The organism is Variovorax sp. DAIF25 (assembly GCF_050711835.1).
Lineage (GTDB): Bacteria > Pseudomonadota > Gammaproteobacteria > Burkholderiales > Burkholderiaceae_C > Variovorax.
The window spans coordinates 455940-511428 of sequence record NZ_CP136637.1; the positions used below are offsets into that span (position 1 = coordinate 455940).

A 55489-nucleotide genomic window follows, 5' to 3' on the forward strand; every position below is an offset into this window, starting at 1 on the left:
CGGCGCGCGCGACCTGTTGCAGCGGCTGCCCGCCTTGCTCGGCACCGACGTGCGCGTGGTGGCGGCGCCCTGCGTCGGGCGCTGCGAGCAGGCCCCGGTGGCGGTGGTCGGCCAGGCGCCGGTGGTGATGACCCGGGCCGAAGATGTCGCGGCCGCCGTGGGCAGGGATGCGAAGAAGCATCCGCTGCCCGCCGACGATGGCGTCTTCGACGCCGCGGCGGCCGGACCCGGTGCCATCACTTCCTCTCCCGACGACACCGCGCCGGCCTATGTCGGCTATCGCGCCTACCAGGCGCGCGGCGGCTATGCCCTCGCGGCCGCGGTCGCCTCGGGTGCCAGGCCGGCCGACGACATCCTCAAGGCGATGACCGATTCCGGCCTGCGCGGCCTCGGGGGCGCGGGTTTTCCCGCGGGGCGCAAGTGGGGCATCGTGCGCCAGCAGATGGCGCCGCGCCTGATGGCCGTCAACATCGACGAGGGCGAGCCCGGCACGTTCAAGGACCGGACCTACCTCGAGCGCGACCCGCATCGCTTCCTCGAGGGACTGCTGATCGCCGCGACGGTGGTCGGCATCGACGCCTGCTACGTCTACCTGCGCGACGAGTACCACGGCTGCCGCGCGATCCTCGAGCGCGAGCTCGCGCTGCTGCAGGCGAACCCGCCGTTCGCGCTGCCGCGCATCGAGCTGCGGCGCGGCGCGGGCGCCTACATCTGCGGCGAGGAGTCCGCGATGATCGAGAGCATCGAAGGCAAGCGGGGCGAACCGCGCATGCGCCCGCCCTACATCGCGCAGATCGGGCTGTTCGGCCGGCCGACCCTCGAGCACAACTTCGAGACCCTCTATTGGGTGCGCGACATCGTCGAGCGGGGCGCGTCGTGGTTCAGCGGCTTCGGCCGCAACGGCCGGCAGGGGCTGCGATCGTTCAGCGTGAGCGGCCGGGTGCGCGAACCCGGCGTCAAGCTGGCGCCCGCCGGCATCACGCTGCGCGAGCTGGTGGACGAGTTCTGCGGCGGCATGCTGCCCGGGCACGACCTCTATGCCTACCTGCCCGGCGGCGCCTCGGGCGGGATCCTCCCCGCCAGCATGGGCGACATCCCGCTCGACTTCGACACCTTGCAGCCGCACGGCTGCTTCATCGGGTCGGCGGCCGTCATCGTGCTGAGCCGGCAGGACCGGGCCCGCGACGCCGCGCTGAACATGATGCGTTTCTTCGAGCACGAGAGCTGCGGCCAGTGCACGCCGTGCCGCGTCGGCACCGGCAAGGCGGCCCGGCTGATGACGTCGGCGCAATGGGACCATGCCACGCTGGAGGACCTGAACCAGGTGATGGTCGATGCGTCGATCTGCGGCCTCGGCCAGGCGGCGCCGAATCCGGTGCGCTGCGTCCAGAAGTACTTTCCCCACGAGGTGTCCTGAATGAATGCACGCGAAGGAACGCTCCTGGCGCCCGCCACCGTCGAGTTCGAGCTCGACGGCAAGCCGGTGCGCGGCTACGAGGGCGAAACGATCCTGCAGGTGGCCGACAGGCACGGCGTGGAGATCCCGCGCCTTTGCTACACGCCGGGCTATCGCGCGGACGGCAACTGCCGCTCCTGCGTGGTCGAGATCGACGGCGAGCGCACGCTGGCACCGAGCTGCTGCCGCGCCCCCGTCGCCGGCATGAAGGTGCAGGCGAAGAGCGAGCGCGCCCTCAAGAGCCAGAAGATGGTGCTCGAGATGCTGCTGTCGGACATGCCCGAGCAGGGCCACAAGTGGGTCGGCAACGACAAGACGCTGCAGCACGGCGAACTGAGCCAGTGGGCCGCGCGCATGGAGGTCGAGGTCCGTCCGGCCCTGGCCGCCATCGGCCGCGCCCAGCCCGCGCCGGACCTCTCGCATCCGGCCATGGCCGTGAACCTCGACGCCTGCATCCAGTGCAACCGCTGCGTGCGCGCCTGCCGCGAGGAGCAGGTCAACGACGTGATCGGCTACGCCTTCCGCGGCCACGACAGCGCGATCGTGTTCGACCTGCAGGACGGCATGGGGGAGAGCACCTGCGTGGCCTGCGGCGAATGCGTGCAGGCCTGCCCGACCGGTGCGCTGATGCCCAAGAGCCACATCGGGCCCCAGGAGGTCGACCGCAAGGTCGACTCGGTGTGCCCGTTCTGCGGCGTCGGCTGCCTGCTGACCTACAACGTGAAGGACGAGGTCATCGTCAGCGTCGACGGCCGCGACGGCCCGGCGAACCACAACCGCCTGTGCGTCAAGGGCCGCTTCGGCTTCGACTATGCGCACCATCCGCAACGGCTCACCAAGCCGCTGATCCGCAAGGCCGGCGTGCCCAAGGATCCCGAGGCGATCGGCGACCCCGCCGACTGGAGCCAGGTGTTCCGCGAGGCGACCTGGGAGGAGGCGCTCGAGCTCGCCGGCGGCAAGCTCAAGTCGCTGCGCGACACGCACGGCCTCAAGGCCCTGGCCGGCTTCGGATCGGCCAAGGGGAGCAACGAGGAGGCCTACCTGTTCCAGAAGCTGATCCGCACCGGCTTCGGCAGCAACAACGTCGACCACTGCACGCGCCTGTGCCATGCCTCCAGCGTCGCGGCGCTGCTCGAGGGCGTCGGCTCGGGCGCGGTCAGCAACCAGGTCGGCGACGTCGAGAACGCGGGGCTGATCCTCGTGATCGGCTCGAACCCCACGGCCAACCACCCGGTCGCCGCCACCTGGATGAAGAACGCGGCGAAGCGCGGCACGAAGATCGTGCTGGCCGACCCGCGCATCACGGACATCGGCCGGCATGCCTGGCGCACCCTGCAGTTCCGGCCCGACACCGACGTGGCGCTGCTCAATGCGCTGATCCACACCGTGATCGACGAAGGCCTGGCCGACGCCGACTTCCTCACGCGCCGCGCCAGCAACTACGAGGCGCTCAAGGCCAACGTGCAGGGCTATTCCGCCGAAGCCATGGCGCCGATCTGCGGCATCCCGGCCGAGACGATCCGCGAGGTCGCCAGGGAGTTCGCGACCAGCAAGGGCTCGATGATCCTGTGGGGCATGGGCGTCAGCCAGCACGTGCACGGCACCGACAACGCACGCTGCCTGATCGCGCTCGTGAGCGTCACGGGCCAGATCGGCAAGCCCGGCAGCGGCCTGCATCCGCTGCGCGGGCAGAACAACGTGCAGGGCGCCAGCGACGCGGGCCTGATCCCCATGATGCTGCCCAACTACCAGCGCGTGGACGACCCGGGCGTGAACGCCTGGTTCGAGAATTTCTGGGGCGCGCCGCTCGACGACAAGCCCGGCTACACCGTGGTCGAGATCATGCACAAGGCGCTCGCGCCCGACAGCGATCCGCACAAGATCCGCGGCATGTACATCATGGGCGAGAACCCCGCCATGAGCGACCCGGACCTGAACCATGCGCGCCACGCGCTGACCTCGCTCGAGCACCTGGTGGTGCAGGACATCTTCATGACCGAGACCGCGTGGTACGCCGACGTCGTGCTGCCGGCGAGCGCCTGGCCCGAGAAGACCGGGACCGTGACGAACACCGACCGCATGATCCAGATGGGGCGCCGCGCGCTGAATCCGCCGGGCGACGCGAAGCCCGACCTCTGGATCATCCAGCAGATCGCGCAGCGCATGGGCCTGCGCTGGAACTACGAAGGTCCGGAGTGCGGCGTGGCCGCGGTCTACGAGGAGATGCGCCAGGCGATGCACGCGGTGATCGAGGGCGTGACCTGGGAGCGCGTCGAGCGCGAGCAGAGCGTGACCTATCCCTGCCTGTCGGAAGACGATCCGGGCCAGCCCACCGTGTTCATCGACAACTTCGCGACCAAGGACGGCCGCGTGAAGCTGGTGCCGGCGGACATCATTCCGGCCAACGAACGCCCCGACGCGGCCTATCCCTTCGTGCTGATCACCGGGCGCCAGCTCGAGCACTGGCACACCGGCAGCATGACGCGGCGCGCCAGCGTGCTCGATGCGATCGAGCCGATCGCCACCGCGTCGATGAATGCCGGCGACCTGCGCCGGCTCGGCGTCGAGGCCGGCGATGTCATCACCGTGAGGTCGCGCCGCGGAGAAGTGGCGCTGAACGTGCGGCGCGACGACGGCACGCCGACCGGCGCCGTGTTCATTCCCTTCGCCTACTACGAGGCCGCCGCCAACCTGCTGACCAACGCGGCGCTCGACCCGTTCGGCAAGATCCCCGAGTTCAAGTACTGCGCCGTGGCCATCACGGCGGGGGGCACGCCGCCGCCCGTGACCGGGTATGGCCGGGACAGCACGGAGGTGGAACCGGCGATCGCTTAGGATTCCGCATGCTTCCTTCGGACGACGAGTCGCTCGCATTCTCGGCAGCGCCGCTCCCGCGGCGTGCCGATGCGCCCCGGCTGAGCCACGCGCGCGGCGTGCTGCTGAAACGCATCGAGATCCTCGACCAGCACGGCGAACGCCGCGGCCTCGACATCCCGGCCGAACGACCGCTGACGGTGTTCCTCGACAAGCGCGAGCTCGTGACCCTGATGACGCTCGGTGCCTCGCCCGAGCTGCTGGTGCTGGGCTACCTGCTCAACCAGGACCTGATCCGCGGCGCGGGCGAGGTCGAGAGCATCGACGTCGACTGGGCCGTGGAAGCGGCCGCGATCCGGACGCATGCGGGCGTCGACGACCTAGACGCCAAGACCGCGCGGCGCGTGGTCACCACCGGCTGCGGCCAGGGCACGGTCTTCGGCGACACGATGACGCAGATCGGTGCCATCCGCCTGCCGACGGCCGAGACCGCGCGCATCGGCCAGGCCACCTTGTTGCGCATCCTCGAACTCATGCGGTCGCGCGACAGCGTGCATCGCCAGGCGGGCTCGGTGCATGGCTGCGCACTGTTCCACGGCACCGAGATGCTGGTGTTCGTGGAAGACGTCGGCCGGCACAACGCGATCGACACCATCGCGGGCTGGATGGCGGTGCATGGCATCGGCGGCGGCGACAAGGTCTTCTACACCACCGGCCGCCTGACGAGCGAGATGGTGATGAAGTCCGCCCACATGGGCGTGCCGATCATCGTCTCGCGCAACGGCGTCACCGCCATGGGCCACGCGTTGGCCGAGCAGCTCGGCATGACGCTGTTCGGGCGCGCGGCGAATCGCCACTTCCTCTGCTACAGCGGGGCCGATCGCTTCGACGCCGAGCCCTTGCCGCACGAGGCATCGCGCGCGCTGGCTTCCGACTAGCTGACGTTGCGCGCCGGCCTGTGCCGAGGCCGGCATCGCGCCTTTGCTTAGCGCCGAATGAGCGATCGTTAGAGGCGAATTAGCGATCGCCGGACAACGCGTTCCACGGCGTTTTTGTAACCCGTCCGACTTCTCCCATTCCTAGACTGCCCCCGGCTCGGGACGGCCGGCCGACGACCGGCCTGCCGCGATCCCTGCCGGTGGACCCGCGCCCTGCGCGGTCCCTCGGCGCATGTCGAAGAACCGGAAGAAGAAATGCGACTCAAGGCAACCCACTTTGCCGTTGGACTGATGGCCACATTGGCACTCGCGGCATGCGGTGGCGGCGGGGGCGACGGGCCCCGGCTGGCACTGCTGCCACCTCCCAGCGATACCCCCCCGGCGCAAGGCGCCAGCCCACCGCCCGACGACACCACGACCCCACCCACCGACACGCCCACGCAGGCCGTGAGCACGCAGACCCAGACGCGTGCCTACACCAGCTACCAATACCTCGACACCACGGTGGCCGGCAAGGCGGCAACGCTGACCTTCCAGCCGAACCAGTCCACGGGCAAGCTCGCGATCGACGGCACCGACTACGCGACCCTGACGACCGACGTGGCCAACGACGGCGCGATGTCGGTCGGCGGCACGCCGAGCTTCGGCACGACCATCGGCGCGGTGATGAACGGCGACCAGATCGTGATGCCCGGCTTCATCGAGACCTGCGAAGCCGTGGCGGGCGAGGGCACGCCCAATCCCGGCGCGGGCAATGCGGCGACGAAGTCGACCCATGTGTTCGCCGGCGGTCCCTTCGTCGTCGACGGCACGCAGCTGGCCGGCCACAAGTTCACCGCCTACTACGAAGACTGCCTGCGCGACGGCAGCGCGAGCACGCCCGCCATGCATTCGAGCCTGAGCATCGACGGCTCGGGCAACGAGACCATCTTCGACGCGCGCACCGGCGCCTCGAACACCATCCCCGTCACCAGCACGCTCAAGCAGGCCTCGCCCGCGGGCCTCCATGGCGACTGGGTCGTTCCCTACCTGTACGCCACCCGCACCGGACAGCTGCGCTATGCGCTGATCGAGCACGGGCTGGTCAGCGCCGGCAACACGCGCAACTTCGTCGGCGTCTGGCTCGAAGAGTAAGCAAGCACCATGACCTATCGCAATCAAGAGATGAACCCGTTCCACGCCGCCTCCCCGCGGCAGGCATGGGCACCGCGCGGACGCCTTTCGCCCGTGCTGGCAGGCATCGCCACCCTGGTCGCCGCGCTGACGCTGGCGGCCTGCGGCGGCGGCGGTGGCAACGGCGGCGCCTTCCTGCCCTTCGGCGGGGGCGGCAGCGATGCACCGGCGGCCGCGACCGTGCCCTACAAGGGCCTGGTCGTCGGCAAGTACGCGGGTGCAACCGTCTGCGCCGACGTCAATGCCAACGCGGTCTGCGACGACGGCGAAGTCAGCGCGAAGACCGACGCCCAGGGCGCCTTCGGCATGAATGCGCCGGCCGGCAGCGCGCTGCTCGCGACGATCGGCGCGGGCACCGCCTACGACGATCCGCGCACCGGCCCGGGCCGGACGGCGCAGGCGATGGTGCTGCGCGCGCCCGCCGACATGGCGGGCGTGATCAGCCCGCTCACCACCGAGGTGGTGCGGCAGATCGAGGCCGGCGGTGCCGAGTCCGCCGTGGTGGCGAGCATCGCGCAGCGCCTGGGCGTGACGGCCGCGCAGGTCACCGGCGATTACACGGCGCTGCCCGACGGTGCCGGCAGGACCGCGCTGCTGGGCGAGGCGAACCAGCTCGCCACCCGCTTCGCGCTGGCCAGCACGATGGTGGCGCGCGGCGACGTGTCGAGCACCACCGGCAAGAAGGTGGATCTGAAGCAGGCCGAGCAGGACGCGTTCGCACTCGAGGGCATCCCGCGCTTCGACAACCTGTTCGTCATCATTCTCGAGAACGAGACCAACACCAAGATCGATGGCGGCGCCTCGACGCCGAAGATCACTGCCTTCCTGAACGCGGGCGCGAAGGCCACCAACTACCACTCGACCGGCCATCCCTCCGAGCCCAACTACATCTCGCTGGGCGGCGCGGACGACTGGGGCGTGGCCGGCGACGATTCGTGGTGGTGCGTGCCCGCGGGCGACACGCTGAACACGCCGACCGATGCCGTCCCCAACGGGCAGGGCGCGTGCACCAACCCCGGCGACGGCGTCTCGCACAACATCAAGAACGCGCGCTCGATCTTCAAGTCGCTGCGCAACGCGGGCCTGGGCTACCACGTCTACAGCGAATCGATGAACCCGGGCATGGATCCGCGCGGCAACAGCCACGGCGATCCGACCGTGGTCGCCCGCGACAACAACGATCCGACGCTGATGCTGCCGTACCCCGGCATGTACGCGCCGCGCCACAACCCGACGCTGGCCTTCGACGACGTGCGCAACGATCCCTCGTTCATGCCATCGCAGCGCACCATGGGCGGCGGCCAGTGGGACGCCGCCTTCGCAGCCAGCCCGAACACGCCGGCCGGCTACGACCTCGACCAGTTGGGCACCGACCTGAACAGCGGCGACGTCGCGGCCGTGAACTATCTCGTGCCCGACCTCTGCGACGACATGCACGACCAGACCGTGAAGGACGTGACGGGCACGAAGGTCGCCACCGACTGCTCGCCGGGGCCCGGCATCCTCAAGCGCGGCGACGACTACACCGACAAGCTGATCCGGAAGATCCAGGCCTCGCCGCTGTGGAAGAACAAGGCGCGCCGCATCGGCATCATCGTGACCTTCGACGAAGGCAGCGGCGGCTACGTCGGTCCCTCGGGCTGCTGCGGCTGGAATCCGGGCAAGGCCGTCGGCGGGCCGCTGGGCGAGGGCGGCAAGTCGAGCGTGCCGGTGCCGATCGCGAACTACGGCCAGGGCAACCACGGCAACGGCCCGGTGATCTTCGGCCTGCTGACCAACCAGGACGGCGCGCCCTCGGGCAAGGTCGACGACGAGCCCTACAGCCACATCGCGTTCGTGCGCACGCTGCAGGACATGTTCGCGCTGGCCGACCCCGGCCAGCCCGAGAGCTACATGAACCGCTCGAAGTACACCGAGGCCTACATCCGGGACCACCTGCTCGAACTGCCCGAATACGCCGGCAGCATCGACACGCACTGGGACGCGGTGCATCCGATGACGGGTGTCTTCTCGCTGAAGTAGGCAGAGCGCGACGCGTGGCCGAGACGAAGCCGAAGACGGCGGGCACGGCGCTGCGCCGGCTGTTCGCCGCTGCCGCGCTCGCGCTGCTCGGCGCCTGCGGCGGCAGCGAACCCGCGGGCGGCACGGCGCCGTCCGCGGCCGGTGCCTCCGCCGCCAGGAGCGCTTCGGCGGCGGAGGCCGGCACGGCGGCGCTGAGCGTCGCGGCCCAGGTCGGCGCGAGGATGTTCTTCGACCAGCGCCTCTCGGGCTCCGGCCGGATGTCCTGCGCCTCGTGCCACAGCCCCGCGCATGCCCATGGCCCGCCCAACGACCTGGCCGCGCAGCTCGGCGGCCCGGCGCTCTCGATGTCCGGCACGCGCGCGGTACCTTCGCTGCGCTACAAGGAATACACCCCGCCGTATTCCGACCTGGCGCCGAATCCGGACGGTGCCTCGCCGCCCGGTCCGGGCGGCGGCCTCACCTGGGACGGCCGCGCCGCCTCGCTGGCGGACCAGTCCGCCGTGCCGCTGCTCGCCGCCAACGAGATGGCCAACCCCAGCGCCGCGGACGTGGTGTCGAAACTGAAGGCCGGGCCCTATGCCGACCTGTTCAGGCAGGCCTTCGGCGCCCAGGCCTTCGACGACCCGGAGCGGGCCTTCGCCAACGCGCAGCTCGCGCTTCAGCGCTACCAGCTCGAGGACCCGGACTTCCATCCCTATACCAGCAAGTTCGACCTCTACCGGACGAACAAGGGCAACTACATGACGGCCCAGGAGGTGCGCGGCCTGCGCCTGTTCAACGATGCCGAGAAAGGCAATTGCATCGCCTGCCACCTGAGCGGCAACGCCAACGGCGGCAGCATCGCGCCGTTCACGGACTACTCGTTCGAGGCGGTCGCGCCGCCGCGCAACCCGCGCCTGCCCGCCAATGCCGACCCCGCCTGGTACGACCTGGGCCTGTGCCAGGCCACCGCCACGGGCCATTCGCCGTCCGCCACGCCGCAGTACTGCGGCATGTTCAAGACCCCGACCCTGCGCAACGTCGCGACCCGCAGCGTGTTCTTCCACAACGGAGTCTTCCGCTCGTTGCGCGACGTGGTCGAGTTCTACAACAGGCGCGACACCGACCCCGAGCGGTTCTATCCGAAGGCGGCGAACGGCCGCGTGCGCATCTACGACGACCTGCCGGCGCTCTACCGGGCCAACATCGATCCCACGCTGCCGATCGTGCGAAAGCGCGGCGCCGCGCCAGCGATGACCGAGCAGGAGGTGGACGACCTGGTGGCGTTCCTCGGGACCCTGACCGACGGCTTCCAGAAGCCGGCGGCGGCGGGATCGGTCAGGCCGTAGCGCGGCGAGCGGGCAAGGAACCGGGGAAGGCCGGTTCAGCCATGCCACTTCGACGCATGGATGATGCTGCACATGTCCGCGCGACGGAAATGCGGATCCTTGTGCGCCAGCACGTCGTCGTTGAAGGTGCCGAAGGTGCTGTCGGGGCGGTGCTTGAGCCCCTGGTAGAAGGCCTCGATGATGCCGTGCTTGAAATCGGCCTCGCGCGGAAAGGCGCGCACGACCGCTTCGCGCTGCGCGTCGCTGTAGTCGTCGTAGCCGCGGCCGGCCACGTCCATGCCGGCACCCGCCTGCACGAGCGCGATCTCCGCGCGCATGAACTGGGGGATGCCCGGCGTGGTGTGCAGCGCGACCGCATTCCACACCGTCTCGATGTCGCGCTCGGAGATTCCGTGCCCTTGCAGGAAGTCGCGCGCGGCGTTGGCACCGTCCACCTCGAAGCGCAGCTGGCTGCTTTCGTAGCGCGCGGTGAGGCCGATGTCATGGAACATGGCGGCCGCATAGAGCAGCTCGGGGTCGTACTTCAAGCCCTTGCGATCGCCCGCCAGCACGCCCCAGCAGTAGACGCGGGCCGAGTGATGAAAGAGCAGATCGCTTTCGGTGTCGCGGATGAACTGGGTCAGCTCGCGCGCGAGCCTGCTGTCGGGGATGCGGATGCCGGCGATGTGCTGGGGTGCCATGGGTGTCTCGGTCGTTGATCTGCCGCGAAAGCGGCGGAGAACCGATCATGGATGGAACATCGTCCGATGGGAATTGGCATCTCTGCAATGGCGTGTTGCAGCCCCTTCAATATCCCGGAACCAAAGAACCGGCCGCACAACCCGAGCGCCTCCCGTGCACAGGGCAGCGGGTGCTTCCCGCAGCGAAATCAAGGAGGAGGCCGAAGGCCGGGGGACATTCGCGGAGGGAAGTACCCGCTGTCCTGTGCACGCGCCCCGAACAGCAAGCCGACGATCACTGCCGTTCCTGAACGAACCCGATGGCGATCGCCACGTCCATCCGCCTCGGTGGTTTCTCGAACGGCGCACCGGCCTGCGCCGCGCGCATGGCGCTCTCGTCGAGCACCGGGTAGCCGCTGCTCTTCGCCACCGCCAGCGAGCCCGAGAGGATGTTCCCTTCCTCGGTCAGCGTGAAGCGGATCGTCGGCGCGCCGACGTAGCCGGCTTCGCGCGCCTCGGCCGGGTAGACCAGCTTGCCCTGGATCGCCTTGCGCAGGCCCGCGAGGTACTTGCGCAGGGCATCGGCCCCCTCGTCGCGTGCACGCACGGTCTGCTGCATGCGGTCTTCCTCGGCGGCATTCGCGAGCGGCGGCGGCGCGGCCACGGGCGTCTGCGTCGGCGGCTCCGGCGAGGCGCGCACGGGTTCTTCCACGCGCGCTACCTGCACCGGGCTCGGCGCGACCTGGCGCGGCACCGGCGTCCGCTCGCGCGTCTCCTTTCGCGCCACCGGCTTCGGCGGCGGCGTCGGAGGGGGAGGCTCGGCCGGCCGTGCCACCTGCTGCTGCTCGACCTGGCGGTTGCTCACCATGCCCAGCAGGTCGACCACCAGTTGCTCGCGCAACGGCGGCGGCGTCTCGGGCCGCGCGCGCACCAGCCACGGCAGCACCAGTGCCGCGTGCAGCAGCACCGAGAGGCCGAGGCCGATCGCGAACCTCATCGTGTCGTCGGTTCCGTCTGCACGGCCACCTTGGCGAAGCCCAGCTGCTTCAGCACATCGGCCACGTCGATGAAGCGCTGCAGCTGCACCGTGCGGTCGGCGCGCAGCAGGAAGGGCGTCTGCTTGTCCATCGCCGCGAGCCGGGTCTTGAGCGTGTCGGCGTTCAGGGCCTCGCCGCCGAAGTGGATCGTGCCCGCCGCATCGATCACGATGGTCTGCGTCTGCGAGGTGTCCGCTGGGCTCGCGCTGGCCTGCGGCAGGTTGACCGGAATCCGCCCGCTCGCGATGAAACTCGAGGTCGTCAGCACGATGGTGAGCAGCACCAGCATGATGTCGACGAAGGGGAGCATGTTCATGCTGTCAATCGGCTTTTCGGTCACGCGCGATCTCCCATTCGAGGATCAACACCTGCACCTTGCGCAGCAGCGTGTTGTAGAGCACCACCGACACCAGCGCCACCCCCAGGCCCACGGCCGTGGCCTTCAGCGCGAGCGCGAGGCCGACCATGATCTTGCCGGTGTCGATGGAGGCGTCCTGCCCCATGTTGTAGAAGGTCAGCATGATCCCGAACACCGTGCCCAGCAGGCCCAGGTAGGGCGCGTTGCTCGCCACCGAGGCGATGACGAAGAGCTTGCGCGTGAGCACCAGCTCGAGCGACTTGATGTCGCGGATCGCGTGGGTGTCGATGCGGCTGTAGAGCCAGGCGCGTTCGATGCCGATCGCGACCACGAAGACGCTCAGCACCACCAGCAGTCCGATGACGCCGTAGTCGATGGCGCCGGCGAGCCAGTTCATGTTCATTCCGTGCTCCTCGTCGGTGTCTCAGAACAGCACGCCGGCCTGCACCAGCACGCGCGTGCGGCTCTCGCGCACGATCTCCTGCGGCCGCGAACCGATGGCGCGCGCGACCTGCAGCCGCCCGAACAGCGCGCCATGGCGTGCCTGGTAGCCGATGCCCACGTCCGACAGGCGCAGCCCGTTGCGCGTGGCGTAGTCGGCGTTCTGCAGCCAGGCGCGTCCGAGGTCGGCGAAGACGCCCACCGAATGCGTGAGCCCCTCGGACGCCGGCAGTGCGTAGCGCACCTCGGCGTTGAGCAGGTAGCCGTTGTCGCCGCTCACCCATTCGCGGTATGCCTTCACGCCGTTGGGGCCCGAGATGCTCATCTGCTCGCTGCCGTCGAGGTTCTTGTTGCGCAGCGCCTTCTGCAGGCTCAGCGCGCTGCTCGCGGTCCAGCCCTTGGCGAATTCCACGTTGGCGGCGAGCCGCAGGTTCAGGTGCGCGAAGTCGCCAGCCGTGTCGGCGCCGGCCCGGTTGAGCGCCGCCTGCGCGGGGTTGTCGATGTCGAGGTGGCCGTAGCTGAATCCGGCGACGACGCTGGTGTAGCCCGGCCGGCCCAGCAGCTGGCCCCAGCGCTCGTGCTGCACGGCGAAGGTCGCGACCTTGGTGGTCTTGCGGTCGACGCTCTCGACCGCGCCCACCTCGTCGCGCAGATGGCGCTGCGCGAGGTTCAGGCTCAGCGACAGGTTCTGCTCGCGGCTGCGCAGCAGCGGATAGCTCAAGGTGGCTTCGACCGTGCGCGCGCGGCCTTTGGCCTCGAGGTCGTCGTAGTCGCCGCCCAGGTGATAGGTGGTGCGCGCGGCGGCGAGCTCCAGGCGCAGGCCGCTGGCGGTCAGCGGAAAGCCGTAGGCCACGCGGCCGTTGTCGAGGCCGCCGCCTTCGGTGCCCATCAGGTTGAGGCTCAGCCGGTCGGCGATGCCGAAGGGCGAGTTGATGTCGAGTCCCGCGCTCAGCCGGTTCTTGCCCGTGTAGAGCGAGCCCTGGTTGTCGAGCAGCGCATAGCCGGCGAGGCGCTTGCGTTCGCCCACCTCCACATCGAAGTCCGAGCTGCCCGGGGCTTCTCCCGGCGAGATCGTGAGGCGGGGCAGGGTGGCGCCGGGCATGTCGCCGACCAGCAGCATCGCGCGCTCGAGCTGCGCGCGCGAAACCGGCTGGCCCGCCTGCAAGGGCGCGAACGCATCGGCCACGGTCGCGTCGCGCACCAGCGAGCGGTTCTTGAGCGTGAGCTTGCCGTAGCTGCCGATCAGGACCCGGATCGTCAGCGTGCCGGCGCTCGCGTCCTGCCGCGGCACGTAGGCGCGTGCCACCAGATAGCCGCGGTCGCGCAGCAGCGCCGTGAGCCGGCCCGCGGCCTGCTCGATCTCGGCCATCGACAGCCCGCGGCCGCGGTAGGGATCGAGCGTGGCCTGCAGCTCGGCGGGCGGAATCTCGTCGGCGCCCTCGACCTTGAAGTCGCGCACCGTCAGCGTCTCGCCGGCCGGCAGGGCCAGCGGCCGCTCGGGCTGTTCCACGATCACCGGCGCGGGCGGCTGGTTCGGGGTGCTGAGCGGGCGCGGCGGCTGGGCTTCGCGCAGCGCATCGCCGCTGCCGTAGTTGGGGATCGGCGCCACCTGGGCCTGGCCACTGGTGGCGAGCGTGCAGAGCACGGAGAAGGCAGCGAGCGCGGGACGCGCCCGGCGTGAGGACGAGACGGGACGAAGGGGATTCATGTCGCAACGGGAACGAAGAGGAGAAGGGGAGGCGGGACCGGCCATGCCGTCCCGCGGCGGGGCGGCGATGTCAGCGCGGCGTCGACGGCTGCGCCGCGGGCGCCTTGGCGCCTTCGTCCTCGAGCTCGAACACCTTGCCGTCGATCTCGATGCGTTCCACGTTGGCGGAGAAGCTGCGCCGGTCGGCGAAGACGATGTTGTCGGCCAGTGCCGCGGCCCGTTGCGTGAGGCCTGCCGTCGTCTGTACGGCGGGGCGTTCCGGCTGGCGCTGGGCCTCCGAGGTCGCGGCGGCCGCGAGACGCGAACCCGTTTGCGCGCGTTCCTGCAGCGCCGCGGCGCGTGCTGCGGCTTGCGCGGCGGCGACGGCGGTCGCCTGCGCTTCGGCGGCGGCCTGCGCCGCGGCCTCGCTCGATGCACGGGCGGCTGCTTCTGCCGCGGCTTGCGCTGCCGCGGCCGCGCGGGCGGCCGCTTCGGCTGCGGCCTGGGCTGCAGCCTCGGCCGCCGCATCGCGGTAAGTGCTGTTGGTGATGGTGCCCGAGCCCGTGTTGCTTCCGATCAGGCGGCCCGTGGTGTCGCTGCCGTGGATGACAGACCCGGTGGCATGCGAGTTGTCGACGTTGCCATCCTGCATGCGCCCCACCAGCCCGCCGGTGAAGTCGTAGTCGGCACCGCCCGTCACGTTGCCGCTGGCGCGCGAGTTGAGGATCGAGCCACCGTCCATCTGCCCCACCAGGCCACCGGCCGCGTAGGAACCGAACACGTTGCCGCTCGAGAAGGAGTCCGTGATGAGGCCCGAGTTGCCGCCGACCAGGCCGCCCGCGATCTCGCCCCTGACATCGCCCGAGGCGTGCGATCCGGAGATGGTGCCGCTGTTCGAACCCGCCAAGCCGCCCACACCCTGGCTGACAGGTCCGCCATTTACATTGCCGGTGGCATAGGAGTTGGTGATCTTCGCGTCGGGACCTCCGTTGCTGCCGACCAGTCCGCCCACCGAAGCGCCGAAAGCCGTGACGACGCCGCTCGCATGCGAGCCCGAGATGGTGCTGCCGTTGTTCCAGCCCACCAGGCCGCCGACGTTCTGGGAGGCGTTGCTCGCGCCGCCTCTCACATTGCCGCTGGCGTAGGAGTCGACGATGCTGGCGCCCCCGAGGTTTTGTCCGGCCAACCCGCCGACGTTGGAGTCTCCGCCCGTCACGTTGCCCGTGGCGTAGCTGTTGGTCAGGGACGCGGTGGCACCGCTGTTGATGCCGACGAGGCCGCCGACGGAGCTCGTGTTGTCCGACACAGACACGTTGCCCGTGGCGTGGGAGTCGGCGATGGTGCCGTTGATGTTGCCGCCGACCAGCCCGCCGATGTTTCCGTTGAGCAGGCCGGAGCTGGTGTCGGTGACCACCGAGACGTTGCCGGTGGCGCTGGAGCGAAGAATCTTGTAGGTCGCGCCGAAGTTCCTCCCCACCAGTCCGCCGATGTCATTGAAGCCTCCCGTGTAGCGTGTCGATGCGCTCACGGCAGCGGTCGAAAAGGAGTCCGAGATGATGCCGTTGCCGACGATGGGCTCTCCGGTGTCGGGGTTGAAGCTGCTCCCGTTGTAGCCCACCAGGCCGCCCACGCTGACGACACCCTGCACCGACCCCGTGACGTAGGCGTGGCTGATGGCGCCGCCGAAGTTTTCCCCGACCAGCCCGCCGACGCGGCCATAGCCGCTGACGTCGACGCCGAGCAGGCCGATGTCGCGGATCGTGCTGCCGACCTGCGCCGAGCCGATCAGTCCGACCGGCGTTTGCGAGGAGTCGTTGTGCACCGGCTCCAGGATCGTCAGGTTGCTGATCGTGTGACCCAGCCCCGCCAGCGTGCCCGACAACTTGGACACCACCGTGTTGTCATAGGTCTTGCCCGAGGCATCGAGGTTGCCCGCGAGCGCATAGCGCCCGGCCGCAACACCACCAGCGTCGTCGATCTTCTCCAGGTCGCTCATGCTGTGGATCAGCGTGTAGGCCTGTCCGTTCATCGCAAGCGTCGCGTCGGCGCCGCTCAGCGTGACCGATGCGCCTTTGCTCATATCGATACGGTAGTCTCCGCCGCTACCGAAGTTCAGGTTCAACCCTGCGCTTGCGCCCGTCGCCGTGATCGGCGCATCGATGCGCACGTCGTTGGCCGCGGTCAGCGTGAGCGCGGTGTTGGCCGACCAGTTCACGCCTTGGCCGACGTAGAGGTGGCCATCGGTGCCGTTCCCGCCCCGCGATGAAATCACCACGTTGTTGCTGCCCAGCTGTCTGCCGAGCTGGGCACCGCTGATGTTCGCGCCCGCACCGACGGTGAAGGCATCGGAAGCCAGCGTCCACGTGCCGGTGTCGCTGTTCGCGGCCTTGGTGGTGACCACGGCGTCGTCCGACACGCGCACGCTGCGGCCCGAGGTCTCGACGGTTCCGCCGCCGGTCGCGGGCGAGGAGGCATCGAGCGTTCCGCCCACGTTGGCCGTGCCGCCGTCGGCGCGCAAGACGATGCGGCCCTTGAGATCGTCCAGCGTGCGCGCCTGCACGATGCCCGTGTTGTTGACCTGGCTGCCCAGCAGCTCGTCGGCGGCCTTCGCGGTCAGGATCACCGTGCCGCCGTCGGCCTGGATGGCGCCCTTGTTCTCGACCAGCGCACCGAGCGCGCCTTCGTCGATGCTGAGGCTCACGAGCGAATCGCCGTTGAAGTTGAGGCTGATCTTCTCGCCGCTGCCCAGCGCCACCGTGCCCTTGGTGGCGACGATCAGGCCCTGGTTCGACACCGAGCGTCCGAGCAGCGCGACGTAGCCGCCCGGGACCGCGGTGAGCGTGCCCATGTTGATGACCGAACCGCTGCCGCCGTTGCCGCTGAACACATAACGCCCGGCATTGAAGTCCGCGTCGCTGAGGTTCAGCGTGCTGGCCACGAGGCCGGCCGTGTTCACGCTGCTGCCGCGGGTGAACAGCACGCCGTTGGAGTTGATCAGGAAGACCTTGCCATTGGCATTGAGCGCGCCCTCGATCACGCTGCGTTCGTTGCCGACCACGCGATTGAGCGTGATCGCCGAGGCATTGGGCTGGTTGAAATTGACGGTTTCGCCGACGGCGATGCCGAAGCCCTGCCAGTTGATGCTCGCGCGTTGCGTGCTCTGGTCGATACGCGTCACGCTGCCTGCCTGGCCGATGGTGGCGCTGCCGCTGGTGACCGTGCCGCCCTGCGGCGCGGCCGTGGCGATGGATGAACAGGAACAAAGCAACGCGTAAATGGCCGCGCATACTTTCGAACTCAATTCGGGAACATGGCCAGCGTATTTTTTCGTGGTCTTCTTCATTTGTTCACCTGTCTCGTTATATTTTTGAGAGTATAGCGTCCGTGATTTTTTTCGCTCCATAAGAAGATTTCCAGTCGCCAGAGCCTTCAATTCAATGCCTATGCATTACCCGAATGCTATGCAACCTATATGCAAGCCTATATAGCGCGAAAGATTCACACGCAGTCATTCATCCAATTCCTCGAGGAGATAACGTGAAAAAGCTTTCGATCAGAAAAATTACCCTGAGCGTTTCGGCATCGGTGCTGATGCTGGGTTCGTCCGCCACCTGGGCGCAGTCGATCACCGTGGCGGTGGCCGCGAATTTCCAGGGCGCGATGGTCCAGCTCGTCAATGGCTTCGGCGCCTCGGGCCTGCCGTTCTCGGGCAGCAGCTTCACCGTGACCTATGGCGCGACGGGCGATTTCCAGACGGCGATCAACACCGCGCTGGCCGCGCCCGGCGGCACCACGCCCTATGACCTGTTCTTCGCGGCCGACGACACCACGCCGGCGGCCCTGCGCACCGGCCATCCCACCGTGGTGCAGGTGCCGTTCCGCTATGCCGAGGGCAAGCTGATCCTGTGGTCCAAGTACGGTCCGAACGTGAGCACCAGCGGTTCGAGCGGCTTCACCAATCCCGCGAGCTATGCCTATGCGAACGGCCAGGTCGCGATCGCCAACCCGGTCACCGCGCCGTACGGCACCGCGGCCCAGCAGGTGCTGAGCCGCGTCAACGCGATCACCTACCCGGGCGGTGCCTACGACGCCAAGTTCGCGCAGTACACGACCATCGGCACCACCTACACGGCGGTGAACGCGAGCACCAGCGCCACGACCTATCCCAACGTCGGATTCGTCGCCAAGTCGCAGCTGTGCGACAGCAGCACCGGCGCCATCCGCTCGCCGCTGACCGGTACCTACTTCGAATACACACCCGCCACGGTGAACGGCAATCCGCCGCATGACCGCCTGCTGCAGGACGCCGTGGCGATCCGCGGCCGCGCCGGCTCGACCAATGCCGCGGTCGACGCCTTCATCGCCTACGTTGGAAGCACGGCCGGTCGCGCGATCATCCTGAAGAACTGCTACATCTAGGGCCGGTGCATCGCCGGCGGGGCGGGATCGGGCATCGCTGTATTTTGTAAGATACAGCGATTGCCACGATCCAGGCAGACGGATACCGCCGATGACCATGATGCTTCCCGAATTGCTCCGATCCGCCGTCACCGAGGCAGGGTTGCCATTGGCGGCCCTGCGACGCGCACGCTCGCTGTCGCAGCGCGCGGTCCGGCAGATCGCTGCGGGCATCCGGCCCGGCATGACGCATGCGCAAGCCACGGCCCTGGCGGCGGCGACGCTGCAGGCGCTGGAGATGGAGCGCAACTGGCATCCGGTCGCGATCCGCTTCGGCGAGGACACGCTCAAGACCGCCAGGGACGCATCCGACCCGGCTCGCGTGCTCGGCGAACAGGACATCTTCTTCATCGACATCGGCCCCGTGTGGGAAGGCCACGAGGGCGACGCCGGCGAGACCTTCGTGGTCGGCGGCGATCCCCAGATGGAAGACTGCGCGAGAACCGTGCGCGCGATCTGGCACGAAGTGAGTTCGCGCCTGTGCACCGAGGGCCTCGACGGCGAGGCGCTGTATGCCTACGCGACGCAGCGTGCGCAGGCGAGGGGATGGCGCCTCAACCTGGGCCTTCACGGGCACCGTGTCGGCGACTTCCCGCCTGCGATCCCTGCGGCCGGACGCGGTCCGGGACTCTGGGTGCTGGAGATCCAGATCGCGCATCCGACGCGCCCGTTCGGCGCGTTCCACAAGGACCTGCTCGTCGCCGACGAAGCGATGCACGAAGCCGCCTGCTAGCGGCCCCACCCGGGAGGCGCCGGGGGCCTACCCCCTGAGTTCCTCGCCGATCTGGCGCCGCATCTCGTCCGCCAGCGGATGCAGCACGCGCGCCTCGTTCGCCCCCACCACGCCATAGCCCAGTCCGCGGTCGGCCCAGGCATAGCCCGTGTGCGGGCCGTCGATCCGCTTCATCGTCGGCGTGTCCTGGTCGACGGCCATCGGCCGCACCATCAGCGAGAGCCGCGTGGCCTGCGCATCCTGGTAGATGAAGAGGCCGGCCGGGCCATGCTCGGTCATGACCAGGCGGCCGCCCACGAAGCCGTAGCCCGCGGCCGCGAGGTCGGGGATCGCGACCTGTCGTCCCAGGCGCGACGAGACCCAGCTGACGAGCTCCGCGCGCTGCGACGGTCCCATCTCCACGGGGCGCGTGGCATCCGATGCGTAGACGTCGTAGCCGCGCACAGCCTCGCGCCCCAGCGCGAAGATGCCGCTTCCCTCGGGGGCCTGCACGCCACGCAGCGACCATCCGACGCCGCCGCCGACGCCGAGCGCGAGCACCAGCGCGGCCGCCATGCCCCACGGCCATCGCCGCGCGGGCTCGCGCCGCGCCTGCGCTTCCTGCCGATCGTGCTCGGCCACCATGCGCGCGAGGTTCAACCCGGGCGGCAGCGGTTCCTCGGCGATGGGGGCCAGCGCTTCGCGCAGCGCGCGCCGGTGCCGCGCATGGGCCTCGACCTCGTGGGCCACATCGGCGTGCTGCCGCAGGTACGCCTGCACCTGGTCATGGCGTAGCGGGTCGAGCACGCCATCGACGTAGGCATGCAGGTCTTCTTCGAGAATGGGTCGGGCGTCGGGTGGATCGACGTTCATTTGAGTCTCCGCAGATGAGGGCGTGCCGCAGGCTCGGCATGCGACGGATCGGCCGGCGGCATGGCCTCGACACCGTCGAGCATGCGATGCAGCCGCTGGCGCGCGCGGGCCAGGCGCGACATGACGGTGCCCACCGGGATGCCGAGCGCCGCGGCGGCCTCGGCATAGGACAGGTCCTCGACGGCGACCAGCAGCAGCACCGCGCGCTGGTCTTCCGACAGGCCGTCGAGCGCGCGCATCAGTTCGTGGTGCCGCACGCGATGCTCCTGCTGCGCGGGCATGCCCAGCGCCTCTTCATCGATATCGTCGATGGCCAGGTGCAGGCCGCGGCGCGACTGCTGGCGCATGCGCTGCACCGCGAGGTTGTGCAGGATCGCGAAGACCCAGGACCGCGTGTCCTCGGCCTCGCGCCGCTGCCCCCAGCGCGCGATCACGCGCTCGAGGCAGTCCTGCACCAGTTCGTCGGCCGATTCGCGATCCCGCAGCAGCGCGCGCGCATAGCGCCGCAAGGCGGGAATCATCGGCTCGACGAGCAGGATCAGGTCGCTCATGGATGCGCGTGGCGCTGGGTCGGGGGACGGCTCGGGGCCATCAGAGGTCCTGGATCTGCACCGGAGCCGAGGGCTTGCCGCCGACCTGCGGCGCGATCACCAGGTAGCGCCGAGTATCGCCCGCGGGGCCGTCCTTCACCTGCTGGCGGATCGGCCCGATGGCATTCACGATGGCGGCGCCCGCCGGGTTGGTCATGAAGTTGGCGAGCGGCTGCAGCGTGCCGCTGCCGTCGGGCTTGTCGGCCAGCGCGAGCACATAGGGCTGCTTCGGCTCCAGGCCCGTGGCCGAGGCCTGCAGCACCTGCAGCAGGCCCTGGTCGAAGAGCGCGACGCTGGTCGGTGCGCCGGCCGGGGTTGCTTCCTTGCGCGGTCCGGCCGGCACCAGCGAGAGGTGGGCGACCTGGCCGGCCAGTCCCGGCGGCTGCAGGCCCTGCGTGCCGTCGCCCGCGTCGGCCGGCACCGCGTTCGGCACATAGGCGATCGCCTGCGGCGCCTGGCCGATGGGCACGTTCGCGACCACGGTGTGGGTGGCCGTGTCGATCGCGGCCAGCGCATCGGCGTTCTCGAGTCCGACGTAGACGCGCTTGCCGTCGCCCGAGGGCCACACGCCGTGCGGCAGCTTGCCCACGGGAATGGTCGCCACCTGCGAGAAGTCGTCGGTGCGGAACACCTTGACCTGGTTGAGGCCGCCCACGGTGACGTAGGCGAAGCTGCCCTTGGCGGTGGTGGCGAAGTTGACGTGGTTGGTGATCGGCCCGGTGTCGAAGGCCTTGATCGGCGCGAACGGCGGCTTCGCGTCGAACACCATCGTGCGGCCGATGTCCTTGAGCGTGAACCAGACCTGCTTGCCGTCGGGCGTGGCGGCGATGTTGGGGCAGAACGGGCTGTCCTGCTTCACGCGGCCCACGACCTGCTTGCTGGCCGTGTCGATCACCACGGTCTCGGGATTGAACGAGGAACAGATGTAGCCGTACTTCCCGTCGGGCGAGAAGATCTGCATGCCCGGGCCGTTGGGCGTGGCGATGCGCGTCTTTTCCTCGAAGGTGGCGGCGTCGAGCACCGCCACATGGCTCTCGCCGCGCACCGTGACCCACACCTCCTTGCCGTCGGGCGTGTAGAAGGCCTCGTGCGGCGAGCGGCCCACGTAGGTGGTGTGCTTCACCGCGTTGGTCGCGGTGTCGATGAAGCTCACCGAGTTCGAGCCGATCGACACCACCGCGAGCGTGCGGTGGTCGGGCGAGAAGCCCATGCCGTGCACCAGCACCTGGCCGCGGTACAGCGGGCTGAAGTTGCCGGGCGCGGGATCGCCGAGGCGGATCACGCCGAGCAGCTTGTTGTCGACCGGGTCGGTGACCGACACCGTGTTGGAGAACTGCTCGGCCGCGTACACGCGGTCGCGGTGGCTCATGGTGATGTCGGCCTCGGCGGCGGCACGCGGCGCCTGGCCGGCCTGCGCGCAGGCGGCCGAGGCCAGCAGCGCCATGGCCGTCAGCCAGCGGGGGAAGAGGGGAGAGGGACGGTTCTTCATGGTGTTCTGATGCTCGAAGGGAAGTGAAGGGGACCCGGCGGCGCCTACGGGCGCGCGGGCTGCGTGGGCGCGGGCATGGAAGGCGGCAGCGGCTGGTCGAGCGCCAGGCGCATCGCGGCGATCTCCTGCTGCTGCTCGACGATGATTTCCTGCGCGATGCGGCGCAGCTGCTCGTTGCTGCCGTGGCGCAGCTCGGCCAGCGCCATGTCGATCGCGCCCTGGTGGTGCGCGGTCATCATCTCGGCGAAGTCGCGGTCGACGTCGCCCGAGGGCTTGATGTCCATGCCGGCCATCATCCGGGCCATGGCCGCGTCGTTCTCGGCGGAGAAGCCCGCCTGCGCGGGGTCGCGCGAGGTGCAGACGTCCATGAGCCGGGCCATCAGGCCGGCATCGCCGCCCATGCCGGACGGCGGCCCCCGCCATGCGCCGAAGGCCACGGCCGCGCAGGCCAGCGCCGCGGCGCCGAGGAGCAGGGCGCGAGGGCGCCGCAAGCGGGAGGGAATCGTCATCAGCATCGAAAGTCCTCGAAAGAGAGGGTTGTTGCAGACGTAGACGCCGCGGCGGGCCGCTTATTCCATGAGATGGGACTTTTCTTTTGCGCGGGTCCGCGGCCTCATGGCACCGCTGTCGAAATCCATAATCCGGCCATCGCCAATTCGCCAGGGGGAGGGCTCATGTCATCCATGCGAAACATCCGCATGCTCGCGCGCTACACGGCCTGGGCCAACACGCGCCTCTACGAGACGCTCTCGTCCATGCCGGATGCGGAGGAGGTCTTCGCCAGGCGCAGCGGCTCCGGCAGCATGGCCAGCATCCTGGGCCATGCCTACGTCGTGGACCTGATATGGAAGGGCCACCTCGAAGCTCTGCCGCATGGGTTCGCCTCGCGCACGATGCAGCAGGCGATGAACCTGCCGACGCTGCGGGACGCGCAGGCGACCAGCGACCGCTGGTATGTCGACTATTCGGACGGCCTGTCGGAAAGCGGGCACGACGAACCGGTTCGCTTCCAGTTCGTGGACGGTGGGGCCGGCTGCATGACGCGCGGCGACATGCTGCTGCACGTGGTCAACCACAAGACCTACCACCGGGGGTACGTGGCCGACCTGCTGTACCAGAGGGGCGCGCGGCCGCCCGTGATGGATCTGCCGGTCTACCTGCGCGACATGAACGCCTGAGCCGACGCATCGGCGGGCCGCATCAGCCCGATGGCCTCGCGCGCCAGCGCGTCGATCGAATCGGTCAGCACGATGTCGAACTCGCCGCGCCGCGCCGCCGGAACGGCCAGCGGCAGCTCGGTGCAGCCGAGCACCACCGCGCGCGCGCCTTGCCGCGCCAGCGCGCGAATGCCTTCGGCCGCGGGCGCGAAAGCCGCGTCGATGCGGTTGGCCTTCACGGCCGCGATCGCGGGCACGCACAGGCGCTGCACCTCCTCGGGCGACGGCTCGATGGGCTCGTAGCCCGCGGCACGCAGGTGGCGCTGGTACAGGCCCATCGCGATGGTCGCGGGCGTGCCCAGGATGCCGACCTTGCCCTCGGTCACGCCCTGGCGGCGCAGGTCCGCCACCACAGCCTCGACGATGTGCAGCAGCCGCGTCGGGCTCGCGGCCTGCAGTTCGTCGAACCACAGGTGGGCGGTGTTGCAGGGAATGGCGATGCAGTCGGCGCCGCCGGCCACCAGCGTGTCGATGCCGCGCAGCATGCCGGGCAGCGGGCTCGGCCCCTGGCCGAGGAAGGCCGAGGAGCGGTCGGGAATGGCGGGGTCGTTGCACAGCAGCACGGGGATGTGCTGCTGGTCGTTGTCGGCCGGCGTGAGCTGCACCATGCGCAGCGCGAAGGCGGCGCCGGCCAGCGGGCCCATGCCGCCGAGCACGCCCAGCCGCTGCGGTGGGCTCGTCACGTGGCGGCTCCGTCGCGCCAGGCCCGCGCGAGCCGGGCCGAGAGTTCGGCCGCCGCCTCGCAGGGGTCGATCACGGGCACGCCCACCGCGGCCTCGAGCGGGGCGCGCAGCTCGGCCATGCCGGCGCAGCCGAGCAGCACGACGTCGGCGCCGTCCTCGTCGACCAGCAGGCGCGCCGCCGCGATCATCGGCGCCAGCGCATGGGCGGCATCGCCCGACAGGTGCACCGGCAGGTCGAGCGGCCGTTCGGCCACCACGCGCTCGCGCACGCCCAGTGCCTCCCAGTAGCGCAGGTGGCGCGGGATGGCGGCGCTCGCGATGGCGATCACGCCCACGCGTTCGCCGCGCGCCATGGCGGCGCGCATGCCGGCCTCGCCCAGGCCGACGACCGGGCGCTCGCTGCGCGTGCGCGCCACGGCGATGCCGGGGTCGCTGAAGCAGGCCAGCACGAAGGCATCGGCCTCGGCGGCATGCGCGGCCACGTCGTCGGCCGCGAGGCGCGCGCCCTGCTCGAAGTCGTCCTGCGTGACGATGCCCGGCGGGCCCTCGTGCGCCGTGACGCAATCGAAGTCGCATTGCGCGGGCGGCACGGTGGCGCGAAAGGCGCGTGCCACGGCCTCGGTCACCGAGACGCTGCTGTTCGGGTTCAGCACGCGCACGCGCGGCGGATTGGCGGTGGTGTTCATGCCTTGTCCTCCCCGAGGCCGATCAGCGCCTTCAGCACACGGCCATGCGGGCGCTGCACGGGCGCCACCGGTGCGCGGCGCCTGAGGTCCGGCGCGCCGCGGCGCAGGTACTGGCCGCTGCCGCGCTCGGCGTGCAGCGCGCCGTCCTCGATCACCACGCGGCCGCGGCTCACGACCACCTCGGGCCAGCCCTGGATGGTCCGGCCCTCGTAGGGCGTGTAGCCGGCGTTGTCGTGCAGCATGGCGGCGCTGATGGTGGTCTCGCGTTCGGCGTTCCACACCGCGATGTCGGCGTCGGCACCCAGCGCGATCGCGCCCTTGCGCGGTGCCAGGCCGTAGAGCCGGGCATGGTTGGTGGCGGTGAGCGCCACGAACTGGTGGATGTCGATGCGCCCCTTGAGGAAGCCTTCGCTGAACAGCAGCGGCAGGCGCAGCTCGATGCCGGGCACGCCGTTGGCCATTTCCTTGAAGGTGGTGGCATCGCCCTTGGGCAGCTTGCCGGTCTCGTCGAAGCGGTAGGGCGCGTGGTCCGACGAGTAGGTGGCGAGGGTGCCGTCGATCAGGCCGCGCCAGATGGCTTCCTGCGCATCGGCATCGCGCGCGGGCGGCGAGCAGCAGAACATCGCTCCTTCCAGGCCCGGCCGGTCCATGTCGGCCGCCGTCAGGAACAGGTACTGCGGGCAGCTCTCGGCCAGCACGTTGGCGCCCAGGGTCTGGGCCTGGCGGATCACCTCCACGGTGTCGCCGCCGGCCACGTGCACCAGCAGCAGCGGCACGTCGACCAGCCGTGCCAGCGCGATCGCGCGGTAAGCGGCCTCGGTCTCGGCCAGCGGGTCGTGCGCCACGCCGTGGAACTTCGGCGCGGTGTGGCCGCGGTCGATCAGGCGCTGCGCGATCCAGCGGATCATGTCGTTGTTCTCGGCATGCACCATCACCAGCGCGCCCTCGGCCCGCGCCAGCGCGAGCACCTCGAGCAACTGGTAGTCCTTGAGCTTCATGCGGTCGTAGGTCATGTAGACCTTGAGCGAGGTGATGCCGTCGCGGATGGCCGCGGGCAGGTCGGTCGAGAGCGTGGCGTCGTCGGGATTCGCGAGGATCAGGTGGAAGCCGTAGTCGATCACCGCCTTCTCGGCCGCGCGCTGGCTGTAGTCGGCCAGCACCTCGGGCACCGACATCTCGCGGTGCTGGGCCGCGAAGGGCAGGATGGTGGTGGTGCCGCCGAAGGCGGCCGACACGGTGGCCGAGTAGAAATCGTCGGCGCACATCATGCCCATGCCCGAGCGCTGCTCGACGTGGCAGTGGCTGTCGATGCCGCCCGGCAGCACCCAGCGGCCGGTGGCGTCGACGTCGCGGCGGCCCGGCGGCAGCGAGCCGCCGATGGCGGCGATGCGCCCGTCGCGCACGCCGAGGTCGCCCTCGACCACGCGGCCGTCGGTGACGATGCGTCCGCCACGGATCGTGAGGTCGAAGGGTTCTTCGCCGATCAGCGAAGCGATGGTGGTGTCCATGAGGGGTTCCGTGCGCGCGTTCAGACCAGCGGCTCGCCCGCGCCCGTGCGCTCGACGATCAGGCGGTAGTGCTCGGGGCGGCGGTGCTTGGCGAAGTTGAACACGTGCTGGCGGAAGTATTCGCCCAGCGACATGTCGGCCTTCACGCAGATCACCTCGTCCTCTTCCGTGAGCGAGCGCGCCACGATCTCGCCCGTGGGCGCGACGATGGCCGAGCTGCCGATCATGTGGTGGCCGTCCTCCGAGCCGCACTTGGCGGCCGCCGCCACCCAGATGCCGTTCTGGTAGGCATTGGCCTGCAGCGACACCAGGTGCGTGGTGGTGCGCAGGTGCACCGGCTCGTTCCAGTGGATGTTGAGCGAGGGCGTGTTGTAGCCCAGCACCACCACCTCCGCGCTCTGCAGCGCCATCACGCGGTAGGTCTCGGGCCAGCGCCGGTCGTTGCACAGGCACATGCCGAAGCGCGTGCCCATCGTGTCGAAGACGCGGAAGCCCAGGTCGCCGACCTCGAAGAACTTCTTCTCCAGGTGCTGGAACGGTGCCTCGGGCTTGTGCTCGGAATGGCCGGGCAGGTGGATCTTGCGGTACTTGCCGACGATGGCGCCCGCGCGGTCCACGATGATCGCGGTGTTGTAGCGCGTGCCCTCGGGCGTGCGCTCGGCATAGCCGAGGTAGAAGCCCACGCCGAGCGCCTTCGCCTCGTCGAACAGCGGCTGCACCTGCGCATTGGGCATGGCCGGCTCGAAGAAGCGGGCCTCGGCCTCGGCCTCGTCCATCCAGTAGCGCGGAAAGAAGGTGGTGAGCGCGAGCTCGGGGAACACGACCATCTCGGCACCGCGGCCCTTGGCGTCGCGCATCAGCTCGACCATGCGGCGCACGACCGCCTCGCGGGTGTCCGCCAGATGTACCGGGCCCATCTGGGCGACGGCCAGGCCCAGGGTACGTTTGCTTGTCATCATTGCTTCCTCAATCAGCGTTGGTGGTTGTAGTGGTCAGGCGCCTCAGGCGGCCTTGGGATTCGGGCGGCGCTGGCGTTTCTCCAGCCGCCCCAGCAGCACGACCAGCGGCCACAGCAGCGCGAGATAGATCAGCGCGGCCAGCACGATGGGCGTGGGGTTGTAGAGCATCGATTGCGCGGAGCGCGCGGCATACAGCATCTCGGGCACCGACACCACGCTGGCGATGGTGGTGAGCTTCACCACCTCGATCATGTTGCTCACGAGGTCGGGGAACACGTTGCGCACCGCCTGCGGGATCTCCACGAACAGCAGGCTGGCCGGGCGGCCCATGCCGGTGGACAGCGCGGCCTCGCGCTGGCCCCGCGGCACCGACTCCAGGCCCGCGCGCAGGATCTCGCCGAAGTAGCTCGAGTTGTTGAGCATGAAGCCCAGCGCCACGCAGGCCATGGGCGAGAGCTCCATGCCGAGGTAGGGCAGGCCGGTGTAGAGGAAGATCAGCAGCACCAGCGGCGGGAAGGCGCGGAAGAAGTCGATGTAGACCACGAGCAGCGCGCGCACCAGCCGGTTGCGGATCACGAAGCCGGCCAGCGCCAGCACCATGCCGGCCACCAGCCCGAGCGGGATCACCCAGGCCGACAGCAGCAGCGTGTTGAGCAGGCCCTGCAGGATGTAGGGACCGACCTCGCGCACCACGCCGAGGTTGAAGAAGTACTGGAGGATGAGTTCCATGGAGGGCTCCGTTCGGCGGCGTCAGTGGCGGCCCGCGCCGTGGCGCCGCTCGATGTAGCGCCCGGCGACCACCACGGGCAGGAAGATCACGAGGTAGCCCAGCGCGCCCATCATCAGCGGCGTGGGATTGCCCGCGAAGCTGGTGGCCGAGGTGGCCTGGTTCAGGATCTCGTTGAGCGCGGCCACCGAGCCGTAGGCCGTGCCCTTGGTGATGGCGATCACGCGGTTGGTCAGCGGCGCCACCATCAGCCGGCACGACTGCGGCAGCAGCACGTGCACCATGGCCTGCGTGTGGCTCAGGCCGGTGGAGCGCGCGGCCTCCATCACGCCGCGCGGCTGCGACTCGATGCCGGCCCAGAACACCTCCTCGGAGAAGGCCGCGAGCACCAGCGTCAGGGCCAGCCAGGTCGAGGCGAAGGCGCCGAGCGACAGGCCCAGGAAGGGCAGCGCGTAATAGAACAGGATGATCAGCACCAGCGGCGGCAGCGCGCGCAGGATGTCGACCAGCGTGGACACCAGCAGCGGCAGCCCGCGCACCGGCAGGCTGCGCAGGTAGGCCAGCACGATGCCCAGCGCCAGGCCGGCGGCGATCACGGCGAGGCCCAGCTCGATCGTCACGCGCGCGCCGTCCAGCACCTGGGGCAGGTAGCGTGCGGCGATGTCGCCGTTGAAGAAGGTGAAGACGAGCTTGTCGAACTGCATGCGGCGCTTCCGGTCGGTCGCTCAGAGCGCGCGGCTGCCGATGCTGGCGATGAAGGCCGCGGTGCGCGCATGCACCGGCGCCTCGAACACCTGCGCGGGCGAGCCCTGCTCGACGATCGCGCCGCCGTCCATGAACACCACGCGGTCGGAGGCCGCCTTGGCGAAGCCCATCTCGTGCGTCACCACCACCATGGTCATGCCGTCGGCGCGCAGCTCGCGCATCACCTGCAGCACGCCGCCGACCATCTCGGGGTCGAGCGCGCTGGTCGGCTCGTCGAACAGCACCAGCGCGGGCTTCAGCGCGATCGAGCGCGCGATGCCCACGCGCTGCTGCTGGCCGCCCGACAGCTGGGTCGGACGCACGCGCGCCTTGTGCTCCATGCCGACGCGCGCGAGCGCCTCCATGGCGCTGTGCTCGGCGGCGTCGCGCGCCATCTTCTTGACCTTGCGCAGCGCCAGCGTCACGTTGCCCAGCACGTCGAGGTGCGGGTAGAGGTTGAAGGCCTGGAACACCATGCCCACGCGTTCGCGCAGCCGGTTCAGGTTGGCGCCGCGCGCATAGATGTCGTGGCCTTCCACGCGCACCTCGCCGCGACTCGCGTCCTCCATGCGGTTGCAGCAGCGCAGCAGCGTGCTCTTGCCCGAGCCCGAGGGGCCGATCACCGAGACCAGCTCGCCTGCCTGCACGTCGAGGTCGATGCCGTTGAGCACGGGAACGCTGCCAAAGGATTTGTGCAGGTTGCGGACTTGCAGGAGCGGGGAAGACGTCACGGCGATGCTCGGCTGATGGGGGACGGGGTGGACGGGGAGGGCAGGGGCGCGCTTACTTGCAGACCGGCTTGGCGCTCGTGGCCTCGTAGCCGAACAGGCCCGGGATGCCGTGGCCGGCCGGCGAGACCACCGTGGCCGAGTCGGCCGCGGGCTCGGCGCCGAACCACTTCGTGTGCAGCTTCTGCAGCGAGCCATCGAGCTTCATGCACTTGAGCACGTTGCTCACCTGGTCGCGCCCGGCCTTGTCGTCGATGCGGAACGGAATGGCCCAGACCGAGCCGGTCTTGATGACGAAGGTGGTCTTGATCGCCGGCGCGCTCTTCACGGCCCAGGCCGAGGGCGTGACGCCCGCGAGGTTGGCGTCGCCGCGGCCCGAGATCACGGCCTGCACCGCGTCGGCGTTGGTGCCGTAGACGGCGATCTCGTAGCCGTACTGCGCCTGGTTGTTGCGCGCCCATTCCTCGGGGCCCGAGCCCTTGTTCACGGCGATGGTCTTGCCCTTGAGGTCTTCGAGGCGCTGGATGTCGTTGCGATCCTTCTTCACGACCAGCGTGAAGTTGTTTTCGAGGTAGCCCTCGGTGAACAGCACCGACTTCGCACGCTCGGGCGACACCGTGGTCGGCGCCATCAGGAAGTCGAACTTGCCCGCGTTGAGCGCCGGGATCAGCGCCGAGTACTGCGCGCCCTCGATCTCGATGCGGCGGCCCAGGCGCTTGGCGATCTCTTCTCCGAGCTCGACGTTGAAGCCCTGGTAGCCGCCGCTGAGCTTGGGAAAGGCATGCGGCGGGAAGTTGGGATCGACGCCGGTGCGCAGCGGCGCGGGCTGGGCGGCGGCGGTGCCGGCGGCACCCGCGATGAGGGCGAAGGCCAGCGGCGCCAGCAGGGACTTGAGGTGACGGAACATGGGCTTTTCTCCAGAAAAATTCGCGGCCAAAACGGCGGGGTTCGCGGGGAGCGAACTGCACCGCGGTGGTGTGCGGTGGCGATGCGACGAATTATTTCGAGCGAGAAAAGCGGCGTCGATTGATGCTTTGTGCGGCGTCCTTACGCGCTGGTTAACACCTGGCCCCGGGCTGGTGCGCCATGTTTTGGCGTGCCTATATGCGGTGCGAAGCGCATGCTATTGGGGCATTCCCTGGCTTCGAGCGCCAGGCCCGACGACAGCGACCGTCAGTCTTCCTGCGCTTGCGGCGCGGCGAGCCCGCGCTGCATCAGCACGCTGCGCAGGGTGCGCACGAAGGCTTCGGCGGCCGGCGAGAGCGGGTCGGTGCGCAGGTGCACGAGGTGCGCGACCAGCGGCTCGATGCCCTCCACCGGCAGGATGCGAAAGCGCGCGTCGGGCCAGGCCTGCAGCGAGAACTCGTCGACCAGCGCGATGCCCGCGCCCAGGTGCGTGAGCGCGCAGGCGTTCTGCGGCGAGCCCACCTCGAGCATGGTGCGCGGGGCCTCGTCGAGCGACGCGAAGAAGTGGCGCACCAGTTCGCCGAAGGGCGTGCCGCGCGGGTACGACATCAGGTCGTAGGGCAGCAGGTCCTGCGCGCCGACCGCGTTGCGCGCGGCCAGCGGATGCGTGTGCGGGCAGATGCACACGATGCGGCAGCGCGCGACCGGCATCGTGATGAGGTTCGGATGGTCCACCGCCTCGAGCGAGATGCCGAGGTCGAAGTGCCGGCTCAGCAGGCGCTCGCGCAGCAGGTCCTGGTTGAGGCACTTGAAATGCACGCGCGTCTCGGGGTTGGCCTGGTGGTAGTGCGCGATCGCCATCGGCACCAGCATGTGGCCGATGCCCGGGCTCGACACCACGCTGATCAGGCCCGAGCGGCGCGCCATGAGCTCGTGCGAGAGGTCGCTGATGCGCTGCACGCCCTGGTAGACGTCCTCGACCTCGTGGTAGAGGCGCCGCGCCTCGGCCGTGGGCGACAGCCGGCCCTTGATGCGCATGAAGAGCGGAAAGTTGAGCTGGGTCTCGGTGTGCGAGAGCACCCGGCTCACGGCGGGAACGGACACATGCAGCAGGCGGGCGGCATCGCTCACGGAGCCGGTGGCCATGATGGCCCGGAACACTTCGATTTGACGCAGATTCATGGCGCGCAACTTTAGCGCTACATCGCGCCGGCCACCGGGACCGCGCCGCGCGCGCCTATTCCTGCAGCGCCGCCTGCGTGTGCTCGATGTGCTTCTCGAGCAGTTCCACCGCCAACGGGATGTTCTTGGCGATGCAGGCCTTGAGGATCTGCGAATGCTCGGACTGCGAGGACTTGCGCCCCACCTTGTGCGACTGCAGAGCGCGCAGGTGGCGCGCGATGCCGCGCACGCTCTCCTCGATCATCTTGAGCAGCTTGTCGCGCCCGCAGGGGCGGTAGAGCGTCAGGTGGAATTCGAGGTTGAGGTCGGCCCATTCCTGCGGCGATTCGCTGCCGTCGTAGCGCGCGATGATCTCGCGCGCGGCGCGGTGGTGCGCGGGACGCAGGTGCGGGATCGCGAGCTTGAGCGCGCGGGTCTCGAGCGCGATGCGGATGTCGAGCGCCTCGACCAGGTCCTTGATCGACTGCGACGCCACGGTCGAGCCCGCATGGGCACGGTGCTCGATCAGGCCCTCGGCCTCCAGCCGCTTGAGGGCCTCGCGCACGGGGATGCGGCTGACGCCGAAGCGCTCGGCCAGCGCCTGCTGCTTGAGCTGCACGCCGATCCCCAGTTCGCCGCTCAGGATCAGTTGCCGCAAGGATTCCGTGACGGAATCGGCCGAGAGGATCTGCTCGCCGGTCGGTGCCTGGGCCACCATTCGAACTCCCTTGTTGTCGTCGCCATGAACTGCGGGGGATTCTACGGAAGATCCCATTTCGGATCCCTTGGGCGAGGGTGCCCGGGACATCCTGTATAGCCGGCGGCGGCCGCAGCGGTTAAAACCTAGATCCTGGATTGGATCCAATCTGGAACGCTTCTTGCTCGCCGTTTTCCCCGAAGTTCGAGGGTGGCCTCCAAGGCGCCGAATGTGTGCTTTGCGCCCCACATTGGATCCAATCCTGAATTCAATCATGGAGCCATTTGTAGGTATTTCCCCTTGATTTGCCCTCGTGCCCGTTGCGGTGGAAGCGAATGGCTGCCTAACATCTGTACCTGTCTATACATCAGTAGACAAAGCCCAATCATCTTTCTGGAGAGTTCATGTCCGAGTCGAGTTATCTGAGCGGCGCCTGCGTTTGGTCGGGTGCCGAGATGGGCCAAAACCATCGGTGGGTCAAACAGTTTCCCGCCGTCGTTCTGGATCAAATCGATACTGCGTTGCAAAAGACCGAGGGCCTCGACTGGCGCAGGATCGACCGCCAGAACTTCCCGCTGCCCGATGCCAAGGCCTTCTTCGACGAGGTGCGCGAGGAGCTCGAGAACGGCTCGGGCATGGTCAAGATCCGCGGCCTCGAGGTCGGGCGCTACCAGCAGGAACAGCTGCGCCGGATCTGGTACGCGCTGGGGGCGCACCTGGGCACGCCGATGTACCAGAACTACCGCGGCGAGGTGATGCGCGAGATCAAGGACGAGGGGATGGGCGTCGGCGCCAAGCTCTACGGCGCGACCGTCGACGAGCACGGCAAGCAGTTCCTGTCCTCGGGCGCGCGCACGCTGTCGCCGGGACAGCTGCGCTTCCACACCGACCGCTGCGACGTGGTCGGGCTGCTGTGCGTGCGCCAGGCCTCCGAGGGCGGCGTCAGCAAGCTCGCGAGCAGCGCCACCGTCTACAACCGCATCCTCGAGCGCCGGCCCGACCTGCATGCGCTGCTGTGCAGGCCGATTCCGCGCAGCCGCTTCGGCGAGGAAGCCGGTGGCGAGCACGTGGCCTACGACCTGCCGATCTTCGGCGTGCGCGACGGCAAGCTCACGAGCCATTTCTCGCTGACCTACATCGAGAACGCGCAGATGCTGCCCGACGTGCGCAAGCTCGGCGAGGCCGAGCACGAAGCCATCCAGCTTTTGATGGCGGTGGCCGAGGAGGAATGCTTCGAGATGCGCTTCGCGCCCGGCGACATCCAGCTGCTCAACAACCACGTGATCTACCACGGCCGCACGGCCTTCAAGGACAACGTGCAGACCGGCGAGGACCGCATGCTCATGCGGCTGTGGCTGTCGGTGCCCAATTCGCGCGCGCTGCCGCCCGACCATGCGGTGCTGTGGGGCGATGTCGGTTCGGGCAAGCCGCACGGCGGCATCGCGCAGCCCGCGGCGGCGCTGCCGGTCTGAAGCGGCACCGCGCCGCGCCCCGATGCCCGAGCGGGCCCGGGCTCTCGGTCTTTCTCTTCGCTGCAGGGCTCCTTCGCCAAGGAGTGCTGCCTTCTGCAACCTGCATGAGTTCTCGAGAGGTTTCTATGAATCGATGGATGCGATGGCTGGCCGTGGCGTTCCTGGTCTGCACGGCCGGCGCGGCTTCGGCGCAGGACTGGCCGAGCCGGCCGATCCGCTTCGTCGTGCCCTGGCCGCCCGGCGGACTCAACGACACCATCGCCCGCGCGTTCAACGACCGCGTCGGGCAGGCGCTGGGGCAGCCGGTGGTGCTGGACTTCAAGCCCGGTGCCGCGGGCCGCATCGGCGTGTCGGACGTGGCGCGCTCGGCGCCCGACGGCTACACCGTCGGCATGGGCAACCTCGGGCCGCTGACGATCCATCCGGTGCTCTACAAGCAGATGCCCTACGACGTGAAGAAGGACCTGCTGCCGATCGCGATGTTCGCCGCCTCGCCGCTGGTGCTGGTGGTGCCGGTCACTTCGCAGTTCAAGTCGGCGCGCGAGCTGGTCGAGGCGGCGCGTGCGAAGCCCGGCGCCTACAACTTCGCCTCGGTGGGACTCGGCAGCCCCGCGCACCTGACCTTCGAGCTGGTGAACGCCAAGGCCGGCATCCAGATCGTCCACGTGCCCTACAAGGGCACCAACGAGGCCCTGCCGGCGGTCATCGCGGGCGACGTGCACGCCACCTTCGACACGCTGTCGAGCCTGCAGCCCTTCATCAAGGCCGGCAAGCTGCGGCCGCTGGCCGTCACCACGGCCGAGCGCGTCGCGCAGTTCCCCGAGGTGCCGACGCTCAAGGAGCTCGGCCTGCTCGATGATCCGGTGCTGTCCTGGTATGCGCTGATCGCGCCGGCGCGCACGCCCGCCGCGATCGTCGCGAAGCTGTACAAGGCCTATGGCGATGCCGCGCAAACGCCGGAGATCCAGAAGCTGCTGGCCGCGCAGGGCCTGATCTACCTGCCGATGTCCTCGGCCGAGTTCCAGGCCGGCATCGACAAGGAGACCGCCCGCTGGGGCCGGATCATTCAAGACCACCGCATCGAAGTCACGCCCTGAACACCAAGCATCTCGCAACCCGGACCGCCTTTTCCCCTCGATTCCAACCAACCCAACGGAGCCCCGACATGACATCCCCCCAGCGCCAGCGAACCACCTCCCACGCCAGGCCGATCGCCTCGGCACTCGCGGCCCTCCTCGTGAGCGCCGCCTCGTTCGCGGCTTCCGCGGCGCCGGACTACGGCAAGTGCGAAGTCACGGGCCAGCGCGGCTCGGTGAAGCTCGAGACCGTGGTGCCGGGCGCGCTGTCCGTGCGGCCCGTGCTGCCCTCGCCGGGCTGGTGGAACGGCGACTCGATCGACACCATCAAGGACGGCTTCGAGTACTGCATGGCCGCCAACATGGCCTACCGCGCCGGCCTCGACAAGGTGGTGGTGGTGAACCGCTCGTTCGCGCAGATCCTCACCGGCCAGGCGCAGGGCTTCGACATCGCGCTGAGCCAGATCACCATCACCGACGAGCGCAAGAAGGTGGTGAACTTCACCGAGCCCTACTTCAGCTCGGACCAGGGCATCCTCGTGAAGGCCGGCGTCAAGGTCGACAAGGAGAGCATCAAGAAGCTGCGCCTCGGCGTGAAGCAGGGCACGACCATCCTTGGCTACCTCGCCGACAACGTCAAGCCGGTGGAACAGCCCAAGGTCTTCGCCGAGGCGGCCGCGATGTACGCGGCGCTGGCGGCCGGCCAGGTCGATGCCGTGCTCTACGACACCCCCAACCTGCTGGCGCGCGCCAAGCAGTCGAACGGCCTGTTCGAGGTGGTCGGCCGCTACGACACGGGCGAGCGCTGGGGCGGCCTGGTCAACAAGGACTCGCAGAACATGGCGACCTTCAACAAGCTGATCGACGAGATGAAGCGCGACGGCACCTTCGCGCGCCTGGCGAACCAGTACCTGACGCCCAGCCTCGGCGCCGATCCCACCAAAGTGCCCGTCTTCAATCCCTGAGACCGAGATCCGACCATGAACAGTGCAACGCAGCAGTCCGCCGGCCTGCCTTCGCCCGTCGCGGGGCAGGAGCGCCGCCTGAACATCGGAGGCATGCCGAAGGTGCCGCTGATGCTCTTCCTCTTCGCGCTGGCGGGCGTGATCCTGGTCGTCGCGGCCAGCTGGTACACCCTGCAGTCCCTGCGCGAGGCCCTGCGGGGCAGCGCCTGGGACGGCTGGTGGATCACGGCCGGGGCCGGGGTCCTGGCGCTCGCGTCGCTGGCCGTGGTCCGGCCGCTGTGGCGCGCCTTCCAGCGCTGCCGCGGCGTGCGCGCGGCGGCGAGCCGCATGGACATCGTGGCGGCGCGCATCGAGCGCTCCGACGCCTGCGTGCAGAGCTGGATCGCGCTCGGCCACACGCTGGCGCAGTTCCTCGTGGTGCTGGGCTTCCAGTTCCTGCTGGCCAACAACCAGGCGGTCGCCAAGACCTTCTTCCTGGTGCCGCTGATCGTGAAGACCTTCCCGCTGGTCCTCGATGCGTTCTGGGTCAACGTGAAGATCTTCCTGATCGCCGAGGTGCTGGTGCTGGTCTGGGGGCTGATCGTGGCGCTCGCCATGTTCGCGCCCGGGGCCGCCGGCAAGCCGCTGCGCTTCATCGCCACGGCCTACGTCGACGTGTTCCGCTCGATCCCCGCGGTGCTGGTGATCTACCTGGTCGGCTTCGGCCTGCCGTTGACGGGCGTGCCCATCCTCAAGGACCTGTCGCTCACGACCTACGTGGTGATCGCGCTGACCCTGACGGTCGGTGCCTACGTGGCCGAGATCTACCGCGCGGGCATCCAGAGCGTGCACTGGAGCCAGACGGCCGCTTCGCGGTCGCTGGGACTGTCGCACATGCAGACGCTGCGCTTCGTGGTCGTGCCCCAGGGCGTGCGCCAGATCATTCCGCCGCTGCTCAATGCCTTCATCGCGCTGCAGAAGGACACCGCGCTGGTCAACGTGGTCGGGGTGGTCGACTCCTTCAACCAATCGATGATCGTGGCCTCCAACTACTACAACCTGTCGGCCGCGACCACCGTCGCGCTGCTCTTCATCGTCATCTCCATCCCGCAGACGCGCTTCGTGGAGCGCATGGCCCGCCGCGATCGCGCCCGCATGCGCGCTGGCAACGCATAAACCGAGTCCCCACACATGTCCTTCATCGAGATCAGGGAAATTTCGAAGTCCTACGGCGAGCTGCCGGTGCTCAACCGGCTGGCGATGGCGGTCGAGGAGCACCAGGTGGTGAGCCTGATCGGCCCCTCGGGCTCCGGCAAGTCGACGCTGCTGCGCTGCATCAACGGCCTGGAGCCCATCGACGCCGGCGAGATCCGCGTGCACGGCGACCGCATCACCGGGCCGGGCGTCGACGTCAACTCGCTGCGGCGCGACATCGGCATCGTGTTCCAGGGCTACAACCTGTTCCCGCACATGACCGTGCTGCAGAACGTGACGCTGGCGCCGATCCAGGTGCTCAAGCAGTCGAGGGAGGAGGCCGAGGACCGCGCGATGGCGCTGCTCAAGCGCTTCAGCCTCGCGCACAAGGCCAAGGAATACCCCGACCGCATGTCGGGCGGCCAGCAGCAGCGCGTGGCGATCGTGCGCGCGCTGGCCATGGACCCGATGGTGCTGCTGCTCGACGAGATCACCTCGGCGCTCGATCCCGAGCTGGTGTCGGAAGTGCTCAACATCGTGCGCGACCTCGCCAACGAAGGCATGACCATGCTGCTGGCCACGCACGAGATGGGCTTCGCGCGCGAGGTCTCGTCCAAGGTCTGCTTCCTGTGCGACGGCGTCGTCTGCGAGGAGGGACCGCCCGAGCAGATCTTCGGCGAGCCACGACAGGACCGGACCCGTTCGTTCCTGCGCAGCATCCGAGAGGCGAAGCGCATCTAGATGAGCGATCGTGGCGCTCGCCGGGCGCAGCCCGCCGAAGACGCGGCCGCCGAGGGCGGCCGTGGCATGCTTGCTGGAATGACGACGACCCTGCACGAGCGAATCAAGGCCCATGTGACGCAGGGCATCCTCGACGGCACCTGGCAGCCGGGCCAGCGGCTGCCGTCCGAGCTGGAGCTGGTCACGCAGTTCGGCGTCTCGCGCATGACCGTCAACAAGGCGCTGCGCGAGCTCGCGAACGCGGGCCGGATCGTGCGCGTGGCAGGGGTCGGCACCTTCGTGGCGGAGAAGAAGCCGCAGTCCACCCTGCTGCAGATCGCCAACATCGCGAGCGAGATCCGGGCCCGCGGCCACGAGCACCGGTGGCGCGGCCTGTCGCGCGAGCGCGTGGCGGCCGCGCCCGACATCGCGGCCTGGCTCAACATGCTGCCGGGGCAGTCGATCTTCCGGCTGCAGAGCGTGCACCTCGAGAACGGCGTGCCGGTGCAGCTCGAGGACCGCTACGTCAACCCGAAGATGGCGCCGGCCTTCCTCGACCAGGACTTCTCGGACATCACGCCGGGCGAATACCTGCTCTCGCTGGTGCAGGCCGATCTGGTCGAGCATGTGGTCGATGCCGTCATGCCGACGGCGGAGCAGGCGCGCATCCTCGAGATGAAGCCCACCGAGCCCTGCCTGCAGCTGACGCGGCGCACCTGGCTGCGCGAGGTGCCCGTGACCTGGGTGCGCTGCCTGAACCCGGCCTCGCGCTACAGCCTGGGCAGCCGGTTCCGGCCCTCGCCCTGAACCGCGCCGGGCCGGAACGCATCATGCGACTCGACGAACAGGTGCAGGCATGGCTCACCCGCACGCCCGGGCTGATCGAGACCCTGTTCGACCGGCTGCCCGACGTGCTGTTCTACGTCAAGGACCAGCAGGGCCGCTACCTCTGGGCCAACCAGACGCTGATCGACCGCGCCGGCCTGCAGGACGGCGAGAGCGTGGTGGGCAAGACCGCGGACCAGCTGTTCCCGGCCAGCGGCCTCAGCACGGTGGCGCAGGACCTCGAGGTCATCGACAGCGGCCGGCCGATGCGCGAGCTGCTGCGCATGTACCAGACCTGGCGCGGCGACCGCTACTGGTGCCTGAGCTCCAAGTTCCCGCTGCTCGATGCCGACGGCCGCATCGTCGGCCTGGCCGGGCTGTCGCGCGACCTGCCGCGCCCCAACGAACGCCATCACAGCTACCGGCGGCTGCGGCGCTTCCTGGATTTCATCGACGCCGGACTCGACGGACCGGTGCTGATCGCCGAGGCTGCCGCCCATGCCTCGGTGTCGATGGACACGCTGGCGCGCCTGGTGCTCGAGGTCTTCCACGTGACGCCCAAGCAGCTGTTGATGAAGAAGCGCATCGACAAGGCCTGCCAGCTGCTCGAGGAGACGCCGGCCTCGATCACGGAGGTTTCGGCCGCCTGCGGCTATGCCGACCACAGCGCCTTCTCGCGCCAGTTCAAGGTGGCGACGAACATGACGCCGGCGCAGTACCGCGCCTCGCGCCGCGACTATGCAGAAAACCGCAACCCGGTGCGCCGTACGTTCTAGCTGCGCCTGAGCCCGGCGCTCAGAATTCGCGGCATGAACTGCCTGATCGTTTATGCCCATCCCGAACCCGCATCGTTCAACGGCGCACTGAAGGACGCCGCGGTGCGCGAGCTCGAGCGCATGGGCCATTCGGTGGTCGTCAGCGATCTCTACCGCATGGGCTGGAACCCGGCGCTGGGCCCCGGCGATTTCGAGGGCGGGCGCACGAACGCCGACTACCTCGATCTTTCGAAGGAACAGGAGCATGCCTTCGCGGCCGACACGCAGCACCCCGCGGTGGCGGCCGAGCAGGCCAGGCTGGCGGCCGCCGACTTCGTGCTGCTGCAGTTCCCGCTGTGGTGGTTCTCGATGCCCGCCATCCTCAAGGGCTGGGTCGACCGCGTGCTGAGCCGCGGCTTCGCCTACTCGGCGGGGCGCAAGTACGAGACCGGGCATTTCAGGGGCAAGCGCGCGATGCTCAGCATCACGACGGGCACGGCCTCCACGCTCTACGAGCCGAACGGCATCGACGGCGATCTCCATCATGTGCTCTGGCCGATCCACAACGGCATCCTGGCCTATACGGGCTTCACGGTGCTGCCGCCCTTCGCCGCCTGGATGCCCGCGCGGCTGTCGCCGCAGGAGCGGCAGGCCTGCCTCGATGCCCATGCCGAGCGCCTGCGCGGCATCGAGCACATCGAGCCGCTGTTCTTCCATCCCTGGAGCGACTACGACGAATCGCAGCGGCTCAAGCCGGGCGTGGTTGCGCGCTCGGGCGTGCAGTGGAATCCGCGCGCCGGGCAGAGCTTCGAGGCCTCGGCATCGGCCTTCGCGGCGTCGTTCGGCGCTTGACCGTCCTGTGCAGGAAACCCGCATGTCTTCCACCCATTCACCCCGCGTCGTCATCGTCGGCGGCGCCATCATCGGCAGCTTCTGCGCCTGGTCGCTGCGCCAGGCCGGCTTCGCAGGACCGATCACCGTGGTCGAGAAGGACGCCTCGTACCAGTTCTCGTCGACGGCGCTGTCCGCGGCCTCGATACGCACCCAGTTCGGCACGGCCGCGAACATCCGGATGAGCCTGTACGGCGCCCAGATGTTTCGCGACATCAAGGCCGTGTTCGGCGACCAGGCCGACATCGGCTACCGCGAGCGCGGCTACCTGATCCTCGGCGGCCACGACCAGGTCACGCAGCGCCTGGAAGCCGTGCGGATGCAGCGCAGCCATGGCGCCGACATCCGGGTGCTCGACCCCGGCGAGCTGGCCGCGCGCTATCCGGGCGTGGACTTCGGCGACGTGGGCATCGGAACGCTGGGCGTGCAGCACGAAGGCTGGTTCGATGCCTGGAGCCTGCTCTCGGAGGTGCGCCGCGCGGCGCGGCGGCTGGGCGTGGACTACGTGGAGGCGACGGCCAGCGGCTTCCGTACCGACGGCATGCGCGTGAGCGGGGTCGAGCTGTCGAACGGCGAAGTGCTGGCCTGCGACTTCTGCGTGCTGGCCGCGGGCGCGCTGTCGGGCCGCCTGGCCGCCTTGCTCGACATCGCGCTGCCGGTGGTGCCGAAGAAGCGCACCGTGTTCTCGTTCAAGACGCCGTTCAAGGCGAGCGAGCTGCCGATGCTGTTCGACTCGAGCGGCATCTGGGTCCGGCCCGAAGGGGAGGGCTTCATCGGCGGCATCCAGCCCCCGGCCGAGATCGACGGGGATGCCGACGGCGACTTCGAGCCGCACCACGACCTGATGGAGTCGCTGTTCTGGCCCCTGCTCGCCAAGCGCATTCCGGCCATGGAGGAACTGCGCCTGCAACGCGCCTGGGCCGGGCACTACGAGGTCAACACGCTCGACCACAACGGCGTCGTCGGCCCGCACGACGAGCTCGGCAACCTGATCTTCGCGACCGGCTTCTCGGGCCATGGCGTGATGCACGCGCCGGCGGTCGGCCGCGGCGTGGCCGAGCTGATCACGACGGGCGCGTTCCGCAGCATCGACATGAGTCCCCTGGGCTGGGCGCGCATCCGCAGCGCCACGCCCTTGTTCGAATCCATCGTTTACTGAAAAGGAGATCGCCATGAGACTGGCAGGCAAGGTGGCAGTGGTGACGGGTGCCGCGCGCGGCATCGGGCGCGCGACGGCGGAGCGGCTTCTGGCCGAGGGCGCGAAGGTGGTCGTGTCGGACATCGATGCGCAGACCCTCGAGAAGACGGCCGCCGAGATCGGCCCGGCGGCCAACGTCTTCGCGGTGCGCGCCGATGTCTCGAAGAAGAGCGAGGTGGTCGGCCTGGTCGAGGCGGCGGTCCGGCATTTCGGCACCCTCGACATCATGGTGAACAACGCCGGCATCGCGCCGGTGGTGGAGTTCCTCGATGTCACCGAGGAGATGCTCGACCGGGTGCTCGACGTCAATCTTAAGGGCGCCTTCTACGGCACCCAGGCGGCGGGCCGCGAGATGGTCGCGCGCGGCAAGGGCGGCGTGATCATCAACATGTCCTCGATCAACTCGGGGCTGGCCAATCCCAATGTCGCGCCGTACGCGATCTCCAAGGGCGGCATGAACCAGGTGACCTCGACCGCCGCGGTGGCCTTCGCGCCGCACGGCATCCGCGTGGTCGGCGTCGGGCCCGGGACCATCATGACCGACATGGTGGCCGGCGCCTTCGTGCAAAGCGCGGGCAACCATGCCATCCTCTCGCGCACGCCGCTGGGCCGCTATGGCCAGCCCTCCGAGATCGCCTCGGTCGTCGCCTTCCTGGCGAGCGACGATGCCTCCTACATCACGGGCGAGACCATGTACGTGGACGGCGGCCGGCGCGTGCTGAACTACGTGGTCCCGGTCAAGGGCTGAGCGATGACGCATCCCTTCGCCAAGCTCCACCACCTCTGCATCGTGGTGCACGACATCGACCGGACGCAGGCCTACTACGAGTCGATCGGCATCGGCCCCTGGACCGAATACCCGCCGCTGGCCGAGTACGAGGAGCTCGAGGCGCCCAGCAAGCCCGGCTTCCTCGCGCTCAAATACCGCGTGTGCAACCTGCCGACCGTGCAGCTCCAGCTGTGCCAGCCCGGCGACGAGCCGACGCCGCAGCGGCTGCACCTGGACAGCAAGGGCGAGGGCGTGTTCCACGTCGGCTTCGAGGTGCCGGATGCCGATGCCGCGCAGGCGCAGGCCACGGCACTGGGCCTGCCGGTGCTGATGCGCGGGCGCCGCGCGAACCGCACGGGCTTCACCTACTACGACAGCGCCGAGGGCGCGGGCGTCACGCTGCTCACGCGGGCGACCCACCATCCGGGCAAATAGCAGCGAGGAGCGGGCCATGCGGATCGATCTGAATTCCGACCTGGGCGAGGGCTACGGCCCGTGGACGATGGGCGACGACGCGCGGATCCTCGACTGCGTGACCAGCGCCAACATCGCCTGCGGCGGCCATGCCGGCGATGCGGAAACCATGTACCGCACCCTGCGTCTGGCGGCGGAGCGCGGCGTGAATGTCGGCGCCCATCCGGGCTACAACGACCGCGAGGGCTTCGGACGGCGCGTGATCCCGATGCCGCCCGCCGAGATCGGCCGCATGGTCGCGGCGCAGGTCGGCGCGCTCGCGGCGATGGCCCGGCTCGCGGGCACCGAGGTGCGCTACGTCAAGCCGCATGGCGCGCTCGGCAATCTCGCGGCCGCGGACATGGGCGTGGCCCAGGCCATCGTCGCCGCGCTCGAGAAGGTCGACCCCGCGCTCGCGGTCCTCGCCATCTCGGGCACCTGCCTCGAGCAGGCCGCGCGCGCACAGGGGCTGCGCGCCTTCTCCGAGATCTTCGCCGACCGCGCCTACCTGCCCACTGGCCAGCTGGTGCCGCGCGGACAGCCGGGCGCGGTGCTGCACGATGCCGAAGAGGCCGCGGACCGGCTGATCGGCTTCGTGCGAACCGGAAGGATGCCGGTGCAGGGCGCGGCGCCGATCGCGTTGAAGGCCGACTCGGTCTGCGTCCATGGCGACAACGCCGAATCGGTCGAGATGGCGCGGCACATCCGCAAGCGGCTGGCGGCCGAAGGGATCGTGCTGGCCTCGTTCCTCGACCAGCCGTAGGGGCACCGATGCCGAACCCCGAATGGCCGCGCTACACGCCGGTCGCGGACCACTCGCTGCTGGTGTCCTTCGGCGACGCGATCGCCGACCCGGCCAGCGCCGCGGTGCTCGCGCTCGACCGGGCCCTGGCCCATGCGCCGCCCGAGGGCCTGCTCGAATGCATCCCGGCCTTCGTCAGCCTGCTGGTCGTCTTCGATCCCCTGGTCACCGATCACGCGCGGATCCGGGAGGCGGCCGAGACGCTGCAGCGCGATCCGCCGGCCGGCCTGCCGGCGGGAGAAGCGCGCGAGGTCGAGGTCTGCTATGACGACGACTTCGCGCCCGACCTCGAAGCGGTGGCACGGGCTTGTGGCCTGGGCATCGACGCGGTGATCGACCTCCACTTGCAGGGCGACTACCGGGTGCGCATGTACGGCTTCGCGCCGGGCTATGCCTACATGTCGGGCGTGCCGCCGGAAATCCAGGTGCCGCGCAAGCCCTCGGCCCTGCGCGACATCGCCGCGGGCAGCGTGCTGATCGCGGGACCGCAATGCCTCGTCACCACGCTGCGGATGCCCACGGGCTGGTCGATCGTCGGCCGCTCGCCCACGCGCATCCTGACGCGCGACGACAGCGCGCCCTTTCTCTTCGGCGTGGGCGACCGCGTGCGCTTCAAGCGCATCGACCGCGCGCAGTACGAAGCAAGGCTGGAGAACGAAAGCCATGGCTGAAGCCAGGCTGCGCGTGCGCGCCTGCGGCCCGCTGGTCACGTACCAGGACGGCGGCCGACCGGGCATGCTGCGCTTCGGCGTGCCCGCCTCGGGCCCGATGGACCGATTGGCGCATGCCGCGGCCCATGTCGCGCTCGGAAACCCGGCGGATGCCACCGCGATCGAGATCTCGCTGGGCGGGCTGGAGCTGCTGTGCGAGGCGGGCGAGGTGAGCTGCGGCATCGCCGGTGGCGAGTTCCAGGTCCGCCATTCGGGCGCGGCGACGGGTTCGTGGTGCGTGCGAACGCTGCGCGCGGGCGACACGCTGTCGATCCGCCCGGGCCGCTGGGGCAGTTGGGCCTATCTGGCCTTCAGCGGCGAGCCCGTGTGCGGGCATTGGGCCGGGCACAGCGCCACGCACTCGGCCTCGGGCCTCGGCGGCGGCAGCCTGGTGCCCGGTGCCGAGATCGTGCTGCGCGACACGCGGGTCGTGCACGAGCGCGAGGGAGACCGCATGGCGCCCGCGCTGGCCGGTCCGCGCCCGCTCGTGCGCGTCGTGCTGGGGCCGCAGACCGACAGCTTCGAGGCCGCGTCCGTCGCCGCTTTCCTCGAAGCGGGCTTCTCCGTCACGCCCGCCCGCGACCGCATGGGCATGCGCCTCGCGGGGCCGGCACTGGCCCTGAAGGATGCCTTGTCCATTCCCTCCGAACCGATCGTGCGCGGCTCGATCCAGGTCGGTGGCGACGGCGTGGCCTCGGTGCTGCTGGCCGACCACCAGACCACGGGCGGCTATCCGAAGATCGCCACCGTCCTGTCCTGCGACCTCGATGGCCTGTCGCAGCTTCGGCCCGGCGACGGGCTGCGCTTCCAGGCCGTGGACCCGGCGGAGGCGATCCGGCTGGTGCGCCTGGAAGCGCCGCCGAGAAGCCGCCTCCTGCAGGAGATGGCCCAGCCGCCGGGCAGCCTGCCGAGCCGCCTGATGGCCGAGAACCTCATCAGCGGAGTCGTGCTGGCATAGCCCGCCTCAGGCACCGAGCCAGCGCCCCTCGGGCCAGGCACCGGCATCGATCGCGCGCCGCGCCTCCCGCGTGAGCACGTCGACCGCGCAGCGCACATGCCGCGCGATCGGCCGGTTGACGGGCAGGGCCAGCACGATGGTCCGGCGGATGCCCGGATCGGCCAGCGGCGCGCCCCTGAGCTTCTGCGTGCGCAGGTCCTCCGCGACCGCGATCGGCGGCAGGATGGTCAGGCCATGGCCGCCGAGCACCAGGCTTCGCTGCACGCTCAGCGCGTTGGTCTCGGCCGACAGGTCGAGCGTCACCTGGGCCACGGCGCAGGCATGCTCGACCAGCGTGCGGATGCCATGCGGCGCGCTCGGCAGCACCAGCTTGTGGCCCGCGAGCTCGGCCAGCGCCACCGGCCGGTCGGGCCGCAGCTTGCTGCTCTTCGGGCCGATGACCCACAGCGCCTCCTCGATCAGCGGCGTGGTCTGGATGTTGGGCGAACGTTCCGCGCCATAGAGCAGCGCGGCATCGACCTCGCCCGATTCGAGCCAGCGCAGCAGCGTGCCCGCGTAGCCCATCGCGATGCGCACGCGGATGCCCGGGTAGTCGGCCGCCAGCGTCGCCACCAGCGGGCTCGAGAGGATGTCGATGGTGCTCGGCAGCAGCCCCAAGGTGACCAGTCCGCCGATGCTGTTGTCGACGGTGCCGATCTCGGCCCGGGCCCGGTCCAGCTCGAGCAGCGCGCGGCGCGCATAGCCGACGAGCGCCAGCCCCGCATCGGTCAGCACCATGCCATGGCGCTCGCGTTCGAACAGGGGTGCGCCGATGTCTTCCTCGAGCAGGCGGATCTGCCGCGACACCGCGGGCTGCACGAGGTGCAGCACCTCGGCCGCGCGCGTGACGTTGCCGGTCTCGGCCACCGTGAGAAAGGCGCGCAGTTGCTTCAGGTCCATGTGGCTGCCTCCATGCACAAACGTGATCGTGGAATCTCGAATTTCTATTTCACATTCGCAGACATCAAATTCTATGATTTCTGGCACTTTAACCAACCCACCCCGATTCATGAACCAGACCACCCAGGCCGCGCCCGACTGGCAGCAGGCCGCCTTCCGCGTGCTCAAGGCGGGCGGCGTCAAGCAGATCGCCTACGTGCCCGACGCGGGCCATTCGCACGTGATCCGCAGCGCCATCGCCGACCCCGACATCGAGGACGTGGTGCTGACCACCGAGGAGGAGGGCGTGGCGCTGGTGAGCGGCGCCTGGCTCGGCGGCCAGCGCGCCGTGCTGCTGATGCAGAGCAGCGGCGTGGGCAACTGCGTGAACATGTTCTCGCTGCTGCAGGCCGCGGACTTCCCGTTCTTCACGCTCGTGACCATGCGCGGCGAATACGCCGAGTTCAATCCCTGGCAGGGCCCGATGGGCAAGGCCACGCAGGCCGCGCTCGAGCTCATGGGCATCCACGTGCTGCGCGCCTCGAAACCCGAGGAGGTCGAGGAGATCGTCAGCGCGGGCTTCGATGCCGCCTTCGAGGCCGGCGAGAAGGTCGCCGTGCTGCTGGGACAGGAACTGATCGGCCGCAAGAAGTGGGAGCGCAAGTGATGAACACCAAGACCCCGGCGCAGCGCGCCGACCGCCGCGAATTCGTGGCCCGCCTGATCGCCGCCATCCCCGATGCGCTGATCGTCACGGGCCTGGGCTCGGCCTCCTACGACGTGTTCGCCAGCGGCGACCGCGAGCGCAACTACTACCTGTGGGGCGCCATGGGCGGCGCCGCCTCGCTGGGGCTGGGCCTGGCGCTGGCGCAGCGCGACAAGTCGGTGGTCGTCATCACCGGCGACGGCGAGCAGCTGATGGGCATCGGCAGCCTCGGCACCATCGGCGTCAAGCAGCCGAAGAACCTCAGCATCGTGATGCTGGACAACGGCCATTTCGGCGAGACCGGCATGCAGCGCAGCCACTCGAGCCTGGGCGCCGATCTGGTGGCGGTGGCCAAGGGCTTCGGCATCGCCGATGCGTTCTCGGTGAACGGCATCGATGCCTGCGAGGACCTGGCCGAGCGCATCAACGCGCGCCGGCAGACCACCTTCGCGCAGGTGTTCATCGATGCCAACGAGCCGCCGCGCGCGCTGCCGCCACGCGACGGCTCGTACATCAAGAACCGCTTCCGCGCCGCGCTGGGCTTCGCGCCTTTCTGACGGGCGAGCCATGCAACGCTATTCATTGCACATCGGGGGCGAGGCCTGCGAGCCCCACGGCGGCACCTGGTTCGAGACCCAGAACCCCTTCACCGGCGAGCGCTGGGCGCAGATCCCGCGCGGCGACGCGCAGGACGTCGACCGCGCCGTGCGCGCCGCGCACCAGGCGCTGACCAGCGGGCCCTGGTCGGAGCTGACCGCGACACAGCGCGGCGCGCTGATGCGCAGGCTCGGCGACCTGATCGCGCGCGACGCGGCCCGGCTGGCCGCCACCGAGGTCCGCGACAACGGCAAGCTGCTCGCGGAAATGCGCGGGCAGCTCGACTACCTCCCGCAGTGGTTCTATTACTACGGCGGCCTGGCCGACAAGGTGCAGGGCAGCACGCTGCCGCTCGACAAGAAGGGCTACTTCGCGTTCACGCGCCACGAGCCCGTGGGCGTGGTGGCCGCCATCACGCCCTGGAACTCGCCGCTGCTGCTGCTGGCCTGGAAGCTCGCGCCGGCGCTGGCCGCGGGCTGCACCGTGGTGGCCAAGCCCTCGGAATTCACTTCGGCCTCGACGCTCGAGTTCGCGCAGCTGTTCGAGGAAGCCGGCTTCCCACCGGGCGTGTTCAACGTGGTGACGGGCTTCGGCGCCGAGGTCGGCACGCCGCTGGTCGAGCATCCGCTGGTGGCCAAGATCAGCTTCACGGGCTCGGATTCGACCGGCCGCCTGATCAACGAGCGGGCCGGGCGCCTCTTGAAGCACACGGCCATGGAGCTGGGCGGCAAGTCGCCCAACGTGGTGTTCGAGGATGCCGACCTCGAGCAGGCCGCGTTCGGCGCGATCTCGGGCATCTTCGCCGCCACCGGCCAGACCTGCATCGCCGGCTCGCGCCTGCTGGTGCAGGACAGCATCCACGATGCCTTCGTCGAACGCCTGCTCGCGGTGGCGCGCACCGCGCGCATGGGCGACCCGATGAGCCCCGAGACGCAGGTCGGCCCGATCACCACGCCGCCGCAATACCGCAAGGTGCTCGAGTACATCGACATCGCGCGCGCCGAGGGCGCGACCGCCGTGCTGGGCGGCGCCAAGGGCACGGCCCCCGAATGCGGCTCGGGCTGGTTCGTGCAGCCCACCATCTTCACGGGCGTGCGCAACCACATGCGCATCGCCCAGGAGGAGGTGTTCGGCCCCGTGCTGTCGGTGATCCGCTTCGAGGACGAGGCCGATGCGCTGCGCATCGCCAACGACGTGCGCTTCGGCCTCGCCGCGGCGGTGTGGACGCAGGACATCGGCCGCGCCATGCGCATGTCCGAGAAGCTGCAGGCCGGCACGGTGTGGATCAACACCTACCGCGCCGTGAGCTTCATGGCCCCGTTCGGCGGCTACAAGGACTCGGGCCTGGGCCGCGAGAACGGCATCGACGCGGTCCGCGAGTACCTGCAGACCAAGTCGGTGTGGATCAACAGCGGCGCGGCGACGGGCAATCCCTTCGTGATGCGCTGAGGGTGCCGAGGCCTCACAGGAACAGGAACGCCGCTGCCGCCACGGCGGTCGGCCCCAGCGCCCCGAGCAGCAGCCCGCCCGCGCCGATCGTCTCGTCGGCGAAACCGCGCCTGAGCAGCGCCACGCCCGCGGGATTGGGCGCATTGGCGATCACCGTCAGGCCGCCCCCGGCCACGGCGCCCGCCACCAGCATGTACTTCGATTCGTCGGAGATGCCGACGATCAGCGAGCCCAGGTAGGTGAGGGCGGCGTTGTCGGTGATGGCGGTGAGGCCCAGCGCGCCGAGGAACAGCGCGACGGGCGCGAGCGCCGAGACGATGGGCTGCAGCCACCATTGCTGCATGCCGCCCAGCACCACCAGGCCGGCGAGGAAGAAGCCCACGAGCAGCGCCTCCTTGAGGATCGGCGGGCTCTGGTGGCGCTCGTAGGCCTGGGCGAAGCCGAGGAACATCAGGAACAGGCCGAGGAACACCACGGGATGGTGGGCGAACAGCACCACGCCCGCGAGCAGGCCCAGGTGCACCGCGACCACGGGCAGCGGAACGCGCGCTTCGGGCGCCGCGCCCTCGTCGCCCGCCGCGGGCTGCAGGTGCTTGCGCAGTACATAGGTCGCGACGGTGGCGTTCAGCAGCACCGCGAGCGCGGCCTTCCAGCCGAAGGTGGCGAGCATGAAGGCGCTGTCCCATTGCCAGGTGGTCGCCACCATCAGCACCGGCGGCGCGGCATAGGAGGTCAGCGTGCCGCCGATCGAGATGTTGACGAACAGCACGCCCAGCGCCAGGTACTTCACGGCCTCCGGCACGCGCGGCCGGAAGATCTGCGGCGCGAGCATCAGCGCGGCGATGGTCATGGCGGCGGGCTCGGTGATCAGCGAGCCGAGCAGCGGCACCGCCGCGAGGCCCAGCCATGCGCGCGCGACCGGCGTGGGCACGGGCGCGATGCGCGCGAGCGTGTCGACCAGCGACATCGCCGTGCGCAGCACGGGGCGCGAGGCCGCGATCACCATCACCACGAAGACGAACAGCGGCTCGGTGTAGTTGCGCGACTCGGCATAGTCGAGCGCGGTGCCGCCGTCGGCGAACAGCGCCATCGACACCACCAGCACGATGGCCCAGAAGCCGAACACGACCTCGACTTCACCGAGCAGGTGGAACAGGCCGGCATGGCGTGGATGGCGGTGGGAGAGGCGCTCGAACTGCCTGGCGCTGAAGGTGTGGAGCAGGGCGACGGCAAAGATGGCCGCGGCGATCCACTGGATCGGGGTGTGGGACATGGGATTCCTCGACGAGGCGAAACCGCGAGGCGGCCCGACCTGCGCAAATCCTGGAATGCCCGAAACGGCATGCCACCCAGGGCGGATTTTACCCGACGAGCTTCAGCCCGCGGTTCACAGAAAGGGCACGCCGCCGGTCACGGGAATCGTCGCGCCCGAGATGTAGCTGCCTTCGTCGGAGGCCAGCAGCACGTAGACGGCCTGCAACTCGCGCGGCTGCCCCGGGCGCTTCATCGGCGTCTGCGTGCCGAACTCCCTGACATTGCCGGCCGGCAGGGTCGAGGGGATCAGCGGCGTCCAGAACGGCCCCGGCGCCACGCAGTTCACGCGGATGCCCTTGTCGGCGAGCAGTTGCGCCATGCCACCCGAGAGGTTCTGGATCGCGCCCTTGGTCGCGGCGTAGGCCACCAGCGTGGCATTGGGCTTGTCGGCATTGACCGAGGCGGTGCTGATGATCGAGCTGCCGGGCTTCATATGGGGCACCGCGGCCTTGCAGAGGTAGAAGTTCGCGTAGACGTTGGTGCGGAAGGTGCGTTCGAACTCCTCGGCGCTGATCTGCTCGAGCGACTTGTGCGACATCTGGAAGGCGGCGTTGTTCACCAGCACGTCGATGCGCCCGAAGTGCTCGAGCGTGGTGGCCACGAGGGCCTGGCATTGCGCCTCCTCGCGGATATCGCCGGGCGCGAGCACGCAACGGCGCCCGGCACCTTCGACCAGTCCCAGGGTGACCTGCGCATCGGACTCCTCCTCAGCCAGATAGGAGATCACCACGTCCGCGCCTTCGCGCGCGAAGGCCAGCGCGACGGCGCGGCCGATGCCGCTGTCGCCGCCGGTGATCAGGGCGGCCTTGCCGAGCAGCTTGCCGGCGCCCACGTAGGAGTTCTCGCCGAAGTCGGGGCGCGGCGACATCTCGGATTCGAGGCCGGGCGGCTGCTGCTGGGGGGTCGAGAAGGGCGGCCTGGGGCCTGCTTCGCGGGGATCGGTCATGGCGGGTTCTCCGTGCATGTCAAGGGAAGAAAGGGGGGAAGTTCTCAGGAGCGCGCCACGGGCTCCGACCGTCCCGCGCACTTGGCCATGTCCCTGCCCATCGCCACCTTCTGCGCGGCCTCGGACGTCAGGTTGCCGGCCTTGGCGCGTTCCGCGAGACGGGCATAGAACGCGGCCACGCGCTGCAGCTCCTGCTCGTCGAGCGCCTCGATGCCGATCATGCGGTTGCTCGCGCGCTGGCTGGTGGCGAGCAGTTCGTCGAGCTTGAGGTGCACGGCCACGCTGTCCTTGTTCTGGCTCTGCTGGATCAGGAACACCATGAGGAAGGTCACGATCGTCGTGCCGGTGTTGATCACCAGCTGCCAGTTCTCCGAGAACTTGAACAGCGGCCCGCACAGCGCCCAGGCGGCCACCGCCATCAGGGCGACGCAGAAGGCGGTCGGGGTTCCGGCCCAGCGCGTGACGTGGCTGGCGAAGCGATCGAAGCGCGCGAGCCACAGCGACTTGCCGGCATAGGCGACGGTGGCGGTGTTGGGCATGCCGCCCACGGGGCCATCGTCGTCCTCTCGAGGGTGGGGGCGTGGGAAAGGCTGGATGTCTGACATATGGGCGAGTGCTCCTGCGATCCGTCGCAGCGTGCGTGCGAAGCGGGCCTGCCCGCGACATCCGGGTGCGCATCCTCTTGCAGGAGTGCGCCTGCGCCCGTGGCGCGCGCGCCGCCGACGGCATGTCGGCGCGGGCGACCTGCTCCTACGAGATTGTTCGCAAAGAAGAGACGAAGCCGCCGGCTGGCCGGCTTACCGTCCATCGAACCCAACACTGCAAGGAGCCTCAGATGGCAAGTTCGAAGAATGGCGGCGACCAGCCCCTGGTCGCGCCGGCGGGTGGCGCGAACCCACCTGTCGATTCGCTCACCGAAGGCCTGGACGACGCCGCGGCGGCCGCGCCGAAGGAAACGGGCGAGACCGACCGGGAACAGGCGATCCGCGAAGCCGCCTATGCCGCCTATGCCGCCTACGAGCGCCGCGGAAAGACCGAAGGCAATGCCGAGCAGGACTGGCTGGACGCGGAGGCCGAGGTGAAGGCCCGATCCGGGCCGTGACGACCGTCAGGCGATCGCGCTGCGCGCCACGCGCACGGGAATCGCCTTCGCCGCCGGCACCATGCTCTGGCGCGCGAAATGCTCGAGCGGGATCAGCGGATTGCACTCGGGGTAATAGCCGCCCACGCAGCCCTCGGGCAGGTCGTAGGGCGTGACGCGCAGGCCCGCCACCCGGCGCTCGGCGTCCTCGAACCCTTCGGCGTTCACATCGACCATGTCGCCCTCGGCCAGCGCCAGCCGCGCCATGTCGCGCGTGTTCATCAGCAGCACGCGACGCGTGCCGTGGATGCCGCGGAAGCGGTCGTCGAGGCTGTAGATGGAGGTGTTGAACTGGTCGTCGCTGCGCAGGGTCATGAGCCGCAGCACCTGCTGCGATGGCGCCGCGCCCTCGCGCAACAGGCCGTAGCCCTTGAAGTTGGCTTTGCCGTTCTTTGTCTTCCACACGCGCTCGCGCGCAGGCAGCGGCCGAGGAAAGCCCGCCGGATCTTCCAGCCGTGCATTGAAATCGTGGAATACCTCGGGCAGCACCTGCGCGATGTGCTCGCGGATGCGCGCATAGTTCTCGGCCCAGGCCTCCCAGGGCACGGCCGGGTTCGGCGGCAGGGTGGCGAGCGCGATGCCCGCGACGATCGCGACCTCGGAGCGCAGCGTATCGGCAGCGGGCTCGGCCATGCCGCGCGACGCATGCATCACGCCGGTGGAGTCCTCGACCGACACCGACTGCTCGCCGCCGGCCTGGCGGTCGATCTCGATACGGCCCAGGCAGGGCAGCAGGTACGACACCGCGCCATGCACCAGGTGGCTGCGGTTGAGCTTGGTGGCGATGTTGACGGTGAGGCGCAGCTTCTTCCATGCGGGCTCGATGCGGTCGGTGTCGGGCACGGCGCGCGTGAAGTTGCCGCCCAGCGCGACGAAGGCGCGCACCGAGCCGTCGAGCACGCCGCGGCAGGCCTCCACCGTGTTGAGGCCCTTCTCGCGCGGCGGCTCGAAGCGGTAGAGCTTCGCCATCGCGTCGAGCGGCGCGAGCTCGGGCTTCTCCGTGATGCCCACGGTGCGCTGGCCCTGCACGTTCGAATGGCCGCGCACGGGGCAGATGCCCGCGCCACGCCGGCCGATGTGGCCGCCGAGCAGCAGCAGGTTCGACACCATCTGCACGTTCGCGACGCCCTCCACATGCTGGGTCAGGCCCATGCCGTAGATGCCGATCACGGCGCGCGACTCGGCGAAGGTGGCGGCCGCCTGTTCCAGTGCCTCGCGCGACAGGCCGGATTCCGCGGCGATGGTGGTCCACGGCACCTCGCGCAGCCAGGCCGCGAAATCCTCGAAGCCCTCGGTGTGCGCGGCGAGAAAGTCGGCATCGAGCACGCGCGCCGCGCCGGCCGCGAGCGCCGCATCGTCGGCCGCAACTAGCGCCTTGCACAGCCCCGCCAGCGCCGCGAGGTCGCCGCCGTTGCGCACCTGCAGGTACTGGGTGCTGAGCTGCGTCTCGGCGGGCGTGAGCATCTGCACCGGCGACTGCGGGTTGGCGAAGTGCACCAGCCCGGGTTCGCGCAGCGGATTGAAGGTCACGATCTTCGCGCCGCGCTGGCGGGCTTCCTGCAGCTGGTGCAGCATGCGCGGGCTGCTCACGCCGGTGTTGTGGCCGAAGATGAAGATCGCATCGCAATGTTCGAAATCGTCGAGCCGCACCGTGCCCACGGGCACGCCGATGGTCTCGGGCAGCGCCACCGAGGTGGTCTCGTGGCACATGTTCGAGCTGTCGGGCAGGTTGTTGTTGCCGTACAGGCGCGCCAGCAGCTGGTAGAGGTAGCTGGTCTCGAGCGATGCACGGCCCGAGGCATAGAACACCACCGAGGCCGGATCCTCGTGGCGCAGCGCGCGCAGCTCGGCGCCGATCTCCGCGAAGGCGTCATCCCACGAGATCTCGAGGTAGCGGTCGCTCGCGGCATCCCAGCGCATCGGCCGCGTGAGACGACCACCGGCCTCGAGTTCGTGGTCGCTCCAATCGAGCAGTTGCGTGACCGTGTGCTGTTCGAAGAAGGCCGGCGGCATGCGCTTGGCCGTAAGCTCCCAGGCCGTGGCCTTGGCGCCGTTCTCGCAGAACTCGGCCGTGCGCGGATGGCCTGGCTTGGCCCAGGCACAGCTCACGCAGGCGAAGCCATCGGGCTTGTTCTGCTGGAGCAGGGCCCGCGCGCCCAGGATGGGAATGTGTTCGCGCAGCAGGATGCTGCCCACCGCCTTCAATGAACCCCAGCCGCCGGCCGGATGTTCGTAGGGCTCGAAGCTCGTCGCCGCGTCGTTCACTGCGTCGAGCGCTGGCCGGGACCGGGATGGGGCTGCCGCGCGAGATCCTCGCGCCACCGAAGACGCTTCATTTGAGTTTCTCGGCCAGGTACTGGCGGACCTCGTCGGCCGAATTGCCGACGGCCTTCACCGCGTCGCGAAGCTGGGTCTCGGTGCAGCCCAGGCTCTGGGTCCACGAACGGACTTCATGGGGTTCGTGCAACGCGATGAGCTTGCGATCGAGCGCGGTCTTCTTGGGATCGTCTGTCATGGGACCTCCTGAGGGATTGACTCGATGAGCAGCGACAAGGCGCCCGCCGGCCGGCTAGGCCTTCTCGCCGTTGCGCCGGGTCTGTGCGGGCGGCTTGGCGCCCTCGGTGCCGGGCGGGGGCGCATCGTGGCCGCGCTCGCCCGGATCGCCCGAAGGCTTGCCGGCCTCGCGGCCCATGCGGCTGCCGTCCAGCGGCGTGTCGATGCCGACCTCGCGGTTCTGCTCGATGTTCACGGGCGACATGGGCTTGCGCGTGGCCATGCTCAGCCCTTGGCCTTGTACTGGTCGCGCAGGTCGCGGATCTGGTCGTGGTTGCGCTGGGCGCCTTCGGCCTGCCGCTGCACGACGGCGAGCACTTCAGCGGGCAGGTCGTTCTTCAGCGCCTTGCGGTAGCGCGCGACGGCCGAATCCTCGCCGCGTTCGCACTCCTCGAGCATCGACAGGGCGCTGTCGGCACCCAGCGTGCCCTTCACGTGGACCCAGCCGCGATGCAACGCGCCGCTGACGCTGCCGCCCTGGTCCGCCTTGCCGCCGAGCGCGCGGATCAGGGTCGCCAGCTCCTCGGCGGCCGCGGCGCATTGGGCCGCGCGGGTGGCGAAAACCTGCTTGACCTGCGTGTCTTCCACTTCGTCGGCGCAGGCGCGGAATCCGTATTCGCCGTCGCGCGAGTTCTCGAGCAGGTCGTTGAGGATCGACAGGACTTCGTCGCTGGTGATGGATGCGGTGGTCATGGTGTAGCTCCTGGTGGGGTTGGTTGACTGATCGATGCCTCACGGTGGGGCTCGGACCCGGGGCGCCGTGTAGGTGCCCGCCGCGCCAGCTCGTCGTGGCGCACCGACGGCGCCAGCAATGGGGCAGGGCGCATGGACGTCGCGGGAACCGGAAACGCGCCTACGCCTGCCGCGCCGCTCGCGGCCGATAACCCGGTGCAGGGAGCAAGGATTCGGTTTCGACCCGGAGGTGGCAGGAATGCGTTCGAAGATCCTCAGCGAACGGCAGCAGCGGGTGCTCGTCAGCATGAAGCTGCTGGCCGCCTTCTGGCAGCGGCGGCTGCCGGCCGAGTCCACCTCGCGTGACGAGATCGA

At 69.5% G+C, this 55489-nt stretch carries 56 protein-coding genes (2 of these 56 only partly in view); 28 read left to right on the plus strand and 28 right to left on the minus strand.

Annotated elements, in window-relative coordinates; translation table 11 throughout:
* The 6 genes from R0232_RS36135 to R0232_RS36160 all read left to right on the plus strand — a co-directional run.
* Positions 1 to 1417, plus strand: the 3' portion of a protein-coding gene (locus tag R0232_RS36135) for an NADH-ubiquinone oxidoreductase-F iron-sulfur binding region domain-containing protein (RefSeq protein WP_431514066.1). The gene continues 359 nt to the left of window position 1, outside the view; 1417 of the gene's 1776 nt are visible here — the last part of the coding sequence; its start codon lies off the left edge, out of view; its stop codon occupies positions 1415 to 1417.
* Complete coding sequence (gene fdhF, locus R0232_RS36140; RefSeq protein WP_431514067.1) at positions 1418 to 4291, plus strand: formate dehydrogenase subunit alpha; 2874 nt, start codon at positions 1418 to 1420, stop codon at positions 4289 to 4291.
* Positions 4292 to 4299: 8 nt separating this feature from the next.
* Complete coding sequence (locus R0232_RS36145) at positions 4300 to 5208, plus strand: formate dehydrogenase accessory sulfurtransferase FdhD (RefSeq protein ID WP_431514068.1); 909 nt, start codon at positions 4300 to 4302, stop codon at positions 5206 to 5208.
* Positions 5209 to 5463: 255 nt separating this feature from the next.
* On the plus strand, positions 5464 to 6342 hold the full coding sequence (locus R0232_RS36150; RefSeq protein ID WP_208507575.1) for a hypothetical protein: 879 nt from the start codon (positions 5464 to 5466) through the stop codon (positions 6340 to 6342).
* A gap of 9 nt (positions 6343 to 6351) precedes the next feature.
* On the plus strand, positions 6352 to 8403 hold the full coding sequence (locus tag R0232_RS36155) for an alkaline phosphatase family protein (protein ID WP_431514069.1): 2052 nt from the start codon (positions 6352 to 6354) through the stop codon (positions 8401 to 8403).
* A gap of 14 nt (positions 8404 to 8417) precedes the next feature.
* Entirely contained in the window at positions 8418 to 9731 is a 1314-nt protein-coding gene (locus tag R0232_RS36160; RefSeq protein WP_431514070.1) for a cytochrome-c peroxidase, read from the plus strand.
* A 35-nt stretch (positions 9732 to 9766) separates the two neighbouring features.
* On the opposite strand, the gene R0232_RS36165 is transcribed toward R0232_RS36160, so the two are convergent.
* The 6 genes from R0232_RS36165 to R0232_RS36190 all read right to left on the minus strand — a co-directional run bounded on the left by R0232_RS36165 (position 9767) and on the right by R0232_RS36190 (position 17214).
* Entirely contained in the window at positions 9767 to 10411 is a 645-nt protein-coding gene (locus R0232_RS36165; RefSeq protein ID WP_431514071.1) for an HD domain-containing protein, read from the minus strand.
* A gap of 274 nt (positions 10412 to 10685) precedes the next feature.
* Complete coding sequence (locus R0232_RS36170; protein WP_431514072.1) at positions 10686 to 11387, minus strand: TonB family protein; 702 nt, start codon at positions 11385 to 11387, stop codon at positions 10686 to 10688.
* Positions 11384 to 11743, minus strand: coding sequence for an ExbD/TolR family protein (locus tag R0232_RS36175; protein ID WP_218159418.1), 360 nt, complete (start codon positions 11741 to 11743; stop codon positions 11384 to 11386). Before R0232_RS36175 ends, R0232_RS36170 begins: the two co-directional genes overlap by 4 nt.
* Positions 11744 to 11747: 4 nt before the next feature.
* Entirely contained in the window at positions 11748 to 12188 is a 441-nt protein-coding gene (gene exbB, locus R0232_RS36180) for a TonB-system energizer ExbB (protein ID WP_093349691.1), read from the minus strand.
* Between the two features lie 21 nt (positions 12189 to 12209).
* Positions 12210 to 13934, minus strand: coding sequence for a ShlB/FhaC/HecB family hemolysin secretion/activation protein (locus R0232_RS36185; RefSeq protein ID WP_431514073.1), 1725 nt, complete (start codon positions 13932 to 13934; stop codon positions 12210 to 12212).
* Between the two features lie 70 nt (positions 13935 to 14004).
* The gene (locus tag R0232_RS36190; protein WP_431514074.1) at positions 14005 to 17214 is read right to left on the minus strand and encodes a GLUG motif-containing protein; all 3210 of its coding nucleotides are present in this window, start codon (positions 17212 to 17214) and stop codon (positions 14005 to 14007) included.
* Positions 17215 to 17450: 236 nt separating this feature from the next.
* Between R0232_RS36190 and R0232_RS36195 the strand changes: the two genes are divergently transcribed.
* Both R0232_RS36195 and R0232_RS36200 read left to right on the plus strand, forming a co-directional pair.
* On the plus strand, positions 17451 to 18332 hold the full coding sequence (locus R0232_RS36195) for a substrate-binding domain-containing protein (protein ID WP_431514075.1): 882 nt from the start codon (positions 17451 to 17453) through the stop codon (positions 18330 to 18332).
* Positions 18333 to 18423: 91 nt separating this feature from the next.
* Entirely contained in the window at positions 18424 to 19104 is a 681-nt protein-coding gene (locus R0232_RS36200) for a M24 family metallopeptidase (RefSeq protein ID WP_431514076.1), read from the plus strand.
* A gap of 27 nt (positions 19105 to 19131) precedes the next feature.
* Here R0232_RS36200 and R0232_RS36205 read toward each other — a convergent pair whose 3' ends face one another.
* The 4 genes from R0232_RS36205 to R0232_RS36220 all read right to left on the minus strand — a co-directional run bounded on the left by R0232_RS36205 (position 19132) and on the right by R0232_RS36220 (position 22544).
* Positions 19132 to 19956 carry an anti-sigma factor family protein gene (locus tag R0232_RS36205; protein WP_431514077.1) on the minus strand — a complete coding sequence of 275 codons (825 nt, stop codon included), beginning with the start codon at positions 19954 to 19956 and terminating at the stop codon, positions 19132 to 19134.
* Positions 19953 to 20507 carry an RNA polymerase sigma factor gene (locus R0232_RS36210; RefSeq protein ID WP_431514078.1) on the minus strand — a complete coding sequence of 185 codons (555 nt, stop codon included), beginning with the start codon at positions 20505 to 20507 and terminating at the stop codon, positions 19953 to 19955. Before R0232_RS36210 ends, R0232_RS36205 begins: the two co-directional genes overlap by 4 nt.
* Positions 20508 to 20547: 40 nt before the next feature.
* Positions 20548 to 21990 carry a YncE family protein gene (locus R0232_RS36215; protein WP_431514640.1) on the minus strand — a complete coding sequence of 481 codons (1443 nt, stop codon included), beginning with the start codon at positions 21988 to 21990 and terminating at the stop codon, positions 20548 to 20550.
* 89 nt (positions 21991 to 22079) lie between these two features.
* Positions 22080 to 22544, minus strand: a complete 465-nt coding sequence (locus R0232_RS36220; protein WP_431514079.1) for a DUF305 domain-containing protein — start codon at positions 22542 to 22544, stop codon at positions 22080 to 22082.
* Between the two features lie 165 nt (positions 22545 to 22709).
* Between R0232_RS36220 and R0232_RS36225 the strand changes: the two genes are divergently transcribed.
* The gene (locus tag R0232_RS36225; protein ID WP_431514080.1) at positions 22710 to 23213 is read left to right on the plus strand and encodes a DinB family protein; all 504 of its coding nucleotides are present in this window, start codon (positions 22710 to 22712) and stop codon (positions 23211 to 23213) included.
* On the opposite strand, the gene R0232_RS36230 is transcribed toward R0232_RS36225, so the two are convergent.
* The 10 genes from R0232_RS36230 to R0232_RS36275 all read right to left on the minus strand — a co-directional run bounded on the left by R0232_RS36230 (position 23189) and on the right by R0232_RS36275 (position 32072).
* Positions 23189 to 23896, minus strand: a complete 708-nt coding sequence (locus R0232_RS36230) for an aspartate/glutamate racemase family protein (protein WP_431514641.1) — start codon at positions 23894 to 23896, stop codon at positions 23189 to 23191. The two genes, R0232_RS36225 and R0232_RS36230, sit on opposite strands and share 25 nt — an antisense overlap.
* A gap of 35 nt (positions 23897 to 23931) precedes the next feature.
* Positions 23932 to 24621 carry an aspartate/glutamate racemase family protein gene (locus R0232_RS36235; RefSeq protein WP_431514081.1) on the minus strand — a complete coding sequence of 230 codons (690 nt, stop codon included), beginning with the start codon at positions 24619 to 24621 and terminating at the stop codon, positions 23932 to 23934.
* Complete coding sequence (gene hydA / locus R0232_RS36240; protein ID WP_431514082.1) at positions 24618 to 26129, minus strand: dihydropyrimidinase; 1512 nt, start codon at positions 26127 to 26129, stop codon at positions 24618 to 24620. Before hydA ends, R0232_RS36235 begins: the two co-directional genes overlap by 4 nt.
* Before the next feature lie 20 nt (positions 26130 to 26149).
* The gene (locus R0232_RS36245; protein ID WP_208507618.1) at positions 26150 to 27085 is read right to left on the minus strand and encodes an N-carbamoyl-D-amino-acid hydrolase; all 936 of its coding nucleotides are present in this window, start codon (positions 27083 to 27085) and stop codon (positions 26150 to 26152) included.
* A 45-nt stretch (positions 27086 to 27130) separates the two neighbouring features.
* Positions 27131 to 27817, minus strand: coding sequence for an amino acid ABC transporter permease (locus tag R0232_RS36250; RefSeq protein ID WP_431514083.1), 687 nt, complete (start codon positions 27815 to 27817; stop codon positions 27131 to 27133).
* Between the two features lie 21 nt (positions 27818 to 27838).
* On the minus strand, positions 27839 to 28519 hold the full coding sequence (locus tag R0232_RS36255) for an amino acid ABC transporter permease (protein WP_093349652.1): 681 nt from the start codon (positions 28517 to 28519) through the stop codon (positions 27839 to 27841).
* Positions 28520 to 28540: 21 nt separating this feature from the next.
* Entirely contained in the window at positions 28541 to 29290 is a 750-nt protein-coding gene (locus R0232_RS36260) for an amino acid ABC transporter ATP-binding protein (RefSeq protein WP_093349649.1), read from the minus strand.
* A gap of 52 nt (positions 29291 to 29342) precedes the next feature.
* A complete protein-coding gene (locus R0232_RS36265; RefSeq protein ID WP_431514084.1) occupies positions 29343 to 30194 on the minus strand; it encodes a transporter substrate-binding domain-containing protein in 852 nt (283 codons plus the stop codon).
* A gap of 266 nt (positions 30195 to 30460) precedes the next feature.
* Positions 30461 to 31375, minus strand: coding sequence for a LysR family transcriptional regulator (locus R0232_RS36270; protein WP_093349644.1), 915 nt, complete (start codon positions 31373 to 31375; stop codon positions 30461 to 30463).
* A 55-nt stretch (positions 31376 to 31430) separates the two neighbouring features.
* Positions 31431 to 32072 carry a GntR family transcriptional regulator gene (locus tag R0232_RS36275; protein WP_093349641.1) on the minus strand — a complete coding sequence of 214 codons (642 nt, stop codon included), beginning with the start codon at positions 32070 to 32072 and terminating at the stop codon, positions 31431 to 31433.
* A gap of 500 nt (positions 32073 to 32572) precedes the next feature.
* Between R0232_RS36275 and R0232_RS36280 the strand changes: the two genes are divergently transcribed.
* From R0232_RS36280 to R0232_RS36345, 14 genes are all read left to right on the plus strand, one after another.
* Entirely contained in the window at positions 32573 to 33523 is a 951-nt protein-coding gene (locus R0232_RS36280; protein ID WP_281077003.1) for a TauD/TfdA family dioxygenase, read from the plus strand.
* 137 nt (positions 33524 to 33660) lie between these two features.
* Positions 33661 to 34620: a Bug family tripartite tricarboxylate transporter substrate binding protein gene (locus R0232_RS36285; RefSeq protein ID WP_431514085.1), complete on the plus strand. Its 960-nt coding sequence runs from the start codon at positions 33661 to 33663 to the stop codon at positions 34618 to 34620.
* Positions 34621 to 34688: 68 nt separating this feature from the next.
* The gene (locus R0232_RS36290) at positions 34689 to 35564 is read left to right on the plus strand and encodes an ABC transporter substrate-binding protein (protein WP_431514086.1); all 876 of its coding nucleotides are present in this window, start codon (positions 34689 to 34691) and stop codon (positions 35562 to 35564) included.
* Positions 35565 to 35579: 15 nt separating this feature from the next.
* A complete protein-coding gene (locus tag R0232_RS36295; protein WP_093349631.1) occupies positions 35580 to 36719 on the plus strand; it encodes an amino acid ABC transporter permease in 1140 nt (379 codons plus the stop codon).
* Positions 36720 to 36734: 15 nt separating this feature from the next.
* Positions 36735 to 37478, plus strand: coding sequence for an amino acid ABC transporter ATP-binding protein (locus R0232_RS36300; protein WP_431514087.1), 744 nt, complete (start codon positions 36735 to 36737; stop codon positions 37476 to 37478).
* Between the two features lie 78 nt (positions 37479 to 37556).
* A complete protein-coding gene (hutC, locus tag R0232_RS36305) occupies positions 37557 to 38264 on the plus strand; it encodes a histidine utilization repressor (protein ID WP_281081622.1) in 708 nt (235 codons plus the stop codon).
* 23 nt (positions 38265 to 38287) lie between these two features.
* On the plus strand, positions 38288 to 39058 hold the full coding sequence (locus R0232_RS36310; RefSeq protein WP_296794092.1) for an AraC family transcriptional regulator: 771 nt from the start codon (positions 38288 to 38290) through the stop codon (positions 39056 to 39058).
* Between the two features lie 33 nt (positions 39059 to 39091).
* On the plus strand, positions 39092 to 39889 hold the full coding sequence (locus tag R0232_RS36315) for an NAD(P)H-dependent oxidoreductase (RefSeq protein ID WP_431514088.1): 798 nt from the start codon (positions 39092 to 39094) through the stop codon (positions 39887 to 39889).
* A gap of 22 nt (positions 39890 to 39911) precedes the next feature.
* Positions 39912 to 41087: an NAD(P)/FAD-dependent oxidoreductase gene (locus R0232_RS36320; protein ID WP_431514089.1), complete on the plus strand. Its 1176-nt coding sequence runs from the start codon at positions 39912 to 39914 to the stop codon at positions 41085 to 41087.
* A gap of 13 nt (positions 41088 to 41100) precedes the next feature.
* Entirely contained in the window at positions 41101 to 41874 is a 774-nt protein-coding gene (locus R0232_RS36325; protein ID WP_203207251.1) for an SDR family NAD(P)-dependent oxidoreductase, read from the plus strand.
* Between the two features lie 3 nt (positions 41875 to 41877).
* The gene (locus R0232_RS36330) at positions 41878 to 42330 is read left to right on the plus strand and encodes a VOC family protein (RefSeq protein WP_093349617.1); all 453 of its coding nucleotides are present in this window, start codon (positions 41878 to 41880) and stop codon (positions 42328 to 42330) included.
* A 16-nt stretch (positions 42331 to 42346) separates the two neighbouring features.
* A complete protein-coding gene (locus R0232_RS36335) occupies positions 42347 to 43111 on the plus strand; it encodes a LamB/YcsF family protein (RefSeq protein WP_431514090.1) in 765 nt (254 codons plus the stop codon).
* An 8-nt stretch (positions 43112 to 43119) separates the two neighbouring features.
* A complete protein-coding gene (locus R0232_RS36340; RefSeq protein ID WP_431514091.1) occupies positions 43120 to 43821 on the plus strand; it encodes a 5-oxoprolinase subunit B family protein in 702 nt (233 codons plus the stop codon).
* On the plus strand, positions 43814 to 44818 hold the full coding sequence (locus tag R0232_RS36345; protein ID WP_431514092.1) for a biotin-dependent carboxyltransferase family protein: 1005 nt from the start codon (positions 43814 to 43816) through the stop codon (positions 44816 to 44818). The genes R0232_RS36340 and R0232_RS36345 overlap by 8 nt, the downstream gene beginning before the upstream one ends.
* Before the next feature lie 6 nt (positions 44819 to 44824).
* On the opposite strand, the gene R0232_RS36350 is transcribed toward R0232_RS36345, so the two are convergent.
* Positions 44825 to 45757: a LysR family transcriptional regulator gene (locus R0232_RS36350; RefSeq protein WP_431514093.1), complete on the minus strand. Its 933-nt coding sequence runs from the start codon at positions 45755 to 45757 to the stop codon at positions 44825 to 44827.
* 109 nt (positions 45758 to 45866) lie between these two features.
* On the opposite strand from R0232_RS36350, the gene R0232_RS36355 reads away from it, so the two are divergent.
* From R0232_RS36355 to R0232_RS36365, 3 genes are read left to right on the plus strand one after another with little or no spacing between them, the layout of a single operon-like run.
* Positions 45867 to 46403, plus strand: a complete 537-nt coding sequence (locus tag R0232_RS36355; protein ID WP_431514094.1) for a phosphonopyruvate decarboxylase — start codon at positions 45867 to 45869, stop codon at positions 46401 to 46403.
* Positions 46403 to 46999, plus strand: coding sequence for a thiamine pyrophosphate-dependent enzyme (locus R0232_RS36360; RefSeq protein WP_431514095.1), 597 nt, complete (start codon positions 46403 to 46405; stop codon positions 46997 to 46999). Before R0232_RS36355 ends, R0232_RS36360 begins: the two co-directional genes overlap by 1 nt.
* A gap of 10 nt (positions 47000 to 47009) precedes the next feature.
* On the plus strand, positions 47010 to 48488 hold the full coding sequence (locus R0232_RS36365; protein ID WP_431514096.1) for an aldehyde dehydrogenase: 1479 nt from the start codon (positions 47010 to 47012) through the stop codon (positions 48486 to 48488).
* Between the two features lie 13 nt (positions 48489 to 48501).
* On the opposite strand, the gene R0232_RS36370 is transcribed toward R0232_RS36365, so the two are convergent.
* The 3 genes from R0232_RS36370 to R0232_RS36380 all read right to left on the minus strand — a co-directional run bounded on the left by R0232_RS36370 (position 48502) and on the right by R0232_RS36380 (position 51287).
* Positions 48502 to 49761, minus strand: coding sequence for a putative Na+/H+ antiporter (locus R0232_RS36370; protein ID WP_431514097.1), 1260 nt, complete (start codon positions 49759 to 49761; stop codon positions 48502 to 48504).
* A gap of 114 nt (positions 49762 to 49875) precedes the next feature.
* Positions 49876 to 50748, minus strand: a complete 873-nt coding sequence (locus tag R0232_RS36375) for an SDR family oxidoreductase (RefSeq protein WP_431514098.1) — start codon at positions 50746 to 50748, stop codon at positions 49876 to 49878.
* A gap of 44 nt (positions 50749 to 50792) precedes the next feature.
* On the minus strand, positions 50793 to 51287 hold the full coding sequence (locus R0232_RS36380; protein WP_431514099.1) for a low affinity iron permease family protein: 495 nt from the start codon (positions 51285 to 51287) through the stop codon (positions 50793 to 50795).
* Between the two features lie 296 nt (positions 51288 to 51583).
* Here R0232_RS36380 and R0232_RS36385 point away from each other — a divergent pair, with 296 nt between their 5' ends.
* Complete coding sequence (locus R0232_RS36385) at positions 51584 to 51850, plus strand: DUF2934 domain-containing protein (protein ID WP_431514100.1); 267 nt, start codon at positions 51584 to 51586, stop codon at positions 51848 to 51850.
* 6 nt (positions 51851 to 51856) lie between these two features.
* Here the strand turns inward: R0232_RS36385 and R0232_RS36390 are convergent, their stop codons facing one another.
* The 4 genes from R0232_RS36390 to R0232_RS36405 all read right to left on the minus strand — a co-directional run bounded on the left by R0232_RS36390 (position 51857) and on the right by R0232_RS36405 (position 55135).
* Entirely contained in the window at positions 51857 to 54154 is a 2298-nt protein-coding gene (locus tag R0232_RS36390) for an FdhF/YdeP family oxidoreductase (RefSeq protein ID WP_431514101.1), read from the minus strand.
* Positions 54155 to 54221: 67 nt separating this feature from the next.
* Positions 54222 to 54404 (minus strand): DUF3606 domain-containing protein, encoded by a 183-nt coding sequence (locus R0232_RS36395; RefSeq protein ID WP_093349567.1) that lies wholly within the window; start codon positions 54402 to 54404, stop codon positions 54222 to 54224.
* Between the two features lie 54 nt (positions 54405 to 54458).
* Positions 54459 to 54665, minus strand: a complete 207-nt coding sequence (locus tag R0232_RS36400) for a hypothetical protein (RefSeq protein ID WP_093349564.1) — start codon at positions 54663 to 54665, stop codon at positions 54459 to 54461.
* Between the two features lie 2 nt (positions 54666 to 54667).
* Positions 54668 to 55135 (minus strand): PA2169 family four-helix-bundle protein, encoded by a 468-nt coding sequence (locus R0232_RS36405; protein ID WP_431514102.1) that lies wholly within the window; start codon positions 55133 to 55135, stop codon positions 54668 to 54670.
* A gap of 238 nt (positions 55136 to 55373) precedes the next feature.
* Here R0232_RS36405 and R0232_RS36410 point away from each other — a divergent pair, with 238 nt between their 5' ends.
* A protein-coding gene (locus R0232_RS36410; RefSeq protein ID WP_431514103.1) for a hypothetical protein crosses the window boundary here: on the plus strand, positions 55374 to 55489 show its 5' end (the start). It continues 262 nt past the right edge of the window; only the first 116 of its 378 coding nucleotides appear in the window; its start codon is at positions 55374 to 55376; its stop codon lies beyond the right edge, outside the window.

Coding starts and splice junctions, on each gene's coding strand:
- fdhF (WP_431514067.1), top strand. CDS start 1,418: ATGAATGCACGCGAAGGAACGCTCCTGGCGCCCGCCACCGTCGAGTTC.
- R0232_RS36145 (WP_431514068.1), top strand. CDS start 4,300: ATGCTTCCTTCGGACGACGAGTCGCTCGCATTCTCGGCAGCGCCGCTC.
- R0232_RS36150 (WP_208507575.1), top strand. CDS start 5,464: ATGCGACTCAAGGCAACCCACTTTGCCGTTGGACTGATGGCCACATTG.
- R0232_RS36155 (WP_431514069.1), top strand. CDS start 6,352: ATGACCTATCGCAATCAAGAGATGAACCCGTTCCACGCCGCCTCCCCG.
- R0232_RS36165 (WP_431514071.1), bottom strand. CDS start 10,411: ATGGCACCCCAGCACATCGCCGGCATCCGCATCCCCGACAGCAGGCTC.
- R0232_RS36170 (WP_431514072.1), bottom strand. CDS start 11,387: ATGAGGTTCGCGATCGGCCTCGGCCTCTCGGTGCTGCTGCACGCGGCA.
- R0232_RS36175 (WP_218159418.1), bottom strand. CDS start 11,743: ATGAACATGCTCCCCTTCGTCGACATCATGCTGGTGCTGCTCACCATC.
- exbB (WP_093349691.1), bottom strand. CDS start 12,188: ATGAACATGAACTGGCTCGCCGGCGCCATCGACTACGGCGTCATCGGA.
- R0232_RS36185 (WP_431514073.1), bottom strand. CDS start 13,934: ATGAATCCCCTTCGTCCCGTCTCGTCCTCACGCCGGGCGCGTCCCGCG.
- R0232_RS36200 (WP_431514076.1), top strand. CDS start 18,424: ATGACCATGATGCTTCCCGAATTGCTCCGATCCGCCGTCACCGAGGCA.
- R0232_RS36205 (WP_431514077.1), bottom strand. CDS start 19,956: ATGAACGTCGATCCACCCGACGCCCGACCCATTCTCGAAGAAGACCTG.
- R0232_RS36210 (WP_431514078.1), bottom strand. CDS start 20,507: ATGAGCGACCTGATCCTGCTCGTCGAGCCGATGATTCCCGCCTTGCGG.
- R0232_RS36215 (WP_431514640.1), bottom strand. CDS start 21,990: ATGGCGCTGCTGGCCTCGGCCGCCTGCGCGCAGGCCGGCCAGGCGCCG.
- R0232_RS36220 (WP_431514079.1), bottom strand. CDS start 22,544: ATGACGATTCCCTCCCGCTTGCGGCGCCCTCGCGCCCTGCTCCTCGGC.
- R0232_RS36225 (WP_431514080.1), top strand. CDS start 22,710: ATGTCATCCATGCGAAACATCCGCATGCTCGCGCGCTACACGGCCTGG.
- R0232_RS36230 (WP_431514641.1), bottom strand. CDS start 23,896: ATGGGCCCGCTGGCCGGCGCCGCCTTCGCGCTGCGCATGGTGCAGCTC.
- R0232_RS36235 (WP_431514081.1), bottom strand. CDS start 24,621: ATGAACACCACCGCCAATCCGCCGCGCGTGCGCGTGCTGAACCCGAAC.
- hydA (WP_431514082.1), bottom strand. CDS start 26,129: ATGGACACCACCATCGCTTCGCTGATCGGCGAAGAACCCTTCGACCTC.
- R0232_RS36245 (WP_208507618.1), bottom strand. CDS start 27,085: ATGACAAGCAAACGTACCCTGGGCCTGGCCGTCGCCCAGATGGGCCCG.
- R0232_RS36250 (WP_431514083.1), bottom strand. CDS start 27,817: ATGGAACTCATCCTCCAGTACTTCTTCAACCTCGGCGTGGTGCGCGAG.
- R0232_RS36255 (WP_093349652.1), bottom strand. CDS start 28,519: ATGCAGTTCGACAAGCTCGTCTTCACCTTCTTCAACGGCGACATCGCC.
- R0232_RS36265 (WP_431514084.1), bottom strand. CDS start 30,194: ATGTTCCGTCACCTCAAGTCCCTGCTGGCGCCGCTGGCCTTCGCCCTC.
- R0232_RS36270 (WP_093349644.1), bottom strand. CDS start 31,375: ATGAATCTGCGTCAAATCGAAGTGTTCCGGGCCATCATGGCCACCGGC.
- R0232_RS36275 (WP_093349641.1), bottom strand. CDS start 32,072: ATGGTGGCCCAGGCACCGACCGGCGAGCAGATCCTCTCGGCCGATTCC.
- R0232_RS36285 (WP_431514085.1), top strand. CDS start 33,661: ATGCGATGGCTGGCCGTGGCGTTCCTGGTCTGCACGGCCGGCGCGGCT.
- R0232_RS36290 (WP_431514086.1), top strand. CDS start 34,689: ATGACATCCCCCCAGCGCCAGCGAACCACCTCCCACGCCAGGCCGATC.
- R0232_RS36295 (WP_093349631.1), top strand. CDS start 35,580: ATGAACAGTGCAACGCAGCAGTCCGCCGGCCTGCCTTCGCCCGTCGCG.
- R0232_RS36300 (WP_431514087.1), top strand. CDS start 36,735: ATGTCCTTCATCGAGATCAGGGAAATTTCGAAGTCCTACGGCGAGCTG.
- hutC (WP_281081622.1), top strand. CDS start 37,557: ATGACGACGACCCTGCACGAGCGAATCAAGGCCCATGTGACGCAGGGC.
- R0232_RS36310 (WP_296794092.1), top strand. CDS start 38,288: ATGCGACTCGACGAACAGGTGCAGGCATGGCTCACCCGCACGCCCGGG.
- R0232_RS36315 (WP_431514088.1), top strand. CDS start 39,092: ATGAACTGCCTGATCGTTTATGCCCATCCCGAACCCGCATCGTTCAAC.
- R0232_RS36320 (WP_431514089.1), top strand. CDS start 39,912: ATGTCTTCCACCCATTCACCCCGCGTCGTCATCGTCGGCGGCGCCATC.
- R0232_RS36325 (WP_203207251.1), top strand. CDS start 41,101: ATGAGACTGGCAGGCAAGGTGGCAGTGGTGACGGGTGCCGCGCGCGGC.
- R0232_RS36330 (WP_093349617.1), top strand. CDS start 41,878: ATGACGCATCCCTTCGCCAAGCTCCACCACCTCTGCATCGTGGTGCAC.
- R0232_RS36335 (WP_431514090.1), top strand. CDS start 42,347: ATGCGGATCGATCTGAATTCCGACCTGGGCGAGGGCTACGGCCCGTGG.
- R0232_RS36340 (WP_431514091.1), top strand. CDS start 43,120: ATGCCGAACCCCGAATGGCCGCGCTACACGCCGGTCGCGGACCACTCG.
- R0232_RS36345 (WP_431514092.1), top strand. CDS start 43,814: ATGGCTGAAGCCAGGCTGCGCGTGCGCGCCTGCGGCCCGCTGGTCACG.
- R0232_RS36350 (WP_431514093.1), bottom strand. CDS start 45,757: ATGGACCTGAAGCAACTGCGCGCCTTTCTCACGGTGGCCGAGACCGGC.
- R0232_RS36355 (WP_431514094.1), top strand. CDS start 45,867: ATGAACCAGACCACCCAGGCCGCGCCCGACTGGCAGCAGGCCGCCTTC.
- R0232_RS36360 (WP_431514095.1), top strand. CDS start 46,403: ATGAACACCAAGACCCCGGCGCAGCGCGCCGACCGCCGCGAATTCGTG.
- R0232_RS36365 (WP_431514096.1), top strand. CDS start 47,010: ATGCAACGCTATTCATTGCACATCGGGGGCGAGGCCTGCGAGCCCCAC.
- R0232_RS36370 (WP_431514097.1), bottom strand. CDS start 49,761: ATGTCCCACACCCCGATCCAGTGGATCGCCGCGGCCATCTTTGCCGTC.
- R0232_RS36375 (WP_431514098.1), bottom strand. CDS start 50,748: ATGACCGATCCCCGCGAAGCAGGCCCCAGGCCGCCCTTCTCGACCCCC.
- R0232_RS36380 (WP_431514099.1), bottom strand. CDS start 51,287: ATGCCCAACACCGCCACCGTCGCCTATGCCGGCAAGTCGCTGTGGCTC.
- R0232_RS36385 (WP_431514100.1), top strand. CDS start 51,584: ATGGCAAGTTCGAAGAATGGCGGCGACCAGCCCCTGGTCGCGCCGGCG.
- R0232_RS36395 (WP_093349567.1), bottom strand. CDS start 54,404: ATGACAGACGATCCCAAGAAGACCGCGCTCGATCGCAAGCTCATCGCG.
- R0232_RS36400 (WP_093349564.1), bottom strand. CDS start 54,665: ATGGCCACGCGCAAGCCCATGTCGCCCGTGAACATCGAGCAGAACCGC.
- R0232_RS36405 (WP_431514102.1), bottom strand. CDS start 55,135: ATGACCACCGCATCCATCACCAGCGACGAAGTCCTGTCGATCCTCAAC.